Here is a 54,871-nt window from a genome sequence, read left to right as displayed (position 1 = left end):
GGATATAGCGGCGCGAGCGGCTGTTGCGCTCGGCCCGCGACAGATCGAGCAGGGCCTGGTCGCAATCGCCCTGGTCGTAGTGCCGGTAGGCCTCGTCCAGGTGGCGGTCCAGCGCCATGCGGGAGCAGCCGAACAGGCTGGTCAGGGTGAGCATCAGGATCAGGGTGCGCATGGTGAATTCCTCCGCTGTTGCAGTGTATCGGCGAATGGCCGGTTTTCTGCAGCGGCTCGTCGACGACAAGTAGTGCAGGCGAACAATGACTACAGTGATCGACCGTAGTAGCCTCGCGGCAAGCCATGAAAACCGGAGTTACCGCATGACCCTGCGCCGCACCAAGATCGTCGCTACCCTCGGCCCCGCCAGCAGCTCCCCGGAAGTGCTGGAGCAGCTGATCATCGCCGGCATCGACGTCGCCCGTCTGAACTTCTCCCACGGCACCGCCGACGATCACAAGGCCCGCGCCACGCTGGTGCGCGAACTGGCGGCCAAGCACGGGCGCCATGTGGCGCTGCTGGGCGACCTGCAGGGTCCGAAGATCCGCATCGCCAAGTTCGAGAACAAGCGCATCGAACTGAAGGAAGGCGACCTGTTCCGCCTCTCCGCCAGCCACTCGCGCACCGCGGGCACCCAGGAAGTGGTCGGCATCGACTACCCGGCGCTGATCCAGGACTGCGATGTCGGCGACGAACTGCTGCTGGACGACGGCCGCGTGGTCATGCGCGTCGAGCTCAAGGGCGCCGACGAGCTGCACTGCCGCGTCGAGATCGGCGGCCCGCTGTCCGACAACAAGGGCATCAACCGTCGCGGCGGCGGCCTCACCGCACCGGCCCTGACCGAGAAGGACAAGGTCGACATCAAGCTGGCTGCCGAGATGGAGCTGGACTACGTCGCAGTGTCGTTCCCGCGTGATGCCGCCGATATGGACTACGCCCGCAGCCTGCTCACCGAAGCCGGCGGCAACGCCTGGCTGGTGGCCAAGATCGAGCGCGCCGAGGCGGTGGCCGACGACGCCGCGCTGGACGGCCTGATCCGCGCCAGCGACGCGGTGATGGTGGCCCGTGGCGACCTCGCCGTGGAAATCGGCGACGCCGAGCTGGTCGGTATCCAGAAGAAGATCATCGCCCACGCCCGTCGCTACAACAAAGCGGTGATCACCGCGACCCAGATGATGGAGTCGATGATCCACAGCCCGATGCCGACTCGCGCGGAAGTGTCCGACGTGGCCAACGCCGCGCTGGACTACACCGACGCGGTGATGCTGTCGGCCGAGAGCGCCGCCGGCGAGTATCCGGTCGAAGCCGTCGAGGCCATGGCCCGCGTGTGCCTGGGCGCCGAGAAGCACCCGACCAGCCAGAAGTCCAGCCACCGCATCGGCCGCACCTTCGAGCGCTGCGACGAGAGCGTGGCCCTGGCCACCATGTACACCGCCAACCACTTCCCGGGCGTCAAGGCCATCATCAGCCTGACCGAGAGCGGCTACAGCCCGCTGATCATGTCGCGCATCCGCTCGTCGATCCCGATCTTCGCGTTCACCCCGCACCGCGAGGCGCAGGCCCGTGTAGCCATGTTCCGCGGCGTCTACACCGTGCCGTTCGACCCGACGTCCATGCCGGCCAACAAGGTCAGCCAGGCGGCGGTCGACGAGCTGCTCAAGCGCGGCTTCGTGGAGCCCGGCGACTGGGTGATCCTGACCAAGGGCGACAGCTACCACGGCACCGGCGGCACCAACACCATGAAGATCCTCCACGTGGGCGATCCGCTGGTCTGATCCCCGACGCATACGAAAAGGCCGCTCGATGAGCGGCCTTTTTCATGCCCGGCGGAAACTACAAACGCACGAAGTAGGGAAGCGCGCCGAGCGTGCCGCCGATCAGCACCAACGCCAGGTTGCTGTCCACCAGATAGGGGAACGCCATCAGCGCCAGGCCGCAGATGAAGGGCACCGGCTTGCTCGGCGGCGACCGTAGATCACATAGCCGAGCCCGATGCTGCCGATCAGCAGGCCCCAGAGCAGCTCGGCGCCCTCCATCAGGCGAACTTCGAGAAGTCCGGCTTGCGACGCTGCATGAACGCCGACAGCGCCTCGATGGCCTCCGGCGAGCGCAGGCGCTGGCCGAACAGCGCGCCCTCCTCCTCGATCACCCGGCGCAGCTCCTCGCGCCCCGGCGCGCGCATCAGGCGCTTGCTGTCGGCCACCGCCGAGGGCGCCAGGTCGAGGAAACGCAGGGCCATCTCGCGGGCCTTGGCCAGGGTGCTCGGACCGTCTTCGAGGGCAGCACCGGCAATGCCCCACTCGGCCGCCTGCTCGCCGGTGAAAGGCTCACCGAGCAGCAGCACCTCGGCAGCCCTGGCCTGACCGAGCAGGCGCGGCAGCAGCAGGCTGGAACCGAATTCCGGGCACAGGCCGAGATTGACGAAGGGGGTGCGCAACTTGGCGTCGCGGCTGACGTAGACCAGGTCGCAATGCAACAGCAGGGTGGTACCGATGCCCACGGCCGGGCCGGCCACGGCAGCCACCACCGGCTTCTCGAAGTCGAACAGCGCACGCATGAACTGGAACACCGGGCTGTCCATCCCGGTGGGCGGCGCCTGGAGGAAGTCGGCCACATCGTTGCCGCTGGTGAAGCACTCCGCCCCGCCGGTGATCAGCACGGCGCGCACCGAACGGTCGACATTGGCCGCATCCAGCACCTCGGCCATCTGGCTGTACATGGCGCGGGTCAGCGCGTTCAGCTTGTCCGGACGGTTCAGGCGCAGGGTCAGCAACCCGTCTTCGCGCTCGACCAGTATGTGTTCGCTCATGGCGGCTCCAGGGCATGCGCCCCGGCCGGTGTATCAGGCGTGGGGCAGGAAGACGTCGGCCAGCACCTGGTTGCGCGGCACGCCGATCAGGAACAGGCGGCGGGCGAAGGCTTCCACGCTGGCGGGTGAGCCGCAGAGTAAGGCGAGGGTTTGCCGCGAAACAAGCCGCAGTTCCGCCAAAACCGCAGCCTGCTCGGACGCCGCCGGCAGCTGCAACTGCACCTGCGGATCGGCCGCAGCCAGCGCGCGCAGGGGCTCGGCGAGGTAGTGCCCGGCCGCGTCATGGGCCACATGAATGACCCGTATCTCGCCCTGGTGATGCTGACGCAGCGCCTCGCGCAACACGCCCCAGAGCGGCGCCAGGCCGGTGCCCGCGGCCAGCAGCCACAATGGGCGCTGGCACCAGTCGGGATCGTAGTGCAGCGCGCCGCCACGCAGCTCGCCGAGGCGCAGCGGATCGCCCGGCTGCAGCAGACGGGCGGCATCGCTGAAGGCGCCGTTCTGCCGGCAGTCCAGATGGAATTCCAGCCAGGGTTCCTCGCCCGGCAGGCTGGCCAGCGAATAGGGCCGCGCCACGCCTGCGGCCGTCCACAGCACCAGGTGCTGGCCCGCGGCATAACGCAACGGCCGCTCCGGCAGCAGACGCAGGCGCAGCACTGTCGGGCTCAGCCAGTCCAGCGCCTGCACCCGCGCGGGCAGGCCGTCGCGGGCGGGGTCGAACAGTTCGATCTGCAGATCGTCCACCACCCGGCACTGGCAGGCCAGGCGCCAACCCTGTTCGCGCAGCGCCTCGCCGAGCGCACCGGGCTGTTGGTCTAGTGGCTCGCCGCCGAGGCAGCGCACCAGGCAGGCGTGACAACTGCCGGAGCGGCAGCTGTAAGGCACGCGCAGGCCGGCGTCATTCAGGGCATCGAGCAAGTTGCTGCCGGGTGCCACTGACCAGGACCGGCCGGCGGCGGTGATATCAGGCACCGGCGTTCTCCCAGGCCGCGTCGCAGCGGTTGCGTCCGCCGCGCTTGGCCCGGTAAAGCGCCTGGTCGGCGCGCTGCAGGGCCTCGTCGAGGTCGTCGCCCTCGCTGAGCAGCGTCATGCCGGCGGACAGGCTCAGGTTGCTCACCTGCATGCCCACCGGCTCGGCGCTGGCGAAGGCCTCGCGCAGACGCTCGCAGCAGCTGGTGAACTGGTCGGCATCGGTGTTGGGCAGCAGCAGCACGAACTCTTCACCGCCGTAGCGGGCCAGCACGTCACCGTCACGCAGGCAGGCACGCGCCACCGCGGCGAAGGTCTGCAGCACACGGTCGCCGGCGGCATGGCCGTGCATGTCGTTGATCCGCTTGAAGTGGTCCAAGTCGATCAGCGCCAGGCCGTGCTGACGGCCGTGCTCGAGGTTGTCCAGCTCGCGCATGGCCAGGCGCAGGAAGTGGCGGCGGTTGAACAGCCCGGTCAGCTCGTCCGTGGCCACCAGGTCTTCGAGCTGGCGCATCATGCCGCGCAGGGTGTCCTGGTGCGCCTGCAGCGCGTAGCGACGCTGGCGCATGCGCTGGCGCAGCGCCTGCACGTAGCTGGCAAACAGGCTCTGCCAGACCAGGCCAATGAACAGCGCGCAGCACTGCAGCAGGGCCTGGCCGGGATTGTCCAGGCGCAGCTGATAGCCTTCCCAGAGGTTGAGCCCGGCGAAGGCGAAGAAGGCGATGGCGGCACAGCGCACGAACACCCTCGGACGCAGCTGGAACACGCCGAACATGAGGATGATCAGGTAGAACATCAGCATGCTGCCGCGGGCGTTGTCGAACTGGGCCAGCAGCACGGTGTGCAGCGCGAGACCGACGAGGATCTGCGCCTCGGTCAGGCTGGGATCGGCGAAACGCAGATTGCGACCGCTGCGAAACAGCGCATAGAAGATCAGCTGGCTGGTGATGACCAGCCCGGTGCAGAGCAGCGCGAGGGAAACGGAGCCGCTATAGACGCCCGCCCACAGCGCCACCCACATGAGCAGCAATACCAGGGCGTAACTCGCCACCGCCATGCCGAAACGCTTCAGCAGCAGGCTTTGCAGGCTTCTCTTGGTGACGCCCGAACTGCTCGTGCTCATGGGCTCCATCCCGTAGTGGCACCTTGCCAAACTCTACCCTCGTGATCACAAAATTGATAGCGCGCCGGAGGGCTCCGACACGCTTATTTCGTGGCCTGGGGAGGCCCCGATCCGGCCGGCGAGCGAAGCGGCAACGGGCGCCCGCTCGACCATCGGCCAGCGCCTGCGTCTGTGCCGGCACCGGCCACCGCGCTATACTGCGGCGCCGTTTTTTCCGCAGTTGCGCCGGGTCGTGGTCCGGCGCTTCCTTATAGATGTTCCCTGATAGAGGAGCGCCCCATGACCGTGATCAAGCAGGACGACCTGATTCAGAGCGTCGCCGACGCCCTGCAGTTCATTTCCTATTACCACCCCGTCGACTTCATCCAGGCCATGCATGAGGCCTACCTGAAGGAAGAGTCGCCCGCCGCGCGCGACTCCATGGCGCAGATCCTGATCAACTCGCGCATGTGCGCCACCGGCCACCGCCCGATCTGCCAGGACACCGGCATCGTCACCGTGTTCGTCAAGGTCGGCATGGATGTGCGCTGGGACGGCGCCACCATGAGCGTCGACGACATGATCAATGAGGGCGTACGCCGCGCCTACAACCTGCCGGAAAACGTCCTGCGCGCCTCGATCCTGGCCGACCCGGCCGGCGCACGTAAGAACACCAAGGACAACACCCCGGCGGTGATCCACTACTCCATCGTCCCCGGCGACAAGGTGGAAGTGGACGTCGCGGCCAAGGGCGGCGGCTCCGAGAACAAGTCGAAGATGGCCATGCTCAACCCGTCCGACTCGATCGTCGACTGGGTGCTCAAGACCGTGCCGACCATGGGCGCCGGCTGGTGCCCGCCGGGCATGCTCGGCATCGGCATCGGCGGTACCGCCGAGAAGGCCGCGGTGATGGCCAAGGAAGTGCTGATGGAGCACATCGACATCCACGAACTGAAGGCCCGCGGTCCGCAGAACAAGATCGAGGAAATGCGCCTCGAGCTGTTCGACAAGGTCAACCAGCTGGGCATCGGCGCCCAGGGCCTGGGCGGCCTGACCACCGTGCTCGACGTGAAGATCATGGACTACCCGACCCACGCCGCCTCCCTGCCGGTGTGCATGATCCCCAACTGCGCCGCCACCCGTCACGCCCACTTCGTGCTGGACGGCTCCGGCCCAGCCGAACTGGAAGCGCCGGACCTGTCCGCCTACCCGGAAATCGTCTGGGAAGCCGGCCCGAGCGCGCGCCGCGTCAACCTCGACACCATTACCCCGGAAGAAGTGCAGAGCTGGAAGCCGGGCGAGACCGTCCTGCTCAACGGCAAGATGCTCACCGGCCGCGATGCCGCGCACAAGCGCATGGTCGACATGCTGAACAAGGGCGAAGAACTGCCGGTGGACCTGAAAGGCCGCTTCATCTACTACGTCGGCCCGGTCGATCCGGTCGGTGACGAAGTGGTCGGCCCGGCCGGTCCGACCACCGCAACCCGCATGGACAAGTTCACCCGCCAGATCCTCGAGAGCACCGGCCTGCTGGGCATGATCGGCAAGTCCGAGCGCGGCCCGATCGCCATTGACGCAATCAAGGACAACAAGGCCGTGTACCTGATGGCCGTCGGCGGCGCCGCCTACCTGGTCGCCCAGGCGATCAAGAAGTCCAAGGTGCTGGCCTTCGCCGAACTGGGCATGGAAGCGATCTACGAGTTCGAAGTGAAGGATATGCCGGTCACGGTAGCGGTCGACACCCAGGGCGAGTCCGTACACATCACCGGCCCGGCGATCTGGAACAAGAAGATCGCCGAAAGCCTGGCGGTGGAAGTGAAGTAAGCGCCCACGCGCTGCGATCGAGCCCGGCCTTAGTGCCGGGCTTTTTCTTGCCCGCGCGAAACGCGCCACGGGCGATCGCCGCATCGCGGCTTCTTCCGATACACCCGACGAACAGCGGTCGCAGCACTGGCTTATTGGCGAAAAATGGCAATAATCCTGACCTAATTCTATGGCCCGCCATCACCCCGGCGAGCCATACCGCGCACCGCCCTATCCGGGCCGCGCCTGTCGCTGTGGAGATACACGATGTCTACCGATCCGGTCACCATGCTGGTGGCACGCCGCGTTCCGCGCGAGTGCTTCCAAGATTTCCGCGCCTGGCTGCACGAAGGCCAGCAGCTCGCCGCCGACTTCCCCGGCTATCTCGGCTCCGGCGTCCTCGCCCCGCCGCCCATGGACGACGAGTTCCAGATCGTCTTCCGCTTCGCCGACTCCGCCACCCTCGCCGCCTGGGAGCACTCCGCCTCGCGCCGTGCCTGGCTGCAGCGCGGCAGCGGCCTGTTCGCCCAACCCCACGAGCGCCGGGTCAGCGGCCTCGACGCCTGGTTCGGCCACGCCCTCCACCGGCCGCCGCGCTGGAAGCAGAGCGTCGCCATCTGGCTGGCATTCTTCCCGGTGTCGCTGGCCTTCAACCTGCTGTTCGGCGGTTTCATGAGCGATTGGCCGCTGGTACTGCGCGTGCTGCTTAGCACCCTGGCGCTGACGCCGCTGATGACCTATTGGTTCATTCCCCTCTCCACGCGCCTGCTGGAGCCCTGGCTGCAGGGCCGTCGCGAGCGCCGCGCGGACGAGGCGCTGCAGCCGCGCTGAGGCGCTCCCCTAGGCCGCGCATGGTTGTCGCGCGGCGGGGCCTGGGGTTTACTTGCCCGCTCCAGAGATCGACGAGTGCGCGCATGACCGCTCCAGCCCCCATCCTGATTACCGGCGCCGGCCAGCGCCTCGGTCTGCACTGCGCGCTGCGCCTGCTCGACGAGGGCCAGCCGGTGATCTTCAGCTACCGCAGCGAACGCGAGGGCGTGACCCTGCTGCGCGAGCGCGGCGCCATCGGCCTGCAGGCGGATTTCTCCGGCGAAGCCGGCATCCTGGACTTCATCGAGCAGGTGAAAGGCCACACCGAGCGCCTGCGCGCGATCGTCCACAACGCCTCCGACTGGGAGACGGAAACCCCCGGCCACGAGGCCGAGGTGTTCCAACGCATGGTCAGCGTGCACATGCTGGCGCCCTACCTGATCAACCTGCACTGCGAGGCGCTGCTGCACCACGGCGGCCCGGCGGACATCGTCCACCTGGGCGACGACGTGACGGCCAAGGGCAGCGCCAAGCGCCCGGCCTACTGCGCCAGCAAGGCGGGGCTGGACAGCCTCACCCTGTCTTTCGCCGCGCGCTTCGCCCCGGCGATCAAGGTCAACGGCATCGCCCCGGCGTTGATCCAGTTCAACGAAGGCGACAGCGCCGAATACCGCACCAAGCGCCTGGCCGAAACGCCGCTGGGCTTCGAGCCGGGCGCCGAGGTGGTCTACCAGAGCCTGCGCTACCTGCTGGACAACCCCTACGTCACCGGCACCACCGTGACGGTCAACGGCGGTCGTCATCTGCGCTGAGCGCGGTTATGCTGGGCGCCCGGCGCACGCGCCGGTGACTTTCGCAACGATCGACGGAGCTTACCCATGCCGCGACTGGAACCTGGGATGGCGCGCATCCGGGTCAAGGACCTGCGCCTGCGCACCTACATCGGCATCAAGGAAGAGGAGATCAACAACAAGCAGGACGTGCTGATCAACCTCACCATCCTCTACCCGGCCGACGCGGCGGTGCAGGTCAACGACATCGAGCACGCCCTGAACTACCGCACCATCACCAAGGCGGTGATCCGTCACGTCGAGGAAAACCGCTTCGCCCTGCTCGAGCGCCTGACCCAGGAAATCCTCGATCTGGTGATGGCCCACCCGGCGGTGCGCTACGCCGAGGTCGAGGTGGACAAATTGCACGCGCTGCGCTTCGCCGAGTCGGTATCCATCACCCTCGCCGCCCACCGCTGAAAAGCGGCCCAAAGTCTGCTGCGCGTCGGCCATGCGTCGTTGGAAAAGGGCCTCGGGTGCTCATTTACGTCATGTAAACTCCGCGCCCTCGCCCCTTTCCCGCCTAGCCTGGCTCTAGCTCGCGAGACTTTGAATCCGCTTCCGATGACAAGGAGCCTGTATGACCGAACAACAACGCCTCGAGCTCGAAGCCGCCGCCTTCCGCCGCCTGGTCGGGCACCTGCGTGAACGCACCGACGTGCAGAACATCGAGCTGATGAACCTCGCCGGCTTCTGCCGCAACTGCCTGTCCAAGTGGTACAAGGCCGCCGCCGATGAGCAGGGCGTGGCCGTCGACATGGAGCAGGCCCGCGAAATCGTCTACGGCATGCCATACGCCGAGTGGAAAGCCCAATACCAGAAGGAGGCCACCGCCGAGCAGCTGGCGGCCTTCGACAAAGGAAACCCACAACGATGACCCTGCAAGACTTTCGCGCCCGCCTGCACGGCGAGCAGTTCCAGTTCGCCGAGACCCTGGCCTTCGTGGCCGAGCACTACGACTACCAGCCCAGCGCCTTCCGCAACGGCTCGGTGGACAACGCCTCCGGGCAGAACGAGGGCTCCTGCAAGACCCTCGGCCTGGCGCTGCTGGAAAACCTCAGCCTGGAAGAGACCCTGCGCGCCTTCGGCGAGCACTTCCGCGCCGTGCTGGCCAACCCGGCCGGCAACGACCACGCCAACATCCGCGCCCTGCAGGACACCGGCCTGGGCGGCGTGCATTTCGATCGCCCGCCGCTCAAGCGCAAGGCCTGACCTGCGCAAGTTGCTGCGCAGGTGTCGGCTTTGGCTGACAGACACTGCGCAGCGTTCGTCTTAAACTCCTTCTCCGTTGCGCGCTGGCAGGATGCCGGCCCACCTTGAGCAAAGGAGTGCAAGGATGCAGCACAACCTGGTCTGGAAGCCTTGGACCAACCCCGGAATAGAGCATCTCAGTCTGGCCATCGGCAACGACGGCGTCAGCGCCAGCGGCCAACTGATCCAGAGCATCCGCGGCAACAGCATCGCCGCCACCTACCTGCTCGCCTACGACGAACGCTGGCGCTTCCGCCGCCTCTGGCTGAAGGTCGACAACCACGGCCAACGCTCCCTGGAGCTGCGTCGCGACATCCGCGGCCACTGGCACCTCAACGGCCAACTGCGCGACGACCTCGGCGACTGCCAGCACGTCATGCTCTCCGCCTCTCCCTTCACCCACAGCCCGCTGCTGCGCCCCGGCCTGCTGGAAACCGGCGACAGCGAGCGCTTCCGCGTCGCCCATGTTGACCTACTCGGCCTGCGGGTGGAGGCACGCAGCCAGCGCTACCAGTGCCTGCAGCACCATGCCAGCCATGCCGTTTACCGCTGCGAAGCGGAAGGCCACGAGCCCTGCGAACTGACCCTGGACGAGGCCGGGCTGCTGGTACAGGGAATCGGCCAGTTCATCCGCACCAGCCGGCAGACCCTGCGCCACGCCCGCTGCGCCTGAGGCGCACGAGCATAAAAAAGCCCCGCCAAAGCGGGGCTTTTTCGACACGGCGGTCTTCAGCGGGCGTTGAGCTGCTGCTGCAGGTTCTGCATCTGGGCCTGCAAGCCGTTGATGTTGCGGGTGACCTGGGCGCGGAAGGCGTCGAACTCGGCGGTGTTGTTCTGCGGCGCCGGACGGTTCTCCAGCTCGCTGCGCAGTACCAGCAGATCCTGTTCCAGGCTGCGAATCGACTGACTCGGGTCCTCCTTCTTCTTCAGCGCCTCGATGGCCGAGGCCTGGCCCTTGAGTTGCTCCTGCAGCTTGCCGACACCGGCCAGCCCGGTCTTCTGCTCGGCGGCCAGCTGGTCCAGCCTGCCATCGAACTGGGCGACGGTGCCCTGCTGGCTCTTCAGGTCGGCGGCCAACTGGTCGATGCGCTTGCCCTGGCCGCTCTGCTGGCCATTGAGATTCTGCTGCTGCTTGGTCACTTCGGCCAGCTTGGTCTCGAGCTGCTTGACGCGCAGCTTGAGAGCCTCGCTGCCGCTGGTGACGTTGGACTCGGTGGCGACGACTTTGCCGGAGATGTCCTGGATGCGCCCGGCGGCTTCCTCGCTGATGCGGGCGAAGGTCTCCTGGGTCACCACCAGTTGCGCCTGCATCTGCGCGACCTGCTGGAAGCTCCACCAGCTCAGCCCCGCCAGGGCGATGACCAGGGCACCGATCAGGGCCCACAGCGGGCCGGTGCCGAAGCCGCGGCGGCGCTCGACCTGCGGATAGGTCGGCGCGCTGCGGTGCGGCTTGTGGGAGTGCTCGGCGTGACCGACCTGGAAGTCGTCGCGGTCGCGCGGGTCGGTGGTCAGGCTGGGGACGTGGTCCAGCTCGTCGTGGGCGTCGTTGCGCATAGGAACCTTCAAAATACGAAAGGCGGACAGGTGGCGGGCAGTATACCCGGTTAGCCGCTCCGCCTTCAGCGGGCGCCAGCGCGGTGCGAAGCGCACCAGCGGCGGGCAACCGGTCGCCCATGGGACACGTGAAGTACCTCACAGTTCGCGGCCTGGCGTCGCTGGTACGCGCCTTGCTATGGCTTGGTCGAGTGATTGTGGGTCAGCCACCGACACGAGGAAGCGGACATGGAACTGAACAAAGCCGTTCTGGATTGCATGCAGTCGCTGCGCCGACGCCTGCGCGAGGAAATGTCGCTGGACATCCGCCTGAGTCAGCCCGACGCGGTGGAGGCCATGTTGCTGGCCTGCCTGCGCTCGAATGACCAGGACACCCGCCACCTGGGCATTCGCCTGGCCGAGCTGAGCGACTCGGCCGGTACACCATCCACGCCGCAGCGCGGCCCGGAGTCGCCTGCTCCTGCGCCGGCAATCACCGAAGACGGAACCCGTGGACCTTCCGTACGGATGTACCGCGGCCAGCGCGTCTACGCCTGAGCCGCCCGACGCGCTCCTTCGTGGAGCGGGTTTTTCGCTCGCGCGATTCACCGTTGCGTGAATGACTGGACGAGTCCGACCCAGACGGCTAATAGTCAGCTACGCGTCTCGTCACGGAGAAACCGCATGACTGCTCGCCCCGCCTGGCTGACCTGCCTGGAAACGGACCCGCCCGCGCTGCTCGAGGCGGCCCTGTGGATCGCCGCCGAGCATGAGCCGACGCTGCAGCCGGCGCAGGTGATGCGCGAGTTCGCCAACCTGCGTCAGCAGGTGGCCGCCGGCCTGCCCAACCTGGCGGCGGCCGAACTCGCCCAGCCATTGCTGCGGCGCCTGGGCGAGCTGGATTTCCACGAGGACGACGACCTGCCCGTACGACCTCGCGCCGCGCTGCTGAACCACGTGCTGCAACGGCGCCGCGGCCAGCCACTGTCGCTGGCGCTGATCGCCCTCGAATTGTCCCAGCGCCTGGATATTCCACTGCAGGCGGTGAATTTCCCCGGCCACCTGCTGCTGCGCGTGCCCGGCTCCGACCACCTGCTCGACCCATGCAACGGGCGGCGGCTCTACACCCGGGACTGCCGCGACCTGCTGACCCGCGTCGCCGGCCCCGGCGCCGAACTCAGCGCGCGGCACTTCCAGGTTTGCGACGGCCATGCCCTACTGCTGCGCCTGTCGCGCAACCTCTGCCACCTGCATGGCGCCGACGGCGATCATATGGCGGCGCTCAAGGACGCCGAGCGCATCCTCCAGCTGGCCGCGCCGACCAGTGCCGACCACCTGCTGCGCGCGGCCATCTACCACGAGCTGGACTGCCCCCAGGCCGAACGTTTCGACCTGGAACGCGCCCTGCTGCTGTGCGACGACGAGCGCGAGCGGGTCCAGCTGGCCCAGCGCATCGACCAGCTCGGCCAACGCGGTCGCGCCCCGGCGCTGCACTAGCCCCCCCTAACGGCATTCGGCGCGGAACGACCTCGTAGGGCGGCCTCGCCGCGTAGCGGCAGCCCGCCAACGCGCTCATGCACACCCACGGTTCCCACCACCAGCACCGCGCAAACGCACGCAGATGACCTCGACTCGGTGCGAGTTCTGCCATGGTGCGCACGGCGCATCCTACGGGTCTCAGCGCCGAACGTCCTCGTAGGGCGGCCTCGCCGCGCAGCGGCAGTCCGCCAGCGCGCTCATGCACACCCACGATTCCCACCACTAGCACCGCGCATACGCACGCAGATGACCTCGGTCTGGTGCGAGTCCTGCCCTGGTGCGCACGGCGCACCCTACGAGCGCGAAGCGCGGAACCACCGTATGGCGGCCTCGCCGCGCAGCGGCAGCCCGCCAAGCGGCTCGAGTACGCAGCGATGCCCGCCTCGAACGCCGAACGCGCGCAGAGGTGCTGTCGAGTCGATTGGCGTGCAAACTAAGTAGGGTGCGCCGTGCGCACCAAGGCCACGGCGTACATGCCCGGCCGCCCTAGCGCTCGAACTCGCCGTGGCGTCCCGCGCCGTCGCGAAAACGGCGGGCGCCGGTGCCGGTCTCGCCGCTCTCCACCACGGCCAGGCCGCCGCGGAATTCGGCACGCAGCGCCGCCTCCAGCGGCAATTCCCACTGACCATAGGCACTGGCCCGGTCCGCCAGCAGGCAGCGTTGCGGGAACGCGGCGATATCACGCGCCAGGGCCTCGGCCACGGCGCGCGCCTGCCCTGGCTTCACCACCCGGTTGACCAGGCCCATCTGCAGCGCCTCCTCGGCCTGCACCGGGCGGCCGGTAAGGATCAGGTCGAGCGCCCGGCCCTGACCGACGATGCGCGGCAGGCGCACGGTCCCGCCGTCGATCAGCGGCACGCCGAAGCGCCGGCAGAACACCCCGAGCACCGCGTCCGCCGCCATCACCCGCAGATCGGCCAGCAGCGCCAACTCCAGGCCACCCGCCACCGCATGCCCCTCGATGGCCGCGATCAGCGGCTTGGTCAGCAGCATGCGGCTCGGCCCCATCGGCGCGTCGCCCTCCTCTTCCAGGCGATTGCTGCGTGCCCCACCTTCGGCCACCGCGCCCAGGTCGGCGCCGGCGCAAAAGGTGCCGCCCGCCCCGGTAAGCACCGCCACACGCGCCTCGTCATCCGCCTCGAAGGCGCGCAACGCGTCGGCCAGGGCCTCGGCCGTGGGCCGGTCGACGGCATTGCGCACCTGAGGGCGATCGATGATCAGCGTGGTAACCGCGGCATTCTTCTCGATCAACACCGCCATGGCGGAAACTCCGTGAGGGGCCGGCAGGGTGCGCCGCGCGCACCGAGTTCCTGCATCCATGCAAACCCGGCGCATCCTGACGGCAGGCGAAAAAAGGCCGGCATCGCTGCCGGCCCTTCACGTTAACCTCACCCCGGGGAGAAAGCAGCGCGCTGGCCGATCTCCCCGCAGAGCTGGCGGATCAGCCCGCGTGCTTCTGCAGGTTGGCCATCATCTCGCGCAGGGCGGTGACGTTGTCGTCCGGGTGTGCCGCGCCCTCGAAGTCGCCGATCTGCTTCCAGCTGGCCGCCACGTCTTCCGGGCTGAAGCCGGTCTTCGGATCGAAGCCGGCGCCCAGGCTGCGCTCCCAGCGCACCTTGCCCATCCAGCCGCCGCCGACTTCGTAGAGGCCGCCGGTGTCCTGGCATTGGTTGCTGCCCAAGTACACCACCAGCGGGCTGACCAGCTCGGGCTTGAGCTGCTCGAACACCTGCGGCGGGATCAGGCCCTCGGTCATGCGCGTGCCGCCGGTGGGGGCGATGGCGTTGACCAGTACGTTGTTCTTGCGGCCCTCGATGGCCAGCGTGCGTGTCAGGCCGTACAGGCCGAGCTTGGCCATGCCGTAGTTGGACTGGCCGAAGTTGCCGTAGATGCCGGAAGTAGACGCGGTGAAGATGACGCGGCCGTACTGCTGCTCGCGCAGGTGTTCCCAGGCGGCGCGGGTAACCTTGTATGCGCCCTCGACATGGACCTTGTAGACCAGGTCCCAGTCGGCGTCTTCCATCTTGTGAAAAGACTTGTCGCGCAGGATGCCGGCGTTGTTCACCACCACGTCGATGCGGCCGAAGCTGTCCAGCGCGCATTGCACGATCTTGCCACCGTCGGTCACCGAGTCATGGTTGGCCACCGCCTCGCCACCCAGCGCCTTGATCTCCGCGACCACCTTGTCGGCGGCCGAGGCATTGGCGCCTTCGCCGTGGGTACTGCCACCCAGATCGTTGACCACCACCTTGGCGCCATGCTGGGCAAACAGAAGCGCGTGGGCGCGACCCAGGCCGCCACCGGCGCCGGTGACAATCACCACTTGATCTTGAAAACGGATGGCGTCGCTCATGGACAGGATTCCTCAGGCAGTCGACTAAAAGCCCGAGTGTCCGGCAGATGCCGCGCGCTTCACAAGCGCGCGCGGCCTGCCTGAATGACAGCCGATAATGCGACCTTATGCGCCGCCACCGCCGCCGCCCGCACCACCGGCACCGCCGGAGCCGCCGGCACCACCCGAGCCACCGCTACCACCGGTCGCGCCGCCACCGGTGGAGCCACCGCCAGTGCTGCCGCCTCCGGTAGTACCGCCGCCGGTGCTACCACCCGTGCCGCCGGTGCCGGTACCGGTGCCGCCGGTAGGACCACCGGTCGAGCCGGTGCCGGTGCCGCCAGTGGTACCGGTGCCCGTGGTTCCTGAGCCAGTGCCAGTACTGGTACCCGTACCAGTTCCGGTGCCAGTGCCGGTGCCGGTACCGATCCCGCCGTTACTACCGGTTCCGGTGCCAGTTCCCGTGCCGGTGCCGCTGTCAGTACCCGTTCCGGTGCCGGTCCCAATGCCAGTGCCCGTACCGGTGCCTGTACCGGTCCCGTTACCCAGGCCGGTACCGGTGCCGTTGGTGCCGGTGCCGGTGCCATTGCCGGTCGGCGAGCCCGGCGTGAAGGTGCCGGTCCCGGTACCAGTACCGGTGCCGCTATCGGTGCCGTTCGGCGAGGTGCCGCCGGGGACTTCGGCCGGGGTCGGCGAGGTCGCTCCCGGATTGGTCGGGCCTGTGGAGTCGGTCTCGGCCAGCGCGGGTACGGAGACGCCGGTCAACAGGGCGCTGAACACCAACGCCGAAAGCGGTTTCTTGTTCATGGGCTCACCTCGAAAAATGGATGTGTTACGAAGAAAACGAGTGAGCAGCGGTGCGAGAGGTTCGACAAACCTGATCAGCGGCAATCCTCGGAGAACGTGCCGTCAGACTGAGCGAAACGGCAGAAAACGCGGAGAGGATGATTGCGCGCCAGGGCCGGAAAAGCCTTTCCAGCCCCGGGCGATGGCGCAAACGGAACGGCCCCGGCGCGGGGCCCGATTCAGGCCTGGCGGATCAGGCTGAGATGGTTGTACAGGTGCATCACGTGGGCCTGGGCGTACTCCTGGTGATCGAGGGCGCCATAGGCGAAGTGGGGCTCGAGCGCGCCGGTGTGGGCGGCGAAGCGCTCGAAGGCGGCCTGCAGGCGCTGCAGCGCGGCGTCCTGGCTGGCCGGTTCGGCCAGCGGCGCGGCGCCGGGGATGGCCTCCGTCAGCGGGTGGCGCATGGCGCCGCGGGCGCTGAACACGGTGAAGGCGGCGGGCCCGACGCTGTGGCGAAACCAGGCCGGCTTCAACTCGGGGTAGCCGTCCAGCGAATACTCGATGCTCTGCGCGCAGTGGTTGAACACCTCGGTCGGGGTCCAGCCCTCGATGCTGGTCAGGGTTTTGCCCTCGAAGTCCTTCAGCACCCTGCGCGCGCCGTCCAGACTCAGCGCCGCCGGCGCAGCGCCGCTGGACAGCGCCCAGAAGCCGGCACCCAGGACCACGACACCGCCTACGGCGGCACCTTTCAACAGAGTGCGTCTTTGCATGCGATGGCCTCCAGGCGCTCACGGAACTCCAGATAATGGGCAAGCACCTCTGCGGGTGCCTCGGTCTGCGGATAGTGGCCTATGGCCGGCAGCAAAACCGTGTCGGGGCTCTCGATCAGCTCACGATAGCGCTCGACCATGTGCGCCCCGGAAATCGGGTCGAGCGCGCCGTCGATCACCCGCATCGGCACGTCCGTTTCCTGCATCGCCGCCACCCAGCGCTCGCGGTTGACGCGGCGGTCGAGGATGTAGCGAATCAGCAGGTGCATGACCTTGGGGCCGTCGTTGTGCGAGATCAGCTCCCAGAAGGCATCCAGCTCGCTCTCGCCGGGCGGCGTCTGCGGGCCGAACACCTTGGTCAGGTTGGCCTTGAGCTTGGCCCGCGAGAACAACCCGCCCAGCAACGAACCCAGCGGGCTGAGCAGCAACTTCTGCATCAGCACCGGGCGGTGCGTCTCGGGGAACAGGCCGCCGTTGAGGAAAACGCAGCTGGCCAGTTGGATGCGCCGCTCCTGATGCCGCGCCAGCAGCTCCTGGGCCACGCTGTCGCCATAGTCATGCGCCAGCACATGCACCGGCTCGGCGATGCCCAGGTGGGCCAGCAGCGCCTGCTGCAGGTCGGCCTGCTCCAGCAGGCTGTAGCGATGACCGCGCGGCTTGGCCGAATAGCCGAAGCCGAGCATGTCGCAGGCGATGACCCGGTACCTGGCCGCCAGCGGCTGCCACAGGTAATGCCAGTCCCAGCTGGCGGTGGGGAAGCCGTGGATCAGCAACAGCGGCTCGCCCTCGCCCGCCACCCAGTAGCGGATGGCCTGGCCGTTGAAGCTGAAGCCGCGCCCCTGCGCCCGCCAGTCGGCCAGGGCAATGCCCGGCAGCGAACTCACTGGTCGTAGCCCGGCATCTGCTGATCGAGCTTGCGCAGCAGCGCTGGCCACGGCAGTGCACCGCCCATGCCCTGCGGGCTCTTCATCACGCCGGCGATCATCGCCCGCGCGCCGTCGAGGATCTGCTGCGGAATGTGGATCAGCTCGCCACCGCCGCTCTGCGCCATCACCTGGATCTCGCAGGCGCGCTGCAGGGTGAACATGCCGAGGAAGGCATCGGCGATGCTGCCGAAGGCGGTGAGCAGGCCGTGGTTGGGCAGAATCATGAAGTTCTTGTCGCCCAGGTCATGCTGCAGGCGCGACTTCTCGTCGTGGTTCAGCGCCACACCCTCGTAGCCGTGGTAGGCCAGGCTGGCGAGGACGAACAGCGACTGCTGCGACAGCGGCAGCAGGCCGCCCTTCTGCGCCGACACGGCGATGCCGGCGGCGGTGTGGATGTGCAGCACGCAGCCCACGTCATGGCGGACTTCATGCACCGCGCTGTGGATGGTGTAGCCGGCCGGGTTGATGTCGAACGGGCCGTCCATCAGCTTCTTGCCGGCCAGGTCGACCTTGACCAGGCTGGACGCGGTGATCTCGTGGAACATCAGCCCGTAGGGGTTGATCAGGAAGTCCTCGGTGCCGGGGACCTTGGCCGAGATGTGGGTGAAGATCAGGTCATCCCAACCGTACAGGGCGATCAGTCGGTAGCAGGCGGCGAGGTCCACGCGGGCGCGCCATTCGGCCTCGGAAACCTGGTTCTTGACGTTGGGAAGGTTGAGCGGAGCGTTCACGGCGGTCACCTCGGCACTGTTGTTGTGCCGAGGAGTCTAGCGAGGCTCGTCGCCCTCACCAGTCGCCTTGCAGGCCAGCGCACTGGCCTTGCGGGTCAGACCAGGTCGGCGTGGTCGCGGCTCAGCAGCGGCCAGGCGGCCCGTGCCTGCGGATCGTCGGCCAGCAGGCGGAAGTCCTCGAAGCGAAACTCCGGCGCCACCGTGCAGCCGACCAGGGTGAAATCGCCCAGGCTGCGCGCCGCCTGCCAGGCGCCTGCCGGCACCACGCGTTGCGGCAGCTGGCCGTCGGCCACCGGGCCGAGGACCTCGCGGCGCAGCGTATCCGGCGTCTCGCCGATCAGCAGCTCCAGCGGTGCACCCTCGTGAAAGTGCCAGAGTTCGTCTGCGTCAATGCGGTGCCAGCGGCTGGCGACCCCGCCCGGCAGCAGGAACAGGATGGCGCTGGAGGCGGCACGGCCAGCGCCATCGCGCACCGACGAGGTGAACAGCCGCCGGTAATAACCACCCTCGGGATGGGCGGCCAACTGCAGCTCGCGGATCAGCTCTGCGACGCGCGGATGCATCAGAGCGCCTGGGCCAGCTCGGTCAGCCAGGGCTTGGCATCGGTGTCGGGCGTGACGGTCTCGCTGGCGTCCAGGCGCAGCATCGGCAGCGCCTCGCGCACGCCCAATTCCAGCAGCAGCTCGCGCATCTGCTCGCCGCCGCCGCAGAACACGTCGTAGCTGGAGTCGCCCAGGGCGATCACCGCGCCAGGCACACCGCTCCACGCCGGGAAACGGTCGCGCAGCGCGTAGTAAAGGTTCTGCAGGTTGCCGGGCAGCTCGCCCATGCCGGTGGTGGACGTCACCACCAGAATGGCCTCCGGGCCGAAGGCGAGCAGCTCCTCGAGCGTCACGCCGAGCTTGTGCCAGGGCTGGTGGCCGGCGGCTTCCAGCACCTCCACGGCGACGCGGGCAACGTCTTCCGCGGCACCGTAGACCGAACCGGACAGGATGGCGATTTTCATGGATTTCTCCGCAAGGCAGTGGGCATCGGCCGCGCATTATGCCGCATGTGCGTTCGTCGGGCCGCTCTGAACTCGCGTTGCGCGCGCGAATCCCAAGGCTGCGGTGCTCAGCTTTTCAGAGTGGCAGACGCGCAGTTTGCCGCCATTCGCCCTGAACGCCGGGAGATCGTCATGTCCGCGCACAACAGCCTGTCCAGCGAGGAACTGGACTTCATCCGCCACGTCTTCGACAGCCCCCTGAACGGCAAGTCCCTGCCCTTCCCCAGCTACACCATCGACGGCGGCCCCAGCGCTAACGCGCTGCTCGCACGCCTGGGCACCCACGCAGGGCTGTGCCTGGAAGCACGCCTGGACGACTGCCGGATGAGCTTTCCTCTGCAACTGGTCGAAGACGAGTTGCACGGCCTGCACCTGGAGATGGGCGCACCGAGCATCTACCAGGAAGGTGCCGTGCGCCGCCCCTGGCGCGTGACGCTCGATACGCCATTGCGCCTGCATCGGGAAAACGGTGAAGACGCCGGCCTGCGGGTCCTCGAGCTGTCGCCCCACGGCCTGGTACTCGAGGCGGCGAACGACGATCTGCCGGGCCGCTTCGCGCTCTGGCTGCCGCTTGCCGGCAACCTTCGCCTGCCGATCCGCGGCGAGCGGATTCGCCGCATCGCCCCGCGGCAGGCGGCGTACCGGCTGCAGCTGCAACACGATGATCATGTCGAACGCTTGCGCCAGTTCATCTTCGAGCAGTACCGTCAGCGCCACCCGGAATTGCGGATCGGCGGCCGACCGCTATCCTGAACACCGCAATTTCTTTTGTCCTCAAGGACATAGGCCAAAGCAATCATATCCATGGGTTCTATCAATTAGCGTCTTTAGCCACAGACGCTAGGATAGGCCTCGTAAATTCTTCACCCCACATTCAAAAACCATAAGGAGTTCTCAGAATGTCCCTGATCAACACCCAGGTTCAGCCGTTCAAGGCCAACGCTTTCCACAACGGCAAGTTCATCGAAGTGACCGAGGAAAGCCTGAAGGGCAAGTGGTCCGTCCTGATCTTCATGCCGGCAGCCTTCACCTTCAACTGCCCGACCGAGATCGAAGACGCCGCCAACAACTACGCCGAGTTCCAGAAGGCCGGTGCCGAGGTGTACATCGTCACCACCGACACCCACTTCTCCCACAAGGTCTGGCACGAAACCTCCCCGGCCGTGGGCAAGGCTCAGTTCCCGCTGATCGGTGATGCCACCCACCAGCTGACCAACGCCTTCGGCGTGCACATCCCGGAAGAAGGCCTGGCCCTGCGCGGCACCTTCGTGATCAACCCGGAAGGCGTGATCAAGACCCTGGAAATCCACTCCAACGAGATCGCTCGTGACGTGGGCGAAACCCTGCGCAAGCTGAAGGCTGCCCAGTACACCGCCGCTCATCCGGGCGAAGTCTGCCCGGCCAAGTGGAAGGAAGGCGAGAAGACCCTGGCTCCGTCCCTGGACTTGGTCGGCAAGATCTAAGGTCTTGCGCGGGGCTACGGCCCCGCTCCGTTTCCGCGCTTCGCCGCTGTACCCCAGCCGCAAGTGCCCGAACGCCCGGGCGCGATCCGTCCGGGCGTTTGTTTGTCCGAAATTCGCTAGAGGATTCCCGTCATGTTGGACGCCACTCTGAAAACCCAGTTGCAGGCTTACCTCGAGAAGGTCACCCAGCCCTTCGAGATCGTCGCGTCCCTCGATGACAGCGCGAAATCCCAGGAACTGCTCGGGCTGCTCAACGACATCGTCGGCCTGACCGACAAGATCACCCTGAAGACCGATGGCAACGACGCCCGTCGTCCATCGTTCTCGCTCAACCGCCCCGGTGCGGACATCGGCCTGACCTTCGCCGGTATCCCCATGGGCCACGAGTTCACCTCGCTGGTGCTGGCGCTGCTGCAGGTTGGCGGCCACCCGTCCAAGCTGGACGCCGAGACCATCGAGCAGATCAAGGCCATCGAGGGCACGTTCGAGTTCGAGACCTACTTCTCTCTGTCCTGCCAGAACTGCCCGGACGTGGTCCAGGCGCTGAACCTGATGGCCGTGCTCAACCCCAACATCCGCAACGTCTCCATCGACGGCGCGCTGTTCCAGGAAGAAGTCGAGCGTCGCCAGATCATGGCCGTGCCGAGCATCTACCTGAACGGTGAGGTGTTCGCCTCGGGTCGCATGGAGGTGAAGGAAATCCTCGCCAAGATCGACACCCAGGCCGGCAGCCGCGACGCCGAGAAGATGAACGCCAAAGAAGCCTTCGACGTGCTGGTGGTCGGCGGTGGCCCGGCCGGCGCCGCAGCCGCCATCTACGCCGCGCGCAAGGGCATCCGCACCGGCGTCGCCGCCGAGCGCTTCGGCGGTCAGGTGCTGGACACCATGGCCATCGAGAACTTCATCTCGGTAAAGGAGACCGAAGGCCCGAAACTGGCCCGCGCGCTGGAAGAGCACGTGCGCGAGTACGAGGTCGACATCATGAACCTGCAGCGCGCCAGCGCGCTGATTCCGGCGGCCGAAGGCGGCCTGCACGAGGTGCAGTTCGAGAATGGCGCCAGCCTCAAGGCCAAGACCGTGATCATCTCCACCGGCGCCCGCTGGCGCGAGATGGGCGTGCCCGGCGAGCAGGAATACAAGGCCAAGGGCGTGTGCTTCTGCCCGCACTGCGACGGCCCGCTGTTCAAGGGCAAGCGCGTGGCGGTAATCGGCGGCGGTAACTCCGGCGTCGAGGCGGCCATCGACCTGGCCGGCATCGTCGGCCACGTCACCCTGCTGGAGTTCGCCGACACCCTGCGTGCCGACGCCGTGCTGCAGAAGAAGCTCTACAGCCTGCCCAACGTCACCGTGATCAAGAGCGCCCAGACCACCGAGGTCAAGGGCGACGGCCAGAAGGTCACCGGCCTGGTCTACAAGGACCGCGCCACCGAGCTGGTGCAGGAAGTGGCGCTGGAAGGCATCTTCGTGCAGATCGGCCTGCTGCCCAACAGCGACTGGCTGAAGGGCAGCGTGGAGATGAACCGCTTCGGCGAGATCGAAGTCGACGCCCGCGGCCAGACCGACGTGCCCGGCGTGTTCGCCGCCGGCGACGTGACCACCGTGCCGTACAAGCAGATCGTCATCGCCATGGGCGAAGGCTCCAAGGCCTCCCTGAGCGCCTTCGACTACCTGATCCGCCACAGCTGATCGGCGCCGCCACGAAGAAGCCGGGCTCGCGAGAGACCCGGCTTCTTCGTGCCCGCGATTTACTCACATGGACTTGTCCATGGGTTGTGCGATACGCGCCAATAATCACCGCTCGCACCAACGATTACCGCTCGGTATAAACGGTGCGCACGGCGCACCCTACGCGACAACCGCGGCTCCGGCGCAACGCCGAATATCGCTCCCCACGCAACGCCGGACGTAGGGTGCGCCGTGCGCACCAACGATCACCGCTCCGTACAATCGGTGCGCATGGCGCACCCTACGCGACAGCCGCGGCTCCGGCGCGACGCCGAACACGGCGCGCCCACGGTGCCCCCTACTGGGCGGTGAGCACCCGGTATTCGTCTTCGGCCAGTTGGTCGGTAAGGCCGCTGACGAAGTCCAGGAGCAGCCGTGCGCGGTGGTAGAACTCCCACAGCGGCGCGTCCGCCCCGGCGTGCTCGCCGAGGGCCACCTGGTAGGCGGCCAGCAGGTGGCTGGGCAGGCGGCGTACCAGCATGCGCAGGTCGGCGCGACCGCGGCCTTCCAGCAGCGCGGCGAACTCTCCGCCGCCCGTGCCGAGCAGCGCGCCGTACACCTCCAGCAGTCCCTGCAGAATGCGCAGGCCACGCAGCTGCAGGGTCTCCACCTCGCGGTGGCAGAACACATGCTCGGCGCCGACGCGCTTGAACGTCTGCACCACCGCGCAGGCGGGGCTGTCGTCCTCCAGCAGGGCGCGATCGAGGGTGCCGGCGTATACCGCGTCCAGCTGCGCGATGAATTGCTCGGCGGCGTGCTGCACCAGCGGATGGATCAGGTTCACCCGCAGGCGGATGAAGAACTTGCCGACCTTGTCCACCGGCTCGTCGTCGGCGCGCTGCAGGGCGTCCTGCAGCAGTTCGTCGAAGCTGCGGTCGTTGGCATCGATAGCCCGTACGTCCGGCCAGTCGCGCGCGAAGGTGCCGCGCAGCAGCTCGCACAGCCGTGGCAGGTCGAGGATGCCCTTGACCACCGCGTCCTCCAGGTCGGCCAGGCAGTAGGAGATGTCGTCCGCCGCCTCCATCACGTAGACCAGCGGATAGCGGGTCTGCGGCTGCATGCCCAGCGCCTGCCACAGTGTTTCGACGAAGCCCTGCTCGCTCAGGTAGAAGCCCGGCTTCTTGCGCAGGTAGGCGCCGGCGCTGCCCCGCTCCGGCTTCGGCTGGTGCGCCGCGCGCACGTACTTGAGCATGCACGCGGTCTGGCTGTAGGTCAGGTTCATGTCGTGCAGGCGATGCACCAGGCGGATGGCCTGGGCGTTGCCCTCGAAGGCGGCGAGGTCGGTCAGCATCTGCTGGCGCAACTCGGAATCACCCTGCGGCACCGCGGCGGCGAACAGCCCCTCGAGGTGGCGCGCGCACCAGTCGCCGATGGCGAATTCGCCGAAATGGCCGAACGGCGGATTGCCGATGTCGTGGGTCAGGCAGGCCATCTCCACCAGGGTTTCCAGCGCCCGCTCCAGATCCTCCAGGCCATACCGCTTGGCATCGTCCCCGAGCTTCTGGAACAGCGTGCGCACGATGTGCCGGCCGACCTGCTGCACTTCCAGCGAATGGGTCAGGCGGCTGCGCACCGCGGCGTTGCGCTCCAGCGGGAAGACCTGGGTCTTCTGCTGCAGCCGCCGCACCGCCGCCGAATTGAGAATGCGCCCGCGGTCGCTCTCCAGGTGCTCGCCCAGTTCGAACAGCCAGTCGGCGTCGCCGGGCCGGGGGGCCGTGCCGCTGTCGCGGGCACGGCCCAGGGAAATCTTCGCCTTGAAGTCCAACGCACTCGCTCCTTGCCGATCAGGCCGCAGCCTACCGCGGCGGCCGCCGCGACGACAACGCTGGCCGCGCCGCGGTGCCGCCGGGTTATCCTGAGCGCCCCTTTCACCTCGACCACGCCATGAATCCCGAAGACCTCCTCCTGCTGGTGACCCGCACCATGCCCTTCGGCAAATACCAGGGCCGGCTGATCGCCGACCTGCCCGGTAACTACCTCAATTGGTTCGCCCGCGAGGGTTTTCCCAAGGGCGAGATCGGCCGCCTGCTCGCGTTGATGCAGGAGATCGACCACAACGGCCTCAAGCCGCTGCTGGAGCCGCTACGCCAGGGCAAACGCTGATGCCCCGGCATTTGCGCCGGCAATAAGCGCCGCGCCCGTCGGCCGCCTCGTTTAGGGTACGGGCTCGTCTCCCACCTTCGAGGAATCGCCATGCATCCCTATTTCAGCCTGCAGGGCCGTACCGCCCTGGTCACCGGCGGCAGTCGCGGCATCGGCCGGATGATCGCTCAGGGCCTGCTCGAGGCCGGCGCGCGCGTGTTCATCTGCGGCCGCGATGGCGCCGCCTGCCTGCAGGTGGCCGAAGAACTGTCGCTGCATGGCGAGTGCATCGGCCTGGCCGCCGACCTGTCCGGCGAAGAAGGCGCCCGCGCCCTGGCCGAGGAACTGAGCGGCCGCATCGAGCAACTCGATATTCTGGTGAACAACGCCGGCACCACCTGGGGCGCGCCGCTGGAGAGCTACCCGGTCAAGGGCTGGGAGAAGGTCATGCAGCTCAACGTCACCGCCGTGTTCAGCTGCATCCAGCAACTGCTGCCGCTGCTGCGCAAGGCGGGTAGCGAGGCCAGCCCGGCACGGGTGATCAACATCGGTTCGGTGGCCGGCATCAGCTCCTTCGGCGAACAGGCCTACGCCTACGGCCCGAGCAAGGCGGCGCTACACCAGCTGTCGCGCCTGCTGGCCCGCGAGCTGGTGAGCGAACACATCAACGTCAACGTGATCGCCCCCGGACGCTTCCCCAGCAAGATGACCCGCCACATCGCCGGCGACGAGGCGGCCATGGCCGAGGACGTGGCGCACATCCCGATGCGCCGCTGGGGCCGCGAGGAGGAGATGTCGGCCCTGGCCATCAGCCTGTGCAGCGCGGCCGGCGCCTACATGACCGGCGCCATCATCCCCATCGACGGCGGCTTCAGCCTCTAGTCATCGCTCAGACCACCGGCACCCGCGGCCAGTGCAGGTCGCGCCCGCCGGACAGCGGCTCGCGCATCTGCTCCGCTTGCTCGTGCGGCACGCCCAGCGCGATGGCGCTGGCGGCGTCCAGACGAGCGAACTGCTCGTCGCTCAGGCTCAGCTGCAGCGCGCCCAGGGTGGCATCGAATTGCTCGCGGGTGCGTGAGCCGAGGATCGGGATCAGCGCGGTGCTGAAGCGCCGCGCCTTGTGCAGCAGCCAGGCGATGGCCACCCGCGTGGCGCTGCTGTCCTGCTCCTCTGCCACACGCAGCAATGCATCGAGAATGGCGGTTTCGCGGGTGCTCTTCTCGCCATGCACCAGCATGCCCAGCTTGGTCGCGCGGCTGTCGTCGTTGCCGGCGCGGTACTTGCCGGTGAGGAAGCCGCCGCCCAGCGGCGACCACTGGGTGACGCCCAGGCCCAACGCCTCGGCCATCGGCAGCAGCTCGCGGTCGGCGCTGCGCTCGGCCAGGCTGTATTCCAGCTGGATGCCCACCAGCGGCGCCCAGCCGCGCAGCTCGGCCAGCAGGTCGGCGCGGGCGATGCGCCAGGCCGGGAAGTTGGACAGCCCGGCGTAGTGGATCTTGCCGGCGCTGACCAGGTCGTCGAAGCCGCGCAGAATCTCGTCCATCGGCGTCATGCCGTCGGTGATGTGCGCCCACAGCAGGTCCAGGTGATCGGTGTTGAGGCGCTTGAGGCTTTCCTCCACCGCGCGCACCAGGTTCTTGCGGTTGTTGCCGGTGTGGGCGATGCCGGCGCCGGGCGCGGTGCCGAGGCTGTACTTGGTCGCCACCACGAAATCGTCGCGCTGGCTGCCGAGGAATTCGCCGAGCAGCACCTCGGCCTGGCCGGCCTGGTAGCCGTTGGCGGCGTCGAAGAAATTGCCGCCGGCCTCGACGTAGCCGTCGAAGATCTTCCGCGCCTCGTCGCGCTCGGCGCCATGGCCCCAGCCGGTACCGAAGTTGCCGGTACCCAGAGCCAGTTCGGAAACACGCAGGCCGCAGCGGCGGCCGAAAGTGGTGTAGCGCATGGCGATTCTCCCGTGAGGTTTGCTCAGGCGGCCAGGGCCGCGATCACTTCGGTTGTGGTGAGGATGGCGTGGGCGTAGGTCGGCCCGTTGATCTCATGAGCGGCATGCAGCGCCTCTTCGGAGAAGGCGGCGGTGGCGTCGCGCACCAGAGTCACGTGGTAGCCCAGCTCGGCGGCGAAGCGCGAGGTGGCCTCGATGCAGGTGTTGGCCAACAGGCCAACGACGATCACCCGGCGCACGCCGTGCTGCTTGAGCTGCAGGTCCAGGTCGGTATTGGCGAAGCCGCTGCTGCCCCAGTGCTCCTGTACCAGCACGTCCTGCGCCTGGGGCTGAAAATCCGGGTGCCATTCGCCGCCCCAGCTGCCGGCCGCGAAGACCTGGGCCTTCGCCGCACCCAACTGGTAGGGGCTGGCATGCGCCCAGCACTGGAAATCGTCGGGCCGCGCTCGATGATGGGGCACATAGAAGATGCGGATGTCGGCCTGGCGCGCGGCGTCGACCACGGCGCGCAGATTGGCCAGGGTGCCGAGGCGATCGGCGACGGGCTTGGCCAACCCGGTGAGCTTGCCGCCCTCGCTGAGGAAGTCGTTATAGGGATCAACCAGCAGCAGCCCGGTGTCCCGCTTCGAATAGCCCATGATCTTCTCCTTCGGACCGCGCCGCGATGGTTCGTGGCTCCGGTCGGTCCGGGGATGATCGTCGCGCCACACCGCCGCCGACGCCATCAGACCGCGGTTCAGCCGGCTCATGCATTGGTATAGGTCAGCCGCGGGTCAGCGCGCGCTCCACGCAGTTCAGCAGCTGCTCGGCGGCGAAGGGCTTGTTCAGCAGGCAGACGGCGCCACTGGCGCCGGCACGCTGGTGCAGGTCTTCCTCGGTGCGCGCGGTCATCAGGATGATGCGCGCGTCGGCGTCGTCGGCCAGCAACTGGCCGGTGAGGTCGATGCCGCTCATGCCGGCCATCTGGATGTCGCTGACCACGCAGGCGAAGCGCGCAGCATCGCTGGCCAGGAAATCCTCGGCGCTGGCGAACAGCTCGGTGCGATAGCCCTCCGAGCGCAGCAGGCTGGCGGTGGCCAGGCGCACCGACTCGTCGTCGTCGATGATGGAAATCAGCGGAGAATCGGACACTGGCTCATCCTCGGCAGGCCTACGCGGCGGACGGTCGCGTGTCAGTCGAATGCAGCTTGGCGCGAAGAAAGAGACTTGAACATCATACGGAGGTTCATGTGCGCAACGTGCCGTCGCGTTCGAGCTGCAGCACGCCGGCCATCTTCACCAGCTCCGCGAGGGAGCGCGCCTGCATCTTCTGCATGGCATGGCCGCGGTGGATCTTCACGGTGATTTCGCTCAGGCCCAGCTCCGCGGCCACCTGCTTGTTCAGCCGCCCGGTGGTGACCAGCGCCATCACCTGACGCTCGCGCGGGCTGAGGCTGGCGAAGCGTTCGTGCACGCCGTCGGCGTCGCGCTGCTGGGCACGGCGCAGGCGATCTTTGTCGAGGGCGGCGGCGACCGCGTCGAGCATGTCCTGGTCGCGGAACGGTTTGGTCAGGAAGTCGACGGCGCCAGCCTTCATGCTGCGCACCGACATGGAGATGTCGCCGTGGCCGGTCATGAACACCACCGGGATGGGATTCTTCAGCTCCAGCAGCTGGGCCTGGAAGTCCAGACCGCTGCGCCCGGGCAGGCGCACGTCGAGCACCAGGCAAGAGGCCTGCTCGGGGTGCTCGGCGTCGAGGAATTCCTGGGCCGAGCCGTACTGCCGGGTGCTCATGCCGACCGAGCGGAACAAACTGTCCAGTGCCGTACGCAGGGATGTGTCGTCGTCGACGATATGAACCAGTCCCGCCTCTTCCCGCATTACGCCTTCCTCGCCCGACATTCCCAGCCCCACAGTCTAGTCGTAGCCCGGCACCCTACCCCGACCCAGCGCGCGGGGCACCCATACCAAGGTATAGGCGCCTGCGCCGCGCGGCGTCTGGGTCGGGCCGTGCTTGTGGATGGTGACCTCATACCTAGATATGGCGCCGCACGCCCCTTCGTAGAATGGTCGCCCCGGCGCCGGCCGCCCATAGTCGGCAACACGGGTCGGCAGTGCGACCCCGGACGGCACACCGTGCAGTAGCCCCAGGCAGACGGCGACGCCCCATGCGGTTCCATCTGCTGGAGGTACGACACCATGGCCACTCCCCTCTCCACCCTGGGCATCGTCCACACCGCCATCAGCCTGGCGCCGGTGCTGATCGGCCTCTACGCCTTTCTCCGCCTCGGCCGCATTCCGCCGCGCGGCGCCCTGGGCGAGACCTACTGGTACGGCATGCTCGGCTCGGTGGTGAGCGCCTTCGGCCTGTCCAGCACGGGCGGCTTCAACAGCGGCCACGCCATCGGCCTGCTGGCCCTCGCGGTCATCCTGCTCGGCCGCCAGAGCCTGCAGCTGCAGCGCCTCGGCCAGCTGCGCCCGTACCTGGAAACGGCCTGCATGAGCTTCAGCTTCCTGCTGCTGATGATTCCGGGGCTCAACGAATCCCTGTCGCGCCTGCCGCCGTCCGCGCCCATCGGCAACGGCCCCGATTCCCCCGAGGTGAAGCTGGCCCTCCTGGTCGCGCTGCTCCTCTTCCTGGTCGGCTTCGGCTACCAGTGCCTGCGCCTGCGCGCGCGGCACGCCGGGCTGGCCCAACCGCAGTAGTACCCAAAACAGAAAAGGAGCACTTCGCATGGCCACCATCACTACCCGCGACGGCGTCGAGATCTACTACAAGGACTGGGGCAGCGGTCAGCCCATCCTGTTCAGCCACGGCTGGCCATTGAACGGCGACAGCTGGGAATCGCAGATGCTGTTCCTCGCCGACCACGGCTACCGGGTGATCGCCCACGACCGTCGCGGCCATGGCCGCTCCAGCCAGCCCTGGCACGGCAACGACATGGACCACTATGCCGACGACCTGGCCGAGCTGATCGAGGTTCTCGACCTGCGCGACCTGGTGCTGTTCGGCTTCTCCACCGGCGGCGGCGAGGTGGCGCGCTACATCGGCCGCCACGGTACCGACCGGGTGGCCAAGGCCGGGCTGATCTCGGCCGTGCCGCCGCTGATGCTGAAGACCGAGAGCAACCCCGACGGCCTGCCCATCGAGGTGTTCGACGGCATCCGCGCCGGCTCCGTCGCCGACCGATCGCAACTGTACAAGGACATCGCCGGCGGCCCCTTCTACGGCTACAACCGCCCGGGCGCCAAGCCGTCCCAGGGCATCATCGACGCCTTCTGGATGCAGGGCATGATGGCCGGCCACAAGAGCGCCTACGACTGCATCGCCGCCTTCTCCGCCACCGACTTCCGCGACGACCTGAAGAAGTTCGACGTGCCCACCCTGGTGCTGCATGGCGACGACGACCAGATCGTGCCGATCGGCGCCGCCGGCCTGGCCTCGGCCAAGCTCATCGCCGACGCCAAGCTGGTGGTCTACCCCGGCGCGCCCCACGGCCTGGCCGACACCCACAAAGACCAACTCAACGCCGACCTGCTGGCCTTCCTGCGCAGCTGATCCCACTTGCCCGCCGCCCGGCGGGCTCTGCGAAAAAGGAGAGACGAGATGAGCAAGGCACTGATCGTGGTGGACATCCAGAACGACTACTTCCCCGGCGGCCTGTGGACGCTGAGCAAGGTCGAGGCCGCTGCCGCCAAGGCCGCCCAGGTGATCGCGGCATTCCGCGCCAGTGGTGACCTGGTGGTGCACATCCGCCATGAATTCACCCGCCAGGACGCGCCCTTCTTCCGCCCCGGCAGCGAAGGCGCGCAGCTCCACCCCAGCGTGATCAACCAGCCCGGCGAGCCGGTGGTACTGAAGCACTACATCAACTCGTTCCGCGAGACCGAGCTGAAGCAGGTGCTCGACGACGCCGGCGTGGACGAGGTGGTGGTGGTCGGCAACATGAGCCACATGTGCGTGGACGGCATCACCCGCACGGCGGTGGACTTCGGCTACCGCACCACGGTGCTGCACGACGCCTGCGCCACCCTCGACCTGGAGTTCGACGGGGTAAAGGTGCCGGCGGCCCACGTGCACGCGGCCTTCATGGCGGCGCTGAGCTTCGGCTATGCGCCGGTGATCTCCACCGCCGAGTACCTCGGCCAGCACACGAGGAACGCCGCATGAAGCGCCTCCTCGCACTCGGCCTGGCCGGCGCGTTCGTCGCCTCGGCGCAGGCCCACGAACCGGGCGGCATCCACAGCGAGAAGACCGCCAAGGTCGAGGCAGCCTTCGACCTGGTGCACACCCGGGTGTCCAAGGACGGCGGCATGCTGGTGTTCGAGCAGCTGGTCGATGCCAAGGCCGGCAGCCGCATGCCCTCGCCCAAGGGCAGCTTCGCCGGCGCCGAGGTGTACAGCTACGTCTGGCCGACCAGCCTGGACGCCGGCAGCGTCGGCTTCGAGGCGGGCTCGGGCATCCTCGCCCTGGCCCTGACATCGCACCCCGACTTCGACGACACGCCGCAGCTGGACGAGAACGCCGACGGCAAGAAGGACAACGACGGCGGTCTCTGGCACTCGCACTGGGTGGTGCTGACCAAGGATGCAACCTGCGGCCCGTCCGGCCTCAAGGTGCGCGACATTCCCGAGGGCGCCAAGCCCAAGCTGCCGCCGACCTGGCCCGGCGCGCCGATCTACATCGACTCGCCCGGCTACGACCTGAGCGTGAAGGACGACGCCGCGCAGATCCGCGTGCCGCTGAAGGCCGTGGGTTTTCCCGAGACCTTCAACTACGACGGCGTGACCGCTGCCCTGCAGGTCAACGCCGACCTGCACGACCCGCTGCTGTGCGTCTCCAGCGTGTGGGACGTGGCCTCCGGCGACCTGTCGCTGCCGGCCACCTGGAACGCCAAGGACTGACACACGCCGCGCCGGCCCGGCTCGCCGGGCCGGCCGCCGCCAGCAACGATTACTGCCATTACAACAACGAGGAGCATGATCATGAAGAAGCTGACCAATGCCGTCGGCGCGCCCGTCGTCGACAACCAGAACATCCAGAGCGCAGGGCCGCGCGGCCCCGCCCTGCTGCAGGACGTGTGGTTCCTGGAAAAACTCGCCCACTTCGACCGCGAGGTGATCCCCGAGCGGCGCATGCACGCCAAGGGCTCCGGCGCCTACGGCACCTTCACCACCACCCACGACATCACCCGCTACACCCGCGCGGCGCCGTTCGCCCAGATCGGCAAGCAGACCGACATCTTCGTGCGCTTCTCCACCGTGGCCGGCGAGCGCGGTGCGGCGGACGCCGAGCGTGACATCCGCGGCTTCGCCATCAAGTTCTACACCGAACAGGGCAACTGGGACCTGGTCGGCAACAACACGCCGGTGTTCTTCCTGCGCGACCCATTGAAGTTCCCCGACCTCAACCACGCGGTGAAGCGCGACCCACGCACCGGCATGCGCAGCGCGCAGAACAACTGGGACTTCTGGACCAACCTGCCGGAGGCGCTGCACCAGGTCACCATCGTCATGAGCGACCGCGGCGTGCCCGACGGCTACCGCCACATGCACGGCTTCGGCAGCCACACCTACAGCTTCATCAACGCCGCCAACGAGCGGCACTGGGTGAAGTTCACCTGGAAGACCCAGCAAGGCATCCGCAACCTCAGCGACGCCGAGGCCGGGCAGGTGGTGGCCGTGGACCGCGAGAGCAGCCAGCGCGACCTCTACGAGAACATCGAGAAGGGCAACTTCCCGCGCTGGACCTTCTACGTCCAGGTGATGCCGGAGCATGAGGCCGGCACTTACGGCATCAACCCCTTCGACCTGACCAAGGTGTGGCCGCACAAAGACTACCCGCTGATCGAGGTCGGCGTGCTGGAGCTCAACCGCAACCCGGACAACGTCTTCGCCGAGGTCGAGCAGGCCGCCTTCAACCCCGCCCACGTGGTGCCGGGCGTCGGCTTCTCGCCGGACAAGATGCTCCAGGGCCGGCTGTTCTCCTACGGCGACGCGCAGCGTTACCGCCTGGGCGTGAACCACGCGCAGATCCCGGTCAACGCGCCGCGTTGCCCGTACCACAGCTACCACCGCGACGGCCAGATGCGCGTCGACGGCAACCAGGGTTCGCGCCTGGCCTACGAACCCAACAGCTACGGCGAATGGGCCGAGCAGCCGGAATACGCCGAACCGCCGCTGAGCCTGGAAGGGGCCGCCGACCACTGGAACCACCGGGTCGACGACGACTACTACTCGCAGCCCGGGGCGCTGTTCCGCCTGATGTCGCCGGCGCAGCAACAGACGCTGTTCGACAACACCGCGCGGGCCATCCACGGCGCCTCGCTCGAGGTGATCGAGCGGCACATCGGCAACTGCAGCAAGGCCGACCCCGCGTACGGCGCCGGCGTACGCGAGGCCGTCGCCCGCCTGCTCGAGTGACGCCATGCCGGGCACCCTCGCGGTGCCCGGCAGCCCTCCCACCACACCCGCCTTGGACGAAAGTCGAACGCGCACTTTCGCCGACTGCGACTAGCCTTGGAAGGTTAAGCGTGGCGCTGTGCCATGCTCGGCCTTTCGGTCTGTCGGCAGGCGCCTTGGCGCCGGTGTGGGAGGAGTAATGGAAGGGCAAGACTGCGGCACCCTGACTCCACTCGACGACCGTTGGGCGGCCGGCGCCTTGCCGGGCCTGGAGCTGCTCGACCTGGTCGACGAAAGCATCTTCCTGCGCGACCTCGAGGGCCATATCCGCTATTGGAATAAGGCCTGCGAAACGCTCTACGGCTGGAGCGCCGCCGAGGCGCTCGGCCAGCCCGCCCACGAACTGCTGCGCTGCCGCCACGCGCTGCCCATCACCGAGCTGGACCGCCAGGCGCACGACGACGGGCGCTGGTGCGGCGAGATCGGCCGGCGCAGCGCGGACGGCCGCGAGTTGCTGATTGAGGCGCGCTGGTCGCTGCACCGCGCCGCCGACGGCACGCCGCTCGGCATCGTCGAGAGCGGCCGCGACATCGCCGCCCGCCGGGCCACCAACCAGGCGCTGGCGGAGAGCGAATACCGCTACCGCAACCTGTTCCAGGCCATGGCCGCGTCGTTCTGGGAGCTGGACTTCAGCGCCGTCGGCGGCATGGTCCGGGCGTTGTACAAGAGCGGCGTCACCAACCTGCGTCAGCACTTCGCCGACCACCCCGAACTGGTGCGCGAGATGATGCTGGCCACCCGCGTGCTGGATGTGAACGAGCAGACCGTGCGCCTGTTCGGCCGCGGCGACAAGCGCGAGCTGCTGACCACGGTGGAGCCGTTCTGGCCGCATGCTAGCTCCGAGGTGTTCGCCGAGAGCGTGATCGCCGCGGTGACCAAGGCGCCCAGTTACGTCAAGGAGACCCGCCTGCGCTCCATCGACGGCGAGGAGTTCGATGCGCTGTTCACCGCCTCCTTCCCGCCGGAGAACATGGAGAAGGGCCTGCTCATGGTCGGGGTGATCGACCTCTCCGCGCGCAATCAGGCCTACGCCGCGCTGGAGCAGAGCGAGTTCCGCTACCGCAATCTGTTCGAGGTGATGGCGGTGTCGTTCTGGCAGCTCGACTCCAGCGGTACCAATCGCCTGTTCGCCGAGCTGCGCGAGCAGGGCGTGAGCGACCTGGCCGCCCACATCGACGAGCATCCCGAGTTCGTCCGCCGGGCGATGGACGCCACCGTCGCCATCGACGTCAACCAGCGCACCATGGCGCTGTACGGCGCGAAGGAGCGCAGCGAGATGCTCGGCCCGGTGACGCGCTTCTGGATTCCCGGCCGCGACGAGGCCTTCCGTCACAGCCTGGAGGCGGCCTGGCGCCGCGAGCCGGGCTACCTGGCCGAAACCAAGACGCGCACCCTGGACGGCCGCGAGCTGGACGTCCTGTTCTTCGTCACCGCGCCGCCCGAGATGCGTGACCGCGGCATGGTGGTGGTGGGCAACATCGACATTAGCGAACTGGTGGCGTCGCGCAACAGCCTGGAGCGCATGCAGAGCGACCTGATGCACGCCGCACGCATCTCCATGCTCGGCGAGCTGACCGCTTCCATCGCCCATGAGGTCAACCAACCCCTGGCTGCCATCGCCACCTACGGCGAGGCCGGCCTGCGCTGGCTCGGTCGCCCGCAGCCGGACCTCGACGAAGTGCGCGACCTGACCCAGCACATGGTGGCCGATGCCCGCCGCGCCGCCGAAATCATCGCGCGCATCCGCGGCATGGCCAGGCACCAGACGCCCGAACCGCAACCGCTGGCGCTCAACGCCGTGGTGCGCGAGGCCGTGGCCTTTCTGCGCCACGAGCTGAGCAGCCAGCGGGTGCTGCTGGAGCTGCACCTGCGCGCCGGGCTGCCGAAGCTGAACGGCGACCGCACCCTGTTGCAGCAGGTGCTGGTCAACCTGCTGGTCAATGCCACGCAGGCCATGGCCCAGACCGAGTGCGAGGAGCGCCGCATCGTGCTCTCCACCCGCAGGGAGAGTCCCGAATGGCTGCTGCTGACGGTGACGGACAGCGGCCCCGGCATCGCCGATGAGCATGTGCAGCGGCTGTTCGACAGCTTCTTCACGACCAAGCGCAACGGCATGGGCATGGGCTTGCCGATCTGCCGCAGCATCGTCGAGAGCTGCGGCGGCACCATTGCCGTGGAACCGCGCCCCGTCGGCCAGGGCGCCTGCTTCGTCATTCGCCTGCCGGCGCTGCCAGGCTGAGCCGAATCGGGCCGCGGCCCTGCCCCCTCGTCGAGTTTGCAGGCGTACTCATCTCGCCGGCGAAGCGGCGGAGTGCCGACGCAGGATCGAATCGCGCCGTCGGCGGTCAATCACAACAACGAGCAACGGGAATCCCGCGCCGGCCCCGCCCCGCATCGAACCGGCCGCGATTCCGGGTGGCACACCCCAGGACCCCGGCATGCCGCACACCACCCCACTCCTAATTCTCCTGCTGGCGCTGTTGCCGACACTTCCTGCCGCGGCCGCGGCAAAGCCGATTCCCGCGTTCAACACCTACGAAGCCGCGCCCTTTCTGATCGCCGGCGAGCAGGGCCTGGTGCCCGAGTTGGTCGACCAATTGAACCGCTTGCTGGTCGGGCATTACCGCCTGCAGTTGCGCAACCTGCCACGCGCCCGCCTGCTGCAGCAGCACCTGCGCGAGCCGGCGCAGTTCGACGGCGTGGTAATGCTGCTCAGCCCCGGGTTCGTCGGCGATGCGCAGCAGCGTGAATACCTGTGGAGCAAGCCACTGTTCCAGGATCACAACGTGCTGGTCATGCGGGCGGAGCAGGCGCCGGCGGAAGCGGACCGGGCCTGGCTACAGGGCAAGCGCCTGCTCGCCGTGCGCGGTCAGCGGCTGAGGCTGCTCGACGAGTTGGTGAAGAACGGCCAACTGCAGCGGGAGGACTTCAATAGCGAATTGCAGACCCTGCAGATGGTGGCCGCCGGGCGCGGAGACCTGACCTTCATGAATCAGCTGATGTATCGCCACCTGAGCCGCAAGCCCGGGCTGGGCGAGCGCCTGGCGGCCCTCCCGGTACCCGGCGGAGAGGCCGGCTTCACGCGGCATATTCTGGTGGGCAAACACGCCGGTGAGCTGTTGGAACCGCTGAACGCTGCCATCGACGCCCTGCACTGCCAGCCCGAATGGCGCACCACGGCGGCTCGCTACGGCTTCGCCGCCCTGCCCTGCCCGGCAGCGAGCGAGCTCAGTCGGGCTCCAGCTCGGCCTTGAGCGCTTCGAGGGCCGGCGCCGCATAGATGCCGACCTCCACCGCCAGCGCCAGCACCCGCGGCAGGTCGCTGGTGTAGACGAGTACGCACTGCAGCTCGTCATCCAGCGGCTCGCTGAGGTCCACCAGCACGTAGCCGCCCTTCTCCTTGTACAGCGCCGAGAGCTGCACCTGGATGCGGTTGAGCGCCTTCAGCGGCTCGACCTTCTGCAACTGCTTGGGCTTGATGTTGAAGCTCACCTGCGGGCCGAAGGAGTCGATGATCTGCTGCAGCAGCTGGTCGTAGGAGTCCGCCTGGAACAGCACGGTCTCCGGCAGGCTGCCGATCACCACCCACTCGCCCAGCGGAATCGGGAAATCGTCGTCGTAGTTGATGTCCGGATTGGCAGCCAGGAATGCCGCCGGGTCGGCGTAGGCCTGGGCGGCCTCGTCGGCGATGCGGGCAATCTCCTCGTCGGTCATGCAGCCGGAGCTGATCAGGGTGATGAGTTCGAGGAGCTGGGCATTCATGGGACGGTCCTGGGCGGGCGAAACGGGCGCATAGGATAGCCGCCGACCAGTCGTGGCGCACGTTCGGCCGGTGAGCGGCACCTCGCCTTTCAGTCGTGGCGCACGTTCAACTGGGTGAACTGCACCTCACCCAGGTCGTCGTCGCCGTCCTCGTCGTCGTCCTGCACGTAGGCGCCGGCCTTGAAATAGAAGGTCACATCGCGCCAAGCCGGGTCCTCGGCGTAGACGTCGTGGGTGATGCGTTCGCCATTGACCTCCACCGCCAGCACGCCGTCGCGCAGCTCGATGACATAGGAGAACAGGTCGTTGTCCACCGGCGTGGCGAAGACATGACTGATGTCCTCATTGGGGCCCTTGGGATGGCGCTTGATCAGCGCCCTAAGCTTGCCTTTTTGCCATTGCAGCTTGATCAGCGGGCGGGCGTCGAAGCCGTGGATCTGCCCAACGATGATCTTCTGCGTGCTCGGCGCGCGCAGCACGCGGGCGCTGGCGCTGAGCTGGTGGAAGCCGCTGCCGGACCAGTTGCGGTTGTCGTCGGTCGGGTCGAGCAGCTCACGCAGCTCGGAGCGCGGGTAATCGGAGTTCTTGGTGCTGCCGGCGCCGGACGGCGCGACGAAGACCATAGCGCCGTTGTCGGCCAGGTGGAAGTAGCGCGAGGCATAGCCGTCGCGCAACTTGGCGTTGTCCACCTCGCTGGCGTCGTCGTCCGGCAGCGTCAGCTTCCAGTGGCTCAAATCGTAGTTGCCGGACGGCGAACGGTAGTCGGTCTGTTCATCGTGGCTGCAGCCGGCGATCAGCAGCACACCGGCCAGGCAAAGGAGTGATCGACGCATTGGCTTACTCACTATGGCAATTGGGACGTCCCATCCAGACCCAGTGCAGACAGCGCGATCAGTATCCGGGTTTCACATGACAGGCGATCTTCCGCTGCGCCCCCGAACCGCGACGGCAGCGCCCGGTGATCGTTCAGCAGTTACGCAGACAACGGGTTGCTTCTGCCGAAAGCCATCATCGGCCATATACGGCCTCACGCTTCCAGCTAGAGAGCCAACAGTCGCCACAGTCAGCGATTGCCTGAACTCCCGCTCCAGCCGATCTGTCGATCCTCAGGGGCACTTGCCCTGACAACAAGCGCCGAGGAGACGAATGATGGCTCGAAAGACAATCCAGGACCTTTTCATTCACGAACTTTCCGACATCTACAGCGCGGAGAAGCAGATCACCCGGGCGTTGCCGAAAATGGCACGGGCGGCCACCAACCCGCTCCTGAGCCAAGCCTTTCAGGCCCATCGAAGAGACCCAAGGACAAATTGAGCGTATCGATAAGGTGGTTGAGATTACCGGCCTGAAGCTCAAGCGCATGAAGTGCATCGCTATGGAGGGCTTGATCGAAGAAGGCAAAGAGCTCATCGACGAGATCGAGAAAGGCCCCGTCCTCGATGCCGGCTTGATCGGCGCAGCGCAGAAGGTGGAGCACTACGAAATTTCGGGGTACGGCACTCTACTTGCGATGGCCAAGCACCTTGGGCTCGATTCAGAGGCGATATCGCTGCTGAAGGAAACGATGGCGGAAGAAAAGAGTACCGATGAGAAGCTGACCAATATCGCGGAAGAAGGCGGCAACCAAGCGGCGACGCTGTCCTAAGGAAAGTGGGAGAACGCTCAGTCGTTCTCCCCGTACAAACCTGACGCCGCCTCCCCCATGAATATCTCAATAGTCTTGGGGCCTACGCCCTCGAATTCGGCCAGGCGTCGTTCGAACTCGTCGCGATTGACGCTTTGCTGATGCATGGCGCTGATCTTCCCGCCATATTGCATATCCAGCTTTCGGCACAACTTCACCAGGCGATCCGCGGTGGAAATATCGTACCGAACATAGCGCGCCTTACCGAGCATGTTCACCAGCGCTGCCTTGCTGGAGTTGCCCAGCTTTTGCGGCGTATCCAACTTGTGCTGATCGACGATGACCCGGTAGGCCTGCTCGGCAATCGATTGCTGGATCGGCTTTCCGAATAGCAGGCACGCGACCAGCCACTTGAACAGCGCAGCGTCACTTGCCTTGGCCAGTCCCTCATCCAGGCCGAGCTGCTGCGCTGTAACACGCTTGTTGGTCACCACGCCGATCAGGTCAGATGCGCATTGCGTTCATGGGCTTTCCTGCCGGTTGCCCTGCGACTTGAACGCACCAATGAAGTTGCCATGACCATGCCCTTCTTCGCGCCGTACAGGGGAGCCACGCTTGTTCCACAAGCGCTCGTGGAAATAGAACGCGACGGTGTTACAGGCAGGCTCGATGAGTGCGACAAGGCCACCGGTCAAGAGACTTCCCGTCAGCAGGTAGGCAACCGTAAATGCTATGCAAAAGTGCAGCACGGCAAAGCTCAGGGTCTTGAGCAAGGGCTGTTGGTCTTGAACCCCAGCCCGACAGCATCCACGAAGCACGGCTCTCATCTCTTGGCCTCGAGCCCCGGTGTCTCGGAGCGATCAAGGAAGGCCTGGGTCAACTCTGGCAGGTGCTCTTTGAGCCACTCGGCCATCGCGATCTCCTGCGGCAGGATCTGCTCGCATGCCTTATGCGTCTGCTTTTCGATTCGGGTGCGCAGCTTCGGGTAGTTTTCCAGTCGCGACTTTTGCGCGCTGAGCATCTGCTCCGGCTGTTGCTCCATCGCATGGGCGTCGCGCAGCCAGTCGACTAGGTTTGCTCGTTTGTCAGCCATAGCGCTATTCCTCCGGTGGTGCCCTGTATGTCGGAAGCCTGTCCGCATCCTGGGTTCAACCTAATTCGCCGTCGGCAACCCCCCGTGCTAGAGGCTCTCGCTTCGCTTGCGGCCGGTACGCAATCTCCCTGAACTGTGCCACTTGAGGGCGACTCTTCATCTTTGATGAGCCCGGACGGCCTCGCAGAAAAACATTAGGGACGAACCCAACCGGAGGAGTCATTGATGTTCGTACATAACAAGCGACTGCAATACACCGTGCGTGTTGCTGGCCCCAACCCGGGCCTAGCCAACCTGCTCCTGGAGCAGTTTGGCGGGCCACAGGGGGAACTGGCCGCAGCGATGCGCTATTTCACCCAGGGCCTGAATGAGGACGACCCAGGCCGCAAGGACCTGCTGCTGGACATCGCAACGGAGGAGCTGAGTCATCTGGAGATCATCGGCTCGATCGTCGGGATGCTGAACAAAGGCGCCAAAGGCGATCTGGCCGAGGCGGTGGAGAAGGAGGCGGTGCTTTATCGCTCGCTGACCGAAGGCGGCAACGACTCGCACATCACCTCGTTGCTTTATGGCGGCGGCCCGGCCTTGACCAACTCCGCGGGCGTGCCGTGGACCGCGGCCTACGTGGATTCCATCGGCGAACCCACCGCGGATTTCCGCTCCAACATCGCGGCCGAGGCACGGGCCAAAATCGTCTACGAGCGGCTGATCAACGTCACGGATGATCCGGGCATCAAGGAGGCACTGGGCTTCCTCATGACCCGCGAACTGGCGCACCAGCAATCGTTCGAGAAGGCGCTGCACACCATCCAGCCCAACTTCCCGCAAGGCAAGCTGCCCGGCATGCCCGAGTTCACCAACGTCTACTTCAACATGTCCCAAGGTGATGGCGATCTTCGCGGCCCCTGGAACCAGGGCGATGAGTGGGAGTTCGTGGAGAATCCCGAGCCGGCAGTGGACGGTGGCGATGGTGACCCGACCGTCAAGCTTCCGAAGAAGCAGGCGGATGTTGTAAAGCAGATGGCGGTGCGCACTGCATCCGATCCATCCCTCGACCCGCTTACGGGTGCAGACCTCGGCTCGGGCGCCTACTCGAAAAAGTGACGCCCACCGCTGCGAGGCGAAACGCAGCCGGCGAGCCGGAGATCGCAGTGAAAGAAAAGCCAGGCAATTGCCTGGCTTTTCTTTGGTAAACCGCTGTTGCGCTGCAGGTGCGCGTCTTGCTGACAGTTCCCAAGACTCTATTCCGGCCTCAGATACTTTCAAAGTTGAGCGGCTGCGTTGCCATGGGTCCTAGTCCGGCACAGCCAGGCTACTGGTCCCGCAGACGATGAGTTCCAAGCCGAACAAATGACAGATACATATTTTAACTGGAAGCCACCGGCCGGTAGCAGACGCTGGTGACTGGCTGCTATCGGCCAAAAGCCGCCCTTCGTAGACCCTTCCCCCGGCATAAATCTGGGGTCAGCTTGGTTAAGGAACATGACTCTCCGTCGCGGGATAGTGCAGCTCAACTATGCGCTCCGATTCCGCCCAAAGCCTCGCAGCATCAGCCGTATTCAGCGCTCTTCGCGGGATGAAAGCCGAGGTTGGGAAACCGCGAGTTTCGCTGAGCCCGTTCGGACCGTAGTAACCGCCGCACTGAGCATGAGGCGCCGTGGCGGCGAACAGAGTGGGTAGCGCCCCCTGCGCCGCGGGCTGGAACAGGAACCACATGTAGCGGCGGAGCATCCCTGGCACGCTGCGGGCACCCATGCCATTAGGTATCAGTTCGGTCCGCGCGATGCCCGGATGGGATGCGATGCTCTGGATGCCCCAGCACTCCGCATTGCTGCGGCGCTGCAACTCGAGTGCGAACATGAGGCAGGCCAATTTGGATTGGCTGTAGGCCACCATTGGCTTGTAGTCGCGTTCTGACTGCAAGTCGTCAAAGTTGATGGCGCCGCGTCGCGCCGCCACGCTCGACAGGCTAACAACACGCGGGTTCAAGCCGTTGCGCAGCAATGGCAGTAGCCGAGCCGTCAGAGCGAAGTGCCCTAGATAGTTGGTGCCAAACTGCAGTTCGAAGCCGTCGGACGTCTCCCGGCGCATCGGCGGCGTCATGACCGCCGCGTTGTTGACCAGCAGCTCCAGACTGTCCTGCGAGTAGCGCAAGCGCTCGCCCAGGGCCTCTATCGATTCCAGACAGGCCAGGTTGACCGCCTCAAAACGAACGTCTGCCGCCGGAACCTCCCGGCGAATCTGCTCGATGGCTGCAGCGCCTCTCAAGGGATTTCGCCCCGCCACAATGACCTGAGCACCAGCTCGGGCCAGCGCCAGTGAAACCTGGAAGCCGATGCCGCCGGTTCCGGTCACCACGGCCGTTCGGCCGCCTTGGAAGGAAATGTCAGAAGTTTTCCAGCTGGCCATGGCCTTTGCCCCGCAGAACGGATGGAAGGTATGCTGAGTGCACTTTTAAAAGCATCTAGTGCAAGCTTAATTGCACCGAGTGCAGAATTACAATAAGGCACAGCATATGTCAAAACCCTCTCTTCCCAGCGGCCGCACACCCGCGGAAGGCGTGCGTGAGCAAAAGCGCCGAGAGACGCATCAGCGCATCGTCGACGCCGCGCTGAGCCTGTTTCTCGCCAATGGCTACCAGGCAACGACACTGGACGCCATCGCCGCCAAAGCCGGTATCTCGCGGCGCACCTTCTTTTCCTACTTCAAGTCCAAGGACGATATCGTTATGTCGGTCATGGACGCCGGCTGGGCCAGCATGTGCGCAGACCTGCTCAAGACCTCGCCCGATGAGCAACCACTGGACGCCGTGCGCGATGTCATGGCGAAGCAGATGTCGCGCTACACCACCGAGGAAATGACGTCTCTCGACAACCTGATGCGTTCGAGCGAGTCACTGCTTGCGCGCAAGCAGATCTTCTACGCAGAGCAGGAGCAGGCGCTGTTTGCCACGCTCTGCGAAGTCTGGAGGCAACCCGAGCGCCAGGTGGCGCTACGGATGGTGGCGATCATCTGCATCGGCGCGATGAAGCTGACAACACAGGCCTGGGGCAACCAGAGCCGACAAAGGAAGCCGATGGCGGACATTTTCTGTGAAGCCCTCGCCAGCCTGAAGTCCGAGGTTTGACTGCCCTGCCCCTCAAACATCGGGGCGTGACCAGGTCTGCTGAAGGGACTTCCTTTTCCCCCTTTCCAGCGACAGCCGTGTAGCGGCGATGGCGTTATCGAGAGACGACCGCAGCAGGCTGGAGAACTTTGGCCGCTCGGGAGTGGCGCGAACTGCCCGCTCCAGAGGGTCCATCGCCGGCAGAATACGGGGGAATGCCGCGCCACGCAGCGCGCCTCCGGGCAGCGAGGCGTGCTCGAAATGAATGGGCATACGCTTGGCTGAAGGCGCATAGACAACGTCGTCGCCGGTCCAGCGCAAGGCCAAGGCACGCCGACGACGGGTCCTCGATTGATTGCCGTATGAGCCGTGCAGCGTCAACGGGTGGAACATCAGGATATCGCCCGGTTCCATGTCCCAGTCGAGCAGCTCATAGCGCTCGGGATGGGCATTGATGTCCGGAATATCGTCCATCCCGTCATCGATGATCGCCGCCACGTAATCCGGCGAGATCGCCTTGAAGCGCTGTGGCCACTTGTGCGAGCCCTTCACGTACAGCAGCCCGCTGTTCTCACGGTTGACCGGATCACAGGGAATCCAGAACGAGCAGATCTGCTCGCCGCGAATCGGCCAGAAGCTCAGGTCCTGGTGCCACGGCGTGGGGGCATCCGTACCGGGCTCCTTGACGAACATCTGGTCGTAGAAGAAGCGGACCTCCTGGGAGCCCATCAACTGCTGGGCCCAGCGGGCGAAGGGGCCGTAGTAGATCAGGTCGCGCAGAGCATCAATGCGCTTCCAGAGAAAGATATCCATCTGGTAGCCCTCCACCTTGCGCGACATGAACCGCCCCACCACGGATGCATTGCTCCGCGCCGCCTCCAGGCCGCTTTCGATCATCGCCATCCAGTTCGGGTCAATCGCCCCCTTGATCATCACCACGCCATCGTCGCGGTAGCGCTGGATTTCCTCGGCGGTCAGGACTCGTACGGGGTATGCGGGATAGGACATGGTTCAACTCCCTCGGCACAGCGTGCTCGGTTTGTAATTGGAATAGGGAAATCGCGGAACAACTCAATATTGAGAGATTGCTCATTTTTGAATAATCTGCCACAAACAAACCGCGCCCTCAATAACGACAAGAGACCGACATGCACGACAACAAGACCAAGCTGCCTGCAGCAGTGGACATACTGATCATCGGTTACGGCCCCGTTGGCGCCACGCTGGCCGCCTTGCTCGGTCGCTATGGAGTTCACGTCCTGGCGGTCGACAGGGTTCATGAGGTGTTGCTGATGCCCCGCGCGATCGCCCTCGACAACGAGGCGCTGCGCATCCTTCAACTGGCCGGCCTGGCCGAGGATGCGTTCGACAAGATCGTCATACCCGAGGTACGCATGCACTGCCCGATGGTCGGCCAGTTCGGTCGCGCCAATACCAGCGGCAGTCTGGACGGCCATCCGAAATTGGTGACCTTCTATCAACCGGACCTGGAGCACTCGATGCGCGCCCAGTCCCGCCACTTCGCCAGTGTTCAGCACCAGGGTGGCTTCGAGCTGGTGGACCTGATCCAGGATGACAGCGGAGTGCTGGCCATCCTGCGCGATGAAGAAGGCAGCCTGCAGCAGGTCCGTTCGCAATACCTGGTAGGCGCCGATGGCGCTAGCTCGAAAGTGCGCAGCCTGATCGGCCAGGAGTTCCAGGGCACCAGCTACAGCCAGGACTGGCTGATCGTCGACGCGGCCGAGCGCGAACAACAGGCCATCGACCATATCGAGTTCATCTGCGATCACCGCCGCCCTACCCCGCACATGCCGGCACCTGGCGGACGAGAGCGCTGGGAATTCATGCTCCGGGCCGGCGAAACCCGTGAGCAGATGGAGAACGATGAACACATCGCCGCCTTGCTGCAGCCTTGGATAGATGCGGACCAGCTGAAGATCGAGCGCAAGGCGGTCTACCGATTCCACGCGCGTTGCTGCGAACGCTTCCAGAGCGGCCGGGTGTTCCTCATCGGCGACGCGGCGCATATCACCCCGCCCTTCGTCGGCCAAGGTCTGGTGGCCGGCCTGCGCGATGCCGCCAACCTGGCCTGGAAGCTCGCCTGGGTAGTGAATGGCCGCGCCAGCTCGAAGATTCTCGACAGCTACGACCAGGAACGTCGCCCTCATGCCCGCGAAATGATCGCGCTGGCTAAAATGATGGGGGGCCTGGTGATGCCCAAGAATGCTCCCGTGGCCTTTCTGGTGCACGGGCTGATGCGATCGTTAAGGCTGGTCCCTTACTTGAGATCACTGTTCGAGGAACTGGAGATCAAGCCAAAGAACAACTTCAAACGTGGCCTGTTCATGCCGGTGGCCCGTGGTCGCCGCTTACGTCGTGGCGGGCTGTTCCCACAGGGGCTTGTACGTACACAGAATGGCAGCATCAGCCTCAGTGACGATAGCCTGGGCGACCACCTAACCCTGGTCGGCTTCGGCATCGACCCTCGCACCCTACTGGACGAAGAAATTCGCCGCTGCTGGGAGGGTTGCGGCGGTCACTACCTGCACGTCGGGCTGCAGGGGCAGATGAGCCGTGCTGCAACCCCCTTTGTCGAGGACCTCAACAACGCCCTGCTCGGCAAGGCACCAGCCGGCTCGCTCGCAGTGGTGCGTCCCGATCGCATCGTCATGCATGAGGGCCCGCAAGCCCAGGCCGGCAAGCTGATCAGGGAAAGCCTGGCACTGCTCGGCTATTGAGTGGGTCTGCCCCAATGCGGACGCTTCCACTATCATCGGGCCTACTTCTCCAGCGAGTGGCCCAATGAGCAACACAGACCGAACCGACGCCCCTCTGACCCGCGGCCATAAAAAGCGCGAGCGTACACGTCAGAGCCTGATCGAGGCCGCGCTGCGCCTGTTGGCGCGCAAGGAAGTCGGCGAGGTCGCCTTGCTGGAAGTGGCCACTGAGGCGGAGGTAGCCAACGGCACCATCTACAACTACTTCCGCACTCGCGACGAAGTCATCGAGGCAGTCGGCATCGCGCTGGCTGACAAATTCTCCGAGACCATTTCGGCTCTTAGCATCGACGTGAATAGTGGCGCCCTTCGCCTTGCGATTGGCGTGCGCATGTTCATTCGCCGCGCTGCTGCAGATCCGACCTGGGCCAGTGCGGTAATCCGCGTGGTGCATTTCGATCAGGCGATTCGCTCGAAGATCGCCAACTATGTACTGGTCGATCTGCGCGCGGGCGCTGAGGAGGGCGTCTTTTCTTACCCCGACGAGAATATCGCTCGGGATCTGGTGGTGTCCTGCGTGGTTGGCGGGATGCGCGCAGTCATAGAGGGGCGCGGCATCCAGAACCACGACAGCCAGGTCGCGGAGATGGTGCTCAAGGCCCTAGGCACCACCCCGGCCCGCGCACGCAAGCTCGCCCAGCAGCCGCTGCCGGGCTGAGTCAAAGCAGCGAGCACACTCCCCTCTTTCACCAGTTGAGACTCTCAGCGAAAGCTCATTAGCAAGCATCGCAGCTACTTTGCTCGCCAGACCGGGCATGCGTTGCCACCTTTTGGGGCTTCGCGGTCGGCAAACCTCGGCCACCGAGCGCCCGCCTTGTGCTCACATACCGCATGTGTCAGCGCATGCTTGAGCACCTTACAAATGCTCACCATCAGATAAAAACAAAATAGATTGACCAATTTTGAACATTACTGTTCAATTTACTCATGTCGAATCTGGAGATATTCCGTTGACCCGTCTCAATCAAGCTCAGCGCCGTATTCACCAGGCAGCCCTGCGCCTCTTTGCCGAGAAAGGGGTCATGCAGCTGAATATCAGCGACCTCGCCGAGGAGGCGGGAGTGGCGCGCGGCACCATTTACAACAACGTGGAGACGATGGAGCAACTGTTCGAGCAGGTGGCCAGCCAATTGAGCAGTGAGATGCATCAGCGCATCGCGCTCAGCTTTGCCAGCGTCGAGGACCCAGCCGAGCGTCTCTCCAAGGGTATGCGCCTGTTCATCCGCCGAGCCCACGACGAGCCCCACTGGGGAGCGTTCCTCAACCGCTTTGCACTGAGCAACGCCTCGATGCGCGAGATGCTCTATAGCCAGGCCACCATCGACCTGCTCCAAGGGCTGAAGACCGGTCGCTACCAGATTCGCCAGGAGACTCTGGCCAGTGTGATCTCGCTGATTGCCGGCGCCACGCTTGGGGCGATTTTCATGGTGCGCGAGGGGATAAAAACCTGGCGCGACGCGGGCACCGAAGCCGTTGAGCTGCTGCTTCGCGCTCTGGGTGTTCCCGCCGAGGAGGCGCTGCGGTTGGCCAGGCTCGATCTGCCGCCCCTACCCGCTGTGGACTGACTGTTTATCCGGTTTCTAGCGACCCCGTGATTCGGGGTCGAAGGCGAAGCCTTGCCTGAAAAAAGTGCGGAGAACAACGATGACAATACCGAGCATGCAACCCCCGCTGGTGACGCCTCAGCCCGCCAGGCATCCCCAGCCCACGGTGAAGGCCACGGCGCTTGCCCATCTCATCTTCGAGCGTGCGGACCTGAGTCTTGCTGAGCGCTTCCTCGTTGACTTCGGCCTGCGCGTGGCCCGCCGCGATGCCGACAATCTCTATATGCGCGGCACTGGCAGCGCCGCCTATTGCTACCAGGTCCGTCGTGCCGAGAAGACACGCTTCGTTGGCCTCGGCCTTGCCCTCGCCTCCCGGGCGGATCTGGAGGTCATCTCGCGCCTGCCAGGTGCCTCTCCCATCCAGCCCAATCAGGCCCCGGGTGGCGGCGAAAAGGTCTGCCTGACCGATCCCTCCGGGTTCGTAGTCGAGGTGGTATTCGGCCAGACCCCCGCCGACGTCATTCCACATCGGCCTGCTCTGCCGCTCAACCAGGTCGACAGCCATGCCCGTATCAACGGCACTCAGCGCCCGCCCATCACTCCACCGGAAGTGATCCGGCTGGGCCATGTGGTGCTGGAAGTTGCCGATTTCCAGGCCACGTGCGCCTGGTACACCCAGCATTTCGGCCTGATCCCCAGCGACGTCCAGGTGCTACCGGACGGCTCGCCGGCCGTCGCCTTCATGCGTCTGGATCTGGGAAACGAGCCGGCCGACCATCACACGCTGGCTATGGCCCAGGGATTCATGGCGACGTACAGCCACAGCGCCTACGAAGTGGTGGATGCCGATGCCGTCGGGGTCGGCCAGCGCATCCTGCAGGAACGCGGCTGGAAGCATGCCTGGGGCATCGGCCGGCACATTCTTGGCAGCCAGATCTTCGACTACTGGCAGGACCCCTGGGGCGACAAGCATGAGCACTACTGCGACGGTGATCTGTTCACCAGCGAGCGGCCCACCGAGCTGCACAGCGTAAGCCCCGAGGCCATGGCCCAATGGGGCCAGCGCATGCCGAAGAGCTTCACCAAGCCGGTACTCAACTTCACCAATCTGCGACTGCTACTGCGCAACCTGCGGCGAAGCCCGGACCTGACCTGGCGAAAACTGGTGATGCTGGCGCGGCTTTTCGGATAGCCCGCGCCATGAAGATCTGGAGTCGCCGCTCAGCGCTCAAGGCCGGGTTGACCCTGGCAGGTGGGGCCTTGCTGCCGACTTCGACGAGCAGTTTTACAGAACAACAACACCCAGCCTTTGTGCCACCACCCTCCTCATCGGGAGCCATCGTCATGCCCGTTCACGTAGTCCGCTTCGAACACCAGAACAAGGTCCAGTGGGGCGTCATTCGCCAGGACCGCATATCGATCATTCCCGGTGAGTTTGCCACCACCGGCGAGCTGATACGGGAAACCCGCATCGCCGAACTGGCCGAGCTGCGCGGTGATGAGCTGAGCCTGGATGCCGTTACCCTGCTATCGCCCGTGACGCAGAACCAGCAGTTCGTGTGCCAGGGCGCCAACTACCGGCAGCACATGATCGAGTCGGGGATGGACCCTGACGCGAAGAACTTCAACATGATCTTCACCAAGGCTTCCAGCTGCATCGTCCCGGCGAACAGCCCGCTGATCAAACCGCGCGTGGTGCGCTTCCTCGATTACGAGATCGAGCTCGGCCTGGTGCTCAAGCGCGAGATCACGGGCCAGGTGCAGGTCACGGACGCCAACCTGCACGAGTTCGTGGCCGGGCTGGTGATCGTCAATGACTACTCGGCGCGGGATATCCAGATTCCGCAAATGCAGTTCTACAAGGGCAAGAGCTTCCGCACCTTCGGCCCGGTCGGGCCATACCTGTGCCTGCTGGAAGCCAAGGACATGGGCTATCTCAAGCGCCTACAGCTGCACCTGAGCGTGAACCAGCAGACACGCCAGAACGACAGTACCGCCAACCTGGTGTACGGGCCCGCGGAAACTCTCACGGAGCTCTCCGGCGTGCATGACTTTGCCGCCGGAGACCTGATCGCCACCGGCACGCCAGCCGGCTGCGCCCTGACGATCCCGTCGCCCACTAAGCAGCGCATCGGCGCCCTGCTGCCAGAGTCGGTGAAATGGAAGGTATTCATGAAAGCCCAGGAGGGCCGCAGCAGCCATTACCTGAAAGCAGGCGATGTGGTGGAAGCGTCCATCCGCAGCGCCGATGGCGCCATCGACCTCGGCGTACAACGCAATGTCGTGATGGAGCAAGCCTGATGGCCGTTCGTTCCCTGCACGATATTCACGTCCTCGAAAGCCCGCCCTTGGCGCAGCGGGGCCTGGCCGCGAGCACTTACGAAGCCTTGCGGCGCTGCGCCGCAGCGTATGCCGATGCGCCAGCGCTGAGCTTCTTCCTGCACAGCAAGGACTACCAGAACACTCATGAATGGAGCTACGCAGAGCTGTTCGCCGATATCACCCGGGCGGCCAATGCGTTTCATGACCTGGGTATCGGCCCCAAGGATGTGATCGCCTTCCTGCTGCCGAACCTGCCGGAAACCCACTTCACCATCTGGGGCGGTGAAGCCGCCGGCATCGTCATGGCGGTCAACCCCATGCTGGAAGCCTCTCAGATCGGCGACCTGCTTCGCGCTGCCGGTGCCAAGGTAGTGGTGACGCTGGCCCCCACCCCAGGAGTGGATCTGTGGGACAAGCTCTCCAGCGAGCTTGAACGCCTGCCGTGCGTGCAGGACATCGTGTGGGTGGACATGACGCCCTATGTAGGCGCGCTTTCCGCACTCGCCTTGCGCTGGATGGCCGCACGGGAGAAATCCCATCACCGGGGACGGCGCATGCACAACCTGCGCGCCCTGATGCGCCGGCAGCCCCAGGACCACCTCAAAAGCGGCAGGCAGATTCGATCGAACGAGCATTCGTCCTACTTCTGCACGGGAGGTACCACCGGCCTGCCGAAGATCGCCATCCGCACCCATGGCTCGGAGGTATTCAATGCCTGGTCCATGGATGCCGCCACTCAGCCGAGAGCTTCCGGCCAGGTGATCTTCTGTGGCCTGCCGCTCTTCCATGTCAACGGCCAGCTGGTGACCGGGCTCATGCCCTGGACCCACGGTGACCGGGTGATCATCGGCACTCCCCAGGGTTACCGTGGCGAAGGGGTCATCGCCAATTTCTGGGCCATCGTTCAGCACTTCCGGATCACCTCCTTCTCCGGTGTGCCCACCGTCTATTCGGCGCTGCTGCAGCATCCGGTAAACGGCTTCGATCTCTCCAGCCTGCAGTACGCGCTCTGTGGCGCTGCGCCCATGCCGGTCGAGCTGTTCCGCGAGTTCGAACGCCGCGTCGGCGTGCGCATTCTCGAAGGCTATGGGCTGACGGAAGGCGCCTGCGTCTCCTCCAGCAACCCTCCGGAGGGCGAACGGCGAGTCGGCTCCATCGGCCTGCGCCTGGCCTACCAGGACATGCGCGCGGTGATACTCAACGACGCGGGGACATATCTGCGCGATGCCGCCGTGGATGAGGTCGGCGTCATTGCCATCCATGGCCCGAACGTCTTTGCCGGTTACCTGGACAGCAACCACAACAAGGGTGTCTGGATCGAGATCGATCACCGGCGCTGGCTCAATACTGGTGATCTGGGCCGCCAAGATGCCGAAGGCTATTTCTGGCTGACGGGCCGCAAGAAAGAGCTGATTATCCGTGGTGGCCACAACATCGACCCCAAACAGATCGAGGAGGCCCTGCAGGCGCATGCCGCCGTCGCGCTGGTGGCCGCCGTCGGCAGCCCGGACGCCCATGCGGGGGAAGTACCCGTTGCCTACGTCCAGCTCGCTGCTGGCCAAAGCACCGGCAGTGCGGAGCTGATGGCGTTCGCCAGCGCCAATATCCCCGAGCGCGCGGCGGTTCCCAAACGCATCGAAATTCTCGACGCCCTGCCAGTGACGCCGGTCGGCAAGATTTTCAAACCCGCCCTGCAGCAACGGGAGATCGCCCTGGTAATTCGCCAAGAGGCCCAGGCACTCGGCATTTCCGAGCTCGGCGTCGACGTGGTTCAGGACGCCAAGCGCGGCCTGGTCGCCCAGATAGCCGTCGCGTCCGAGCAGGCCGCACTGGCCCAGGCGCTGGGCCGTTACAGCTTCCCCATCGAATGGCACAGCACGCCCGGGAGGTCATCCATTGCCCCACCATCTGCCCAGCTAACCAGCTGATCTAGCCCCGTAGACACTCGATGGCCGTCGCTCTTCCACGGCCAATGGGCCCGGCTGTGCCCGCAAAACGGCCAGAACGACTTCGCCACAACAATAACAAGAGGTAGTGAAATCCATGACTCGCATACAACCGCCATGGCGGCTGGCTCAGATCGCCACCGCCATTACCGTTGCCACGCTCACCAGCACCGCCGCGTCGGCCGTTACCTTTCAGATAGGCGAGGTCGAAGGTCAGCTCGACTCCAACCTCGCCATCGGCGCCAGCTGGGCATTGCGCAACCCCGACCCGGATCTCCTGCACGACCCCGCCTCGGATGACGGCAGGCGCAACTTCAAGAAGGGCGAAACCTTCTCCAAGGTGTTCAAGGGCGTCCACGATCTGGAGCTCAAATATGGCGAGACCGGCGTGTTCCTGAGGGGCAAATACTGGTACGACTTCGAGCTAAAGGACGAAAGCCGGCTCTTCAGCGACATCGACGAGCACAACCGCAAGGAAGCGGCACGCTCATCAGGTGCGCAACTACTGGATGCCTTCGTCTACCACAACTACCTGATCGGCGATCTGCCCGGCACGACGCGTGTGGGCAAGCAGGTGGTGAGCTGGGGCGAAAGCACTTTCATCCAGGGCGGCATCAACACCATCAACCCGGTCGATGCATCGGCCTTCCGCAGGCCCGGCGCCGAGATCAAGGAAGGACTGATCCCGGTGAACATGCTGTATCTCTCGCAGAACCTGACCGAGGAGGTATCCGTCGAGGGCTTCTATCAGCTGGAGTGGGATCAGACCGTCATCGACAACTGCGGCACCTTCTTCTCGCCGACCGACGCGCTGGCCGATGGGTGTTCGGGCCTCTACGCCCCGTCGGGCGCCGCGATTCCCAGGATAGGTGACCGTGATGCACGTGATGGAGGTCAGTGGGGGACCGCCCTGCGCTGGTTCGCGCCCGAACTGGACAGCGAATTCGCCGCCTACTTCATCAACTATCACAGTCGCATGTCCTACTTCAGTACCGTCGGTGCGACCACGATCAGTGACCTGGGCAGCACCAAGTACTTCGTCGAATACCCCGAAGACATCCGGCTCTACGGCCTGAGCGCCACCACCATGCTGCCGACCGGCACGACACTGGCCGGTGAGATCAGCTACCGGCCGAACATGCCGGTTCAGCTCAGTCCCGTGGATCTGGTAATCGCCTCGGCGGGTGTTCTGCCGCTGTCACCCGTGCTGTCCGGCGGCAGCGTGCAATTCGGTGTGGGGGAAGACATCACTGGCTATCGGCGTAAGGAAGTGACACAGGCGCAGATGACAGCCACCCACTTCTTCGATCAGGTGATGGGGGCGGATCGCCTGACGCTGGTTGGCGAAGTTGGCGTGGTGCATATCGGCGGGCTGGAGGGCCAAGGCGACCTGAGATATGGCCGCGCCACTGCGTTCGGCCAAGGAGAACTATATCCGGACAACAGCCAGTGCAGGGGGCTGACCAACGCCTCGACACCGAACAACTGCACGGACGACGGGTTCGCCACCAGCACCTCATGGGGATACCGCGTCCGCGCCATCTGGGAGTACAGCAACCTGATTCCCGGAGTGGACCTGCGCCCCAACCTCGCCTGGTCCCACGATGTCGACGGCTATGGCACCGAGCCCGGATTCAACGAAGGCGCCAAGGCCATCAGCCTGGGCATCGATGCCAGCGTCCTCAGCACCTACAGCGCCAACCTCTCCTACACCGACTTCTTCGGCGGCGACTACAACACCAACATCGATCGTGACTTCGTCGCCCTGAGCTTCGGCGTTGCCTTCTGAATGAGTGATTTCACAATGAAAATAAAATCCCTGCTCCTTGCGACAACCTCCCTTTCCCTCGCCATTCACTGCGCGGCCCAGGCCGCCGTGCCTGTCAGTGAGGCAGCCAAACTTGGCGATACGCTGACGCCGATTGGCGCCGAGAAAGCCGGCAACGCCGATGGCAGCATCCCCGCCTGGACCGGCGGCCTCGACAAGGCAGCGGCCAGCGTCGACTCCGCGAGCGGGAGGCCGGCCAATCCGTTCGCCAACGAGCAACCACTGTTCACCATTACTGCCAAGAACCAGGAGCAATACGGCGACAAACTCAGCGACGGACAACGCGCCATGCTCAAGCGCTATCCCCAGAGCTATCACATGCGGGTCTTTCCCACGCATCGCAGCGTGACGGTGCCCGAGCACGTACAGAAAGCCGCGGCGCGCAACGCGGTCAGTACCACGCTGGTATCTGGCGGCGACGGTCTGAAGGACTTCGAGACAGCCATACCCTTCCCGATTCCCCAAAGCGCAGTCGAAGTAATGTGGAATCACCTCACGCGCTACCGCGGGGGCAGCGCCCGAAGAAGCTATGTGCAAGCCACGCCAACGGCGAGCGGTACCTATACAGCGGTGCACTTCAAACAGCAGTTCGCGTATCGGGACCGGTTGAACGACTTCAATCCGGAGGACCCGGGCAACGTGCTCTTCTACTACCGAGAGCTGATCACCGCCCCCGCACGACTGGCCGGAGACGTGGTACTGGTCCACGAGACCCTCGATCAGGTCAAGGAGCCGCGCAAGGCCTGGATCTACAACTCGGGCCAGCGCCGCGTGCGCCGCGCCCCGCAGATTTCCTATGACGGCCCCTTCCCGGCCTCGGAAGGCCAACGCACCTCGGACAACCTCGACATGTTCAACGGAGCGCTGGATCGCTATGACTGGAAGCTGCTGGGCAAGCAGGAGCTCTACATTCCCTACAACAACTACCAGCTCGAATCAGCCGAGCTGAAGTATTCCGACATTGTGAAACCGGGCCATATCAACGCCGACCTTCCCCGCTACGAGCTCCATCGGGTCTGGAAGGTTGAAGGAACGCTCAAGGCTGACGCACGACACATCTATGCCAAGCGGGTCGCATATATCGACGAGGACAGCTGGCAGATCGTCCTGCTCGACCATTACGACGCACGCGGCGCCCTGTGGCGAGTTGCCGAAGGCTTCATGACGCCCCTTTATGACAAGCAGATTCCCATGCTGGGCGTGGAGGCGCTGTACGACCTAATCAACGGCCGGTACATCGTTTCGGGGATGCGCAACGAGGAAAAGGACCCTCTCGAATTCGGTTTCAAAGTCTCATCCGCCGAATACACCCCGACCGCTTTGCGCAACGCCGGTGTCCGCTGAGAGGGACGCCGCCATCAGTTGCTTCTACTCGGGACCCACGCTCCTACTCCCGTGGTCACCGAGAACTTTTGCCGCTCCTCCGGGAGCGGCCTTTTTTTGACCCAGTAGCCTGTGAAAGCTTGCGACTCAGCCCGCTCGCCAATCGAATTGCGCTACGCTATCAAACGAGGCCATGGCCATGCCGAGCATCCGTAGCCATCTGCTCAAGATGCTTCTCAAGCATTCGATTCGTAAAACCTCCCACCTTCCTTTTGCGCAATGCCGCACACTCATGGATCGCCAGGTCAGGCTGTTCAAGAACGCCAGCGGTGTATCGCAGAGTGCTGTGGAAGTCGGTGAACGCAATGCGCAATGGCTGATCCCTGAACGAGCTGTTGCGGATGCCGCAGTGCTGTATTTGCACGGCGGTGCATATGTCTCGGGCTCCATAAGGTCGCACAGGGCTCTGGCCAGCCACATCGCCAAGGCGAGTCGGGTTCGCGTGCTTCTTCTCGACTATCGACTGGCACCCGAGCATCCGTTCCCTGCGGCACTGGACGATGCTGTCGCCGCTTTCGCGTGGCTGCAGAGCGAGCTGGGGCTGCAACCCGACCGTATCGTCATCGCCGGAGACTCGGCCGGCGGTGGGCTATCGCTGGCGA

General features: G+C 65.7%; 58 protein-coding genes and 1 pseudogene (2 of these 59 only partly in view). 34 read left to right on the top strand and 25 right to left on the bottom strand.

The genetic code is table 11. The features are described from left to right. On the bottom strand, positions 1-172 hold the start of the coding sequence (locus tag NF616_RS00510; protein ID WP_252270950.1) for a tetratricopeptide repeat protein. It extends 203 nt beyond the left edge of the window; 172 of the gene's 375 nt are visible here — the first part of the coding sequence; its start codon is at positions 170-172; its stop codon lies beyond the left edge, outside the window. 145 nt (positions 173-317) lie between these two features. On the opposite strand from NF616_RS00510, the gene pyk reads away from it, so the two are divergent. Then, positions 318-1,769, top strand: coding sequence for a pyruvate kinase (gene pyk / locus NF616_RS00505; RefSeq protein ID WP_252270947.1), 1,452 nt, complete (start codon positions 318-320; stop codon positions 1,767-1,769). A gap of 260 nt (positions 1,770-2,029) precedes the next feature. Here pyk and NF616_RS00500 read toward each other — a convergent pair whose 3' ends face one another. Genes NF616_RS00500 through NF616_RS00490 form a run of 3 tightly spaced genes read right to left on the bottom strand, consistent with a single transcriptional unit; the run spans position 2,030 to position 4,895 of the window. Next, complete coding sequence (locus NF616_RS00500; RefSeq protein ID WP_252270943.1) at positions 2,030-2,803, bottom strand: enoyl-CoA hydratase; 774 nt, start codon at positions 2,801-2,803, stop codon at positions 2,030-2,032. Between the two features lie 33 nt (positions 2,804-2,836). Continuing rightward, positions 2,837-3,775, bottom strand: a complete 939-nt coding sequence (locus tag NF616_RS00495; protein ID WP_252270941.1) for an iron-sulfur-binding ferredoxin reductase — start codon at positions 3,773-3,775, stop codon at positions 2,837-2,839. Next, entirely contained in the window at positions 3,768-4,895 is a 1,128-nt protein-coding gene (locus tag NF616_RS00490; RefSeq protein WP_252270940.1) for a GGDEF domain-containing protein, read from the bottom strand. Before NF616_RS00490 ends, NF616_RS00495 begins: the two co-directional genes overlap by 8 nt. Positions 4,896-5,174: 279 nt before the next feature. Here NF616_RS00490 and NF616_RS00485 point away from each other — a divergent pair, with 279 nt between their 5' ends. From NF616_RS00485 to NF616_RS00455, 7 genes are all read left to right on the top strand, one after another. After that, positions 5,175-6,698 carry a fumarate hydratase gene (locus tag NF616_RS00485; RefSeq protein WP_252270938.1) on the top strand — a complete coding sequence of 508 codons (1,524 nt, stop codon included), beginning with the start codon at positions 5,175-5,177 and terminating at the stop codon, positions 6,696-6,698. A gap of 246 nt (positions 6,699-6,944) precedes the next feature. Then, entirely contained in the window at positions 6,945-7,508 is a 564-nt protein-coding gene (locus NF616_RS00480) for an antibiotic biosynthesis monooxygenase (protein WP_252270934.1), read from the top strand. 83 nt (positions 7,509-7,591) lie between these two features. Continuing rightward, entirely contained in the window at positions 7,592-8,299 is a 708-nt protein-coding gene (gene folM, locus NF616_RS00475; RefSeq protein ID WP_252270932.1) for a dihydromonapterin reductase, read from the top strand. A 66-nt stretch (positions 8,300-8,365) separates the two neighbouring features. Then, positions 8,366-8,737 carry a dihydroneopterin triphosphate 2'-epimerase gene (gene folX, locus NF616_RS00470; protein ID WP_252270929.1) on the top strand — a complete coding sequence of 124 codons (372 nt, stop codon included), beginning with the start codon at positions 8,366-8,368 and terminating at the stop codon, positions 8,735-8,737. Between the two features lie 160 nt (positions 8,738-8,897). Next, a complete protein-coding gene (locus NF616_RS00465) occupies positions 8,898-9,194 on the top strand; it encodes a DUF1244 domain-containing protein (RefSeq protein ID WP_252270928.1) in 297 nt (98 codons plus the stop codon). Continuing rightward, on the top strand, positions 9,191-9,529 hold the full coding sequence (locus tag NF616_RS00460) for a HopJ type III effector protein (RefSeq protein ID WP_252270926.1): 339 nt from the start codon (positions 9,191-9,193) through the stop codon (positions 9,527-9,529). Before NF616_RS00465 ends, NF616_RS00460 begins: the two co-directional genes overlap by 4 nt. Positions 9,530-9,653: 124 nt before the next feature. Beyond that, positions 9,654-10,241, top strand: coding sequence for a putative glycolipid-binding domain-containing protein (locus tag NF616_RS00455; RefSeq protein ID WP_252270923.1), 588 nt, complete (start codon positions 9,654-9,656; stop codon positions 10,239-10,241). 56 nt (positions 10,242-10,297) lie between these two features. Here NF616_RS00455 and NF616_RS00450 read toward each other — a convergent pair whose 3' ends face one another. Further along, on the bottom strand, positions 10,298-11,122 hold the full coding sequence (locus tag NF616_RS00450) for an ATPase (RefSeq protein WP_252270921.1): 825 nt from the start codon (positions 11,120-11,122) through the stop codon (positions 10,298-10,300). A gap of 228 nt (positions 11,123-11,350) precedes the next feature. On the opposite strand from NF616_RS00450, the gene NF616_RS00445 reads away from it, so the two are divergent. Continuing rightward, positions 11,351-11,659, top strand: a complete 309-nt coding sequence (locus NF616_RS00445; RefSeq protein ID WP_252270919.1) for a hypothetical protein — start codon at positions 11,351-11,353, stop codon at positions 11,657-11,659. Between the two features lie 126 nt (positions 11,660-11,785). Then, entirely contained in the window at positions 11,786-12,598 is an 813-nt protein-coding gene (locus tag NF616_RS00440) for a SirB1 family protein (protein WP_252270917.1), read from the top strand. A gap of 528 nt (positions 12,599-13,126) precedes the next feature. Here NF616_RS00440 and NF616_RS00435 read toward each other — a convergent pair. From NF616_RS00435 to NF616_RS00400, 8 genes are all read right to left on the bottom strand, one after another. Beyond that, positions 13,127-13,900, bottom strand: coding sequence for a crotonase/enoyl-CoA hydratase family protein (locus NF616_RS00435; protein WP_252270915.1), 774 nt, complete (start codon positions 13,898-13,900; stop codon positions 13,127-13,129). 181 nt (positions 13,901-14,081) lie between these two features. After that, positions 14,082-14,993: an SDR family oxidoreductase gene (locus NF616_RS00430; RefSeq protein WP_252270913.1), complete on the bottom strand. Its 912-nt coding sequence runs from the start codon at positions 14,991-14,993 to the stop codon at positions 14,082-14,084. 105 nt (positions 14,994-15,098) lie between these two features. After that, the gene (locus NF616_RS00425; RefSeq protein WP_252270911.1) at positions 15,099-15,779 is read right to left on the bottom strand and encodes a hypothetical protein; all 681 of its coding nucleotides are present in this window, start codon (positions 15,777-15,779) and stop codon (positions 15,099-15,101) included. A gap of 218 nt (positions 15,780-15,997) precedes the next feature. Continuing rightward, positions 15,998-16,528, bottom strand: coding sequence for a DUF1569 domain-containing protein (locus tag NF616_RS00420; RefSeq protein ID WP_252270910.1), 531 nt, complete (start codon positions 16,526-16,528; stop codon positions 15,998-16,000). After that, positions 16,507-17,412 carry an alpha/beta fold hydrolase gene (locus NF616_RS00415; protein ID WP_252270906.1) on the bottom strand — a complete coding sequence of 302 codons (906 nt, stop codon included), beginning with the start codon at positions 17,410-17,412 and terminating at the stop codon, positions 16,507-16,509. The genes NF616_RS00420 and NF616_RS00415 overlap by 22 nt, the downstream gene beginning before the upstream one ends. Beyond that, entirely contained in the window at positions 17,409-18,185 is a 777-nt protein-coding gene (locus NF616_RS00410) for a class II aldolase/adducin family protein (protein WP_434091837.1), read from the bottom strand. Before NF616_RS00410 ends, NF616_RS00415 begins: the two co-directional genes overlap by 4 nt. Before the next feature lie 95 nt (positions 18,186-18,280). Further along, positions 18,281-18,748 (bottom strand): cupin domain-containing protein, encoded by a 468-nt coding sequence (locus NF616_RS00405; RefSeq protein ID WP_252270901.1) that lies wholly within the window; start codon positions 18,746-18,748, stop codon positions 18,281-18,283. Next, positions 18,748-19,191: a flavodoxin gene (locus NF616_RS00400; protein ID WP_252270897.1), complete on the bottom strand. Its 444-nt coding sequence runs from the start codon at positions 19,189-19,191 to the stop codon at positions 18,748-18,750. The genes NF616_RS00405 and NF616_RS00400 overlap by 1 nt, the downstream gene beginning before the upstream one ends. Before the next feature lie 171 nt (positions 19,192-19,362). Here NF616_RS00400 and NF616_RS00395 point away from each other — a divergent pair, with 171 nt between their 5' ends. The 3 genes from NF616_RS00395 to ahpF all read left to right on the top strand — a co-directional run bounded on the left by NF616_RS00395 (position 19,363) and on the right by ahpF (position 22,379). Continuing rightward, a complete protein-coding gene (locus NF616_RS00395) occupies positions 19,363-19,983 on the top strand; it encodes a hypothetical protein (protein WP_252270895.1) in 621 nt (206 codons plus the stop codon). 146 nt (positions 19,984-20,129) lie between these two features. After that, positions 20,130-20,693 carry an alkyl hydroperoxide reductase subunit C gene (ahpC, locus tag NF616_RS00390; RefSeq protein WP_252270894.1) on the top strand — a complete coding sequence of 188 codons (564 nt, stop codon included), beginning with the start codon at positions 20,130-20,132 and terminating at the stop codon, positions 20,691-20,693. 132 nt (positions 20,694-20,825) lie between these two features. Beyond that, the gene (gene ahpF, locus NF616_RS00385; protein WP_252270893.1) at positions 20,826-22,379 is read left to right on the top strand and encodes an alkyl hydroperoxide reductase subunit F; all 1,554 of its coding nucleotides are present in this window, start codon (positions 20,826-20,828) and stop codon (positions 22,377-22,379) included. Positions 22,380-22,716: 337 nt separating this feature from the next. Here ahpF and dgt read toward each other — a convergent pair whose 3' ends face one another. Continuing rightward, positions 22,717-24,183 carry a dGTPase gene (dgt, locus tag NF616_RS00380; protein WP_252270888.1) on the bottom strand — a complete coding sequence of 489 codons (1,467 nt, stop codon included), beginning with the start codon at positions 24,181-24,183 and terminating at the stop codon, positions 22,717-22,719. Positions 24,184-24,302: 119 nt separating this feature from the next. Between dgt and NF616_RS00375 the strand changes: the two genes are divergently transcribed. Then, a complete protein-coding gene (locus NF616_RS00375; RefSeq protein ID WP_137971305.1) occupies positions 24,303-24,521 on the top strand; it encodes a DUF3820 family protein in 219 nt (72 codons plus the stop codon). A 90-nt stretch (positions 24,522-24,611) separates the two neighbouring features. Next, on the top strand, positions 24,612-25,382 hold the full coding sequence (locus NF616_RS00370; RefSeq protein WP_252270885.1) for an SDR family oxidoreductase: 771 nt from the start codon (positions 24,612-24,614) through the stop codon (positions 25,380-25,382). A gap of 7 nt (positions 25,383-25,389) precedes the next feature. Here the strand turns inward: NF616_RS00370 and NF616_RS00365 are convergent, their stop codons facing one another. The 4 genes from NF616_RS00365 to NF616_RS00350 all read right to left on the bottom strand — a co-directional run bounded on the left by NF616_RS00365 (position 25,390) and on the right by NF616_RS00350 (position 28,303). Continuing rightward, complete coding sequence (locus NF616_RS00365) at positions 25,390-26,442, bottom strand: aldo/keto reductase (protein WP_252270882.1); 1,053 nt, start codon at positions 26,440-26,442, stop codon at positions 25,390-25,392. A 23-nt stretch (positions 26,443-26,465) separates the two neighbouring features. Next, on the bottom strand, positions 26,466-27,080 hold the full coding sequence (locus NF616_RS00360; protein ID WP_252270880.1) for a cysteine hydrolase family protein: 615 nt from the start codon (positions 27,078-27,080) through the stop codon (positions 26,466-26,468). A 124-nt stretch (positions 27,081-27,204) separates the two neighbouring features. Then, on the bottom strand, positions 27,205-27,573 hold the full coding sequence (locus NF616_RS00355; protein ID WP_252270878.1) for a response regulator transcription factor: 369 nt from the start codon (positions 27,571-27,573) through the stop codon (positions 27,205-27,207). Positions 27,574-27,667: 94 nt separating this feature from the next. Beyond that, positions 27,668-28,303, bottom strand: coding sequence for a response regulator transcription factor (locus NF616_RS00350; RefSeq protein WP_252270872.1), 636 nt, complete (start codon positions 28,301-28,303; stop codon positions 27,668-27,670). A 318-nt stretch (positions 28,304-28,621) separates the two neighbouring features. Here NF616_RS00350 and NF616_RS00345 point away from each other — a divergent pair, with 318 nt between their 5' ends. From NF616_RS00345 to NF616_RS00315, 7 genes are all read left to right on the top strand, one after another. Continuing rightward, positions 28,622-29,128 carry a hypothetical protein gene (locus NF616_RS00345; protein WP_252270868.1) on the top strand — a complete coding sequence of 169 codons (507 nt, stop codon included), beginning with the start codon at positions 28,622-28,624 and terminating at the stop codon, positions 29,126-29,128. A gap of 28 nt (positions 29,129-29,156) precedes the next feature. Beyond that, entirely contained in the window at positions 29,157-29,981 is an 825-nt protein-coding gene (locus tag NF616_RS00340; RefSeq protein ID WP_252270866.1) for an alpha/beta fold hydrolase, read from the top strand. Positions 29,982-30,029: 48 nt separating this feature from the next. Next, complete coding sequence (locus tag NF616_RS00335; RefSeq protein ID WP_252270864.1) at positions 30,030-30,593, top strand: cysteine hydrolase family protein; 564 nt, start codon at positions 30,030-30,032, stop codon at positions 30,591-30,593. Beyond that, entirely contained in the window at positions 30,590-31,327 is a 738-nt protein-coding gene (locus NF616_RS00330; RefSeq protein WP_252270862.1) for a hypothetical protein, read from the top strand. Before NF616_RS00335 ends, NF616_RS00330 begins: the two co-directional genes overlap by 4 nt. A gap of 81 nt (positions 31,328-31,408) precedes the next feature. Further along, the gene (locus NF616_RS00325) at positions 31,409-32,845 is read left to right on the top strand and encodes a catalase (protein WP_286674861.1); all 1,437 of its coding nucleotides are present in this window, start codon (positions 31,409-31,411) and stop codon (positions 32,843-32,845) included. A gap of 178 nt (positions 32,846-33,023) precedes the next feature. Beyond that, entirely contained in the window at positions 33,024-35,123 is a 2,100-nt protein-coding gene (locus tag NF616_RS00320) for a PAS domain-containing sensor histidine kinase (RefSeq protein ID WP_252270855.1), read from the top strand. Positions 35,124-35,322: 199 nt separating this feature from the next. After that, the gene (locus NF616_RS00315) at positions 35,323-36,138 is read left to right on the top strand and encodes a substrate-binding periplasmic protein (protein ID WP_252270853.1); all 816 of its coding nucleotides are present in this window, start codon (positions 35,323-35,325) and stop codon (positions 36,136-36,138) included. Here the strand turns inward: NF616_RS00315 and NF616_RS00310 are convergent. Continuing rightward, positions 36,113-36,646, bottom strand: a complete 534-nt coding sequence (locus tag NF616_RS00310) for a hypothetical protein (RefSeq protein ID WP_252270848.1) — start codon at positions 36,644-36,646, stop codon at positions 36,113-36,115. The two genes, NF616_RS00315 and NF616_RS00310, sit on opposite strands and share 26 nt — an antisense overlap. A gap of 89 nt (positions 36,647-36,735) precedes the next feature. Continuing rightward, positions 36,736-37,479, bottom strand: coding sequence for a polysaccharide lyase family 7 protein (locus NF616_RS00305; protein WP_252270845.1), 744 nt, complete (start codon positions 37,477-37,479; stop codon positions 36,736-36,738). 316 nt (positions 37,480-37,795) lie between these two features. Here NF616_RS00305 and NF616_RS00300 point away from each other — a divergent pair. After that, positions 37,796-38,291, top strand: a pseudogene (locus tag NF616_RS00300) (YciE/YciF ferroxidase family protein). A gap of 17 nt (positions 38,292-38,308) precedes the next feature. Here the strand turns inward: NF616_RS00300 and NF616_RS00295 are convergent. The 3 genes from NF616_RS00295 to NF616_RS00285 are packed head-to-tail and all read right to left on the bottom strand — an operon-like array spanning position 38,309 to position 39,363. Further along, positions 38,309-38,761 carry a DNA methylase gene (locus NF616_RS00295; protein WP_252270842.1) on the bottom strand — a complete coding sequence of 151 codons (453 nt, stop codon included), beginning with the start codon at positions 38,759-38,761 and terminating at the stop codon, positions 38,309-38,311. A 30-nt stretch (positions 38,762-38,791) separates the two neighbouring features. Then, complete coding sequence (locus tag NF616_RS00290; RefSeq protein WP_252270841.1) at positions 38,792-39,097, bottom strand: DUF2061 domain-containing protein; 306 nt, start codon at positions 39,095-39,097, stop codon at positions 38,792-38,794. After that, on the bottom strand, positions 39,094-39,363 hold the full coding sequence (locus NF616_RS00285) for a DUF892 family protein (RefSeq protein WP_252270839.1): 270 nt from the start codon (positions 39,361-39,363) through the stop codon (positions 39,094-39,096). Before NF616_RS00285 ends, NF616_RS00290 begins: the two co-directional genes overlap by 4 nt. 225 nt (positions 39,364-39,588) lie before the next feature. Between NF616_RS00285 and NF616_RS00280 the strand changes: the two genes are divergently transcribed. Further along, a complete protein-coding gene (locus NF616_RS00280) occupies positions 39,589-40,467 on the top strand; it encodes a manganese catalase family protein (RefSeq protein ID WP_252270835.1) in 879 nt (292 codons plus the stop codon). 369 nt (positions 40,468-40,836) lie between these two features. Here NF616_RS00280 and NF616_RS00275 read toward each other — a convergent pair whose 3' ends face one another. Next, positions 40,837-41,772 carry an SDR family oxidoreductase gene (locus NF616_RS00275; protein WP_252270832.1) on the bottom strand — a complete coding sequence of 312 codons (936 nt, stop codon included), beginning with the start codon at positions 41,770-41,772 and terminating at the stop codon, positions 40,837-40,839. A 106-nt stretch (positions 41,773-41,878) separates the two neighbouring features. Here NF616_RS00275 and NF616_RS00270 point away from each other — a divergent pair, with 106 nt between their 5' ends. Then, a complete protein-coding gene (locus NF616_RS00270) occupies positions 41,879-42,490 on the top strand; it encodes a TetR/AcrR family transcriptional regulator (protein WP_252270826.1) in 612 nt (203 codons plus the stop codon). 12 nt (positions 42,491-42,502) lie between these two features. On the opposite strand, the gene NF616_RS00265 is transcribed toward NF616_RS00270, so the two are convergent. After that, positions 42,503-43,477 carry a phytanoyl-CoA dioxygenase family protein gene (locus tag NF616_RS00265; protein ID WP_252270824.1) on the bottom strand — a complete coding sequence of 325 codons (975 nt, stop codon included), beginning with the start codon at positions 43,475-43,477 and terminating at the stop codon, positions 42,503-42,505. A gap of 140 nt (positions 43,478-43,617) precedes the next feature. On the opposite strand from NF616_RS00265, the gene NF616_RS00260 reads away from it, so the two are divergent. The 9 genes from NF616_RS00260 to NF616_RS00220 form a co-directional block, all read left to right on the top strand. Continuing rightward, positions 43,618-45,207 carry a bifunctional 3-(3-hydroxy-phenyl)propionate/3-hydroxycinnamic acid hydroxylase gene (locus NF616_RS00260; RefSeq protein ID WP_252270822.1) on the top strand — a complete coding sequence of 530 codons (1,590 nt, stop codon included), beginning with the start codon at positions 43,618-43,620 and terminating at the stop codon, positions 45,205-45,207. Positions 45,208-45,271: 64 nt separating this feature from the next. Continuing rightward, a complete protein-coding gene (locus tag NF616_RS00255; RefSeq protein ID WP_252270817.1) occupies positions 45,272-45,904 on the top strand; it encodes a TetR/AcrR family transcriptional regulator in 633 nt (210 codons plus the stop codon). 292 nt (positions 45,905-46,196) lie between these two features. Further along, entirely contained in the window at positions 46,197-46,811 is a 615-nt protein-coding gene (locus NF616_RS00250) for a TetR/AcrR family transcriptional regulator (RefSeq protein ID WP_252270815.1), read from the top strand. 79 nt (positions 46,812-46,890) lie between these two features. Beyond that, on the top strand, positions 46,891-47,982 hold the full coding sequence (locus tag NF616_RS00245) for a VOC family protein (protein ID WP_252270814.1): 1,092 nt from the start codon (positions 46,891-46,893) through the stop codon (positions 47,980-47,982). Between the two features lie 152 nt (positions 47,983-48,134). Further along, positions 48,135-49,091, top strand: coding sequence for a fumarylacetoacetate hydrolase family protein (locus NF616_RS00240; protein WP_252270813.1), 957 nt, complete (start codon positions 48,135-48,137; stop codon positions 49,089-49,091). Next, positions 49,091-51,040, top strand: coding sequence for an acyl-CoA synthetase (locus NF616_RS00235; protein ID WP_252270811.1), 1,950 nt, complete (start codon positions 49,091-49,093; stop codon positions 51,038-51,040). The genes NF616_RS00240 and NF616_RS00235 overlap by 1 nt, the downstream gene beginning before the upstream one ends. 115 nt (positions 51,041-51,155) lie before the next feature. Further along, a complete protein-coding gene (locus NF616_RS00230; protein WP_252270809.1) occupies positions 51,156-52,847 on the top strand; it encodes a DUF1302 domain-containing protein in 1,692 nt (563 codons plus the stop codon). Positions 52,848-52,862: 15 nt separating this feature from the next. Further along, entirely contained in the window at positions 52,863-54,230 is a 1,368-nt protein-coding gene (locus NF616_RS00225; RefSeq protein WP_252270802.1) for a DUF1329 domain-containing protein, read from the top strand. A gap of 178 nt (positions 54,231-54,408) precedes the next feature. After that, a protein-coding gene (locus NF616_RS00220; protein ID WP_252270800.1) for an alpha/beta hydrolase crosses the window boundary here: on the top strand, positions 54,409-54,871 show its 5' portion. Its footprint extends 449 nt past the window's final position; the window shows 463 of its 912 coding nt (coding positions 1-463); the start codon lies at positions 54,409-54,411; its stop codon lies off the right edge, out of view.

It is taken from the genome of Pseudomonas subflava (assembly GCF_023823685.1).
In the GTDB taxonomy this organism is placed as follows: Bacteria; Pseudomonadota; Gammaproteobacteria; order Pseudomonadales; family Pseudomonadaceae; genus Aquipseudomonas; species Aquipseudomonas subflava.
Note: the sequence above shows the minus strand (reverse complement) of the source record. Positions and strands in the feature narration are given on the sequence as shown.

Bases quoted from the DNA above. Each gene is read 5' to 3' on its own strand.
- folM (WP_252270932.1), top strand. From the start codon at position 7,592: ATGACCGCTCCAGCCCCCATCCTGATTACCGGCGCCGGCCAGCGCCTC.
- NF616_RS00245 (WP_252270814.1), top strand. From the start codon at position 46,891: ATGACAATACCGAGCATGCAACCCCCGCTGGTGACGCCTCAGCCCGCC.
- NF616_RS00315 (WP_252270853.1), top strand. From the start codon at position 35,323: ATGCCGCACACCACCCCACTCCTAATTCTCCTGCTGGCGCTGTTGCCG.
- NF616_RS00260 (WP_252270822.1), top strand. From the start codon at position 43,618: ATGCACGACAACAAGACCAAGCTGCCTGCAGCAGTGGACATACTGATC.
- NF616_RS00280 (WP_252270835.1), top strand. From the start codon at position 39,589: ATGTTCGTACATAACAAGCGACTGCAATACACCGTGCGTGTTGCTGGC.
- NF616_RS00290 (WP_252270841.1), bottom strand. From the start codon at position 39,097: ATGAGAGCCGTGCTTCGTGGATGCTGTCGGGCTGGGGTTCAAGACCAA.
- NF616_RS00405 (WP_252270901.1), bottom strand. From the start codon at position 18,748: ATGCATCCGCGCGTCGCAGAGCTGATCCGCGAGCTGCAGTTGGCCGCC.
- NF616_RS00370 (WP_252270885.1), top strand. From the start codon at position 24,612: ATGCATCCCTATTTCAGCCTGCAGGGCCGTACCGCCCTGGTCACCGGC.
- NF616_RS00320 (WP_252270855.1), top strand. From the start codon at position 33,024: ATGGAAGGGCAAGACTGCGGCACCCTGACTCCACTCGACGACCGTTGG.
- NF616_RS00425 (WP_252270911.1), bottom strand. From the start codon at position 15,779: ATGAACAAGAAACCGCTTTCGGCGTTGGTGTTCAGCGCCCTGTTGACC.
- NF616_RS00440 (WP_252270917.1), top strand. From the start codon at position 11,786: ATGACTGCTCGCCCCGCCTGGCTGACCTGCCTGGAAACGGACCCGCCC.
- NF616_RS00395 (WP_252270895.1), top strand. From the start codon at position 19,363: ATGTCCGCGCACAACAGCCTGTCCAGCGAGGAACTGGACTTCATCCGC.
- NF616_RS00340 (WP_252270866.1), top strand. From the start codon at position 29,157: ATGGCCACCATCACTACCCGCGACGGCGTCGAGATCTACTACAAGGAC.
- NF616_RS00360 (WP_252270880.1), bottom strand. From the start codon at position 27,080: ATGGGCTATTCGAAGCGGGACACCGGGCTGCTGCTGGTTGATCCCTAT.
- folX (WP_252270929.1), top strand. From the start codon at position 8,366: ATGCCGCGACTGGAACCTGGGATGGCGCGCATCCGGGTCAAGGACCTG.
- NF616_RS00485 (WP_252270938.1), top strand. From the start codon at position 5,175: ATGACCGTGATCAAGCAGGACGACCTGATTCAGAGCGTCGCCGACGCC.
- ahpC (WP_252270894.1), top strand. From the start codon at position 20,130: ATGTCCCTGATCAACACCCAGGTTCAGCCGTTCAAGGCCAACGCTTTC.
- NF616_RS00450 (WP_252270921.1), bottom strand. From the start codon at position 11,122: ATGCGCAACGACGCCCACGACGAGCTGGACCACGTCCCCAGCCTGACC.
- NF616_RS00310 (WP_252270848.1), bottom strand. From the start codon at position 36,646: ATGAATGCCCAGCTCCTCGAACTCATCACCCTGATCAGCTCCGGCTGC.
- NF616_RS00325 (WP_286674861.1), top strand. From the start codon at position 31,409: ATGAAGAAGCTGACCAATGCCGTCGGCGCGCCCGTCGTCGACAACCAG.
- NF616_RS00435 (WP_252270915.1), bottom strand. From the start codon at position 13,900: ATGGCGGTGTTGATCGAGAAGAATGCCGCGGTTACCACGCTGATCATC.
- NF616_RS00345 (WP_252270868.1), top strand. From the start codon at position 28,622: ATGGCCACTCCCCTCTCCACCCTGGGCATCGTCCACACCGCCATCAGC.
- pyk (WP_252270947.1), top strand. From the start codon at position 318: ATGACCCTGCGCCGCACCAAGATCGTCGCTACCCTCGGCCCCGCCAGC.
- NF616_RS00365 (WP_252270882.1), bottom strand. From the start codon at position 26,442: ATGCGCTACACCACTTTCGGCCGCCGCTGCGGCCTGCGTGTTTCCGAA.
- NF616_RS00420 (WP_252270910.1), bottom strand. From the start codon at position 16,528: ATGCAAAGACGCACTCTGTTGAAAGGTGCCGCCGTAGGCGGTGTCGTG.
- NF616_RS00460 (WP_252270926.1), top strand. From the start codon at position 9,191: ATGACCCTGCAAGACTTTCGCGCCCGCCTGCACGGCGAGCAGTTCCAG.
- NF616_RS00265 (WP_252270824.1), bottom strand. From the start codon at position 43,477: ATGTCCTATCCCGCATACCCCGTACGAGTCCTGACCGCCGAGGAAATC.
- NF616_RS00255 (WP_252270817.1), top strand. From the start codon at position 45,272: ATGAGCAACACAGACCGAACCGACGCCCCTCTGACCCGCGGCCATAAA.
- NF616_RS00430 (WP_252270913.1), bottom strand. From the start codon at position 14,993: ATGAGCGACGCCATCCGTTTTCAAGATCAAGTGGTGATTGTCACCGGC.
- NF616_RS00455 (WP_252270923.1), top strand. From the start codon at position 9,654: ATGCAGCACAACCTGGTCTGGAAGCCTTGGACCAACCCCGGAATAGAG.
- NF616_RS00240 (WP_252270813.1), top strand. From the start codon at position 48,135: ATGCCCGTTCACGTAGTCCGCTTCGAACACCAGAACAAGGTCCAGTGG.
- NF616_RS00235 (WP_252270811.1), top strand. From the start codon at position 49,091: ATGGCCGTTCGTTCCCTGCACGATATTCACGTCCTCGAAAGCCCGCCC.
- NF616_RS00480 (WP_252270934.1), top strand. From the start codon at position 6,945: ATGTCTACCGATCCGGTCACCATGCTGGTGGCACGCCGCGTTCCGCGC.
- NF616_RS00330 (WP_252270862.1), top strand. From the start codon at position 30,590: ATGAAGCGCCTCCTCGCACTCGGCCTGGCCGGCGCGTTCGTCGCCTCG.
- NF616_RS00490 (WP_252270940.1), bottom strand. From the start codon at position 4,895: ATGAGCACGAGCAGTTCGGGCGTCACCAAGAGAAGCCTGCAAAGCCTG.
- NF616_RS00400 (WP_252270897.1), bottom strand. From the start codon at position 19,191: ATGAAAATCGCCATCCTGTCCGGTTCGGTCTACGGTGCCGCGGAAGAC.
- NF616_RS00305 (WP_252270845.1), bottom strand. From the start codon at position 37,479: ATGCGTCGATCACTCCTTTGCCTGGCCGGTGTGCTGCTGATCGCCGGC.
- NF616_RS00465 (WP_252270928.1), top strand. From the start codon at position 8,898: ATGACCGAACAACAACGCCTCGAGCTCGAAGCCGCCGCCTTCCGCCGC.
- NF616_RS00350 (WP_252270872.1), bottom strand. From the start codon at position 28,303: ATGCGGGAAGAGGCGGGACTGGTTCATATCGTCGACGACGACACATCC.
- NF616_RS00285 (WP_252270839.1), bottom strand. From the start codon at position 39,363: ATGGCTGACAAACGAGCAAACCTAGTCGACTGGCTGCGCGACGCCCAT.
- NF616_RS00270 (WP_252270826.1), top strand. From the start codon at position 41,879: ATGTCAAAACCCTCTCTTCCCAGCGGCCGCACACCCGCGGAAGGCGTG.
- NF616_RS00445 (WP_252270919.1), top strand. From the start codon at position 11,351: ATGGAACTGAACAAAGCCGTTCTGGATTGCATGCAGTCGCTGCGCCGA.
- ahpF (WP_252270893.1), top strand. From the start codon at position 20,826: ATGTTGGACGCCACTCTGAAAACCCAGTTGCAGGCTTACCTCGAGAAG.
- NF616_RS00275 (WP_252270832.1), bottom strand. From the start codon at position 41,772: ATGGCCAGCTGGAAAACTTCTGACATTTCCTTCCAAGGCGGCCGAACG.
- NF616_RS00335 (WP_252270864.1), top strand. From the start codon at position 30,030: ATGAGCAAGGCACTGATCGTGGTGGACATCCAGAACGACTACTTCCCC.
- NF616_RS00230 (WP_252270809.1), top strand. From the start codon at position 51,156: ATGACTCGCATACAACCGCCATGGCGGCTGGCTCAGATCGCCACCGCC.
- NF616_RS00225 (WP_252270802.1), top strand. From the start codon at position 52,863: ATGAAAATAAAATCCCTGCTCCTTGCGACAACCTCCCTTTCCCTCGCC.
- NF616_RS00375 (WP_137971305.1), top strand. From the start codon at position 24,303: ATGAATCCCGAAGACCTCCTCCTGCTGGTGACCCGCACCATGCCCTTC.
- NF616_RS00500 (WP_252270943.1), bottom strand. From the start codon at position 2,803: ATGAGCGAACACATACTGGTCGAGCGCGAAGACGGGTTGCTGACCCTG.